At 66.1% G+C, this 57,671-nt stretch carries 52 protein-coding genes (2 of these 52 only partly in view); 11 read left to right on the plus strand and 41 right to left on the minus strand.

Annotated features, from left to right (window positions below):
• From alaS to MYCSP_RS13060, 13 genes are all read right to left on the minus strand, one after another.
• Positions 1-695 carry the 5' end (the start) of an alanine--tRNA ligase gene (gene alaS, locus MYCSP_RS13000; RefSeq protein ID WP_083017051.1) on the minus strand. Its footprint begins 1,981 nt before the window's first position, so 695 of the gene's 2,676 nt are visible here — the first part of the coding sequence; it begins with the start codon at positions 693-695; the stop codon falls past the left edge of the window.
• Between the two features lie 226 nt (positions 696-921).
• Positions 922-1,245: a hypothetical protein gene (locus tag MYCSP_RS13005; RefSeq protein ID WP_070910397.1), complete on the minus strand. Its 324-nt coding sequence runs from the start codon at positions 1,243-1,245 to the stop codon at positions 922-924.
• A gap of 26 nt (positions 1,246-1,271) precedes the next feature.
• On the minus strand, positions 1,272-2,612 hold the full coding sequence (locus tag MYCSP_RS13010) for a replication-associated recombination protein A (RefSeq protein WP_088413915.1): 1,341 nt from the start codon (positions 2,610-2,612) through the stop codon (positions 1,272-1,274).
• 31 nt (positions 2,613-2,643) lie between these two features.
• On the minus strand, positions 2,644-3,486 hold the full coding sequence (locus MYCSP_RS13015) for a DUF3097 domain-containing protein (RefSeq protein WP_088413916.1): 843 nt from the start codon (positions 3,484-3,486) through the stop codon (positions 2,644-2,646).
• Positions 3,487-3,541: 55 nt separating this feature from the next.
• Complete coding sequence (locus MYCSP_RS13020; protein ID WP_083017045.1) at positions 3,542-5,269, minus strand: fatty acyl-AMP ligase; 1,728 nt, start codon at positions 5,267-5,269, stop codon at positions 3,542-3,544.
• A gap of 2 nt (positions 5,270-5,271) precedes the next feature.
• Positions 5,272-9,774, minus strand: coding sequence for a type I polyketide synthase (locus MYCSP_RS13025; protein WP_088413917.1), 4,503 nt, complete (start codon positions 9,772-9,774; stop codon positions 5,272-5,274).
• The gene (locus MYCSP_RS13030; RefSeq protein ID WP_070910402.1) at positions 9,774-10,043 is read right to left on the minus strand and encodes an acyl carrier protein; all 270 of its coding nucleotides are present in this window, start codon (positions 10,041-10,043) and stop codon (positions 9,774-9,776) included. The genes MYCSP_RS13025 and MYCSP_RS13030 overlap by 1 nt, the downstream gene beginning before the upstream one ends.
• 289 nt (positions 10,044-10,332) lie before the next feature.
• Positions 10,333-11,487 (minus strand): kinase, encoded by a 1,155-nt coding sequence (locus MYCSP_RS13035; protein ID WP_088413918.1) that lies wholly within the window; start codon positions 11,485-11,487, stop codon positions 10,333-10,335.
• Between the two features lie 120 nt (positions 11,488-11,607).
• Positions 11,608-12,633: a zinc-binding metallopeptidase family protein gene (locus tag MYCSP_RS13040; RefSeq protein ID WP_083017041.1), complete on the minus strand. Its 1,026-nt coding sequence runs from the start codon at positions 12,631-12,633 to the stop codon at positions 11,608-11,610.
• Positions 12,626-13,522: a transglutaminase family protein gene (locus tag MYCSP_RS13045; RefSeq protein WP_088415607.1), complete on the minus strand. Its 897-nt coding sequence runs from the start codon at positions 13,520-13,522 to the stop codon at positions 12,626-12,628. The genes MYCSP_RS13040 and MYCSP_RS13045 overlap by 8 nt, the downstream gene beginning before the upstream one ends.
• Entirely contained in the window at positions 13,519-16,116 is a 2,598-nt protein-coding gene (locus MYCSP_RS13050; RefSeq protein ID WP_162266362.1) for a circularly permuted type 2 ATP-grasp protein, read from the minus strand. Before MYCSP_RS13050 ends, MYCSP_RS13045 begins: the two co-directional genes overlap by 4 nt.
• 101 nt (positions 16,117-16,217) lie before the next feature.
• Positions 16,218-19,523: a transglutaminase family protein gene (locus tag MYCSP_RS13055; RefSeq protein WP_088413920.1), complete on the minus strand. Its 3,306-nt coding sequence runs from the start codon at positions 19,521-19,523 to the stop codon at positions 16,218-16,220.
• A gap of 176 nt (positions 19,524-19,699) precedes the next feature.
• The gene (locus MYCSP_RS13060; protein WP_088415608.1) at positions 19,700-20,146 is read right to left on the minus strand and encodes a nitroreductase family deazaflavin-dependent oxidoreductase; all 447 of its coding nucleotides are present in this window, start codon (positions 20,144-20,146) and stop codon (positions 19,700-19,702) included.
• 57 nt (positions 20,147-20,203) lie between these two features.
• Here MYCSP_RS13060 and MYCSP_RS13065 point away from each other — a divergent pair, with 57 nt between their 5' ends.
• Genes MYCSP_RS13065 through MYCSP_RS13075 form a run of 3 tightly spaced genes read left to right on the plus strand, consistent with a single transcriptional unit; the run spans position 20,204 to position 22,595 of the window.
• A complete protein-coding gene (locus tag MYCSP_RS13065; RefSeq protein ID WP_070910406.1) occupies positions 20,204-21,193 on the plus strand; it encodes a permease in 990 nt (329 codons plus the stop codon).
• On the plus strand, positions 21,190-21,912 hold the full coding sequence (locus MYCSP_RS13070) for a TIGR03943 family putative permease subunit (protein WP_070910407.1): 723 nt from the start codon (positions 21,190-21,192) through the stop codon (positions 21,910-21,912). Before MYCSP_RS13065 ends, MYCSP_RS13070 begins: the two co-directional genes overlap by 4 nt.
• An 11-nt stretch (positions 21,913-21,923) precedes the next feature.
• Entirely contained in the window at positions 21,924-22,595 is a 672-nt protein-coding gene (locus MYCSP_RS13075) for a haloacid dehalogenase type II (protein WP_070910408.1), read from the plus strand.
• A gap of 13 nt (positions 22,596-22,608) precedes the next feature.
• Here the strand turns inward: MYCSP_RS13075 and MYCSP_RS13080 are convergent, their stop codons facing one another.
• The 3 genes from MYCSP_RS13080 to MYCSP_RS13090 form a co-directional block, all read right to left on the minus strand.
• On the minus strand, positions 22,609-23,517 hold the full coding sequence (locus MYCSP_RS13080; protein ID WP_088413921.1) for a DUF389 domain-containing protein: 909 nt from the start codon (positions 23,515-23,517) through the stop codon (positions 22,609-22,611).
• 5 nt (positions 23,518-23,522) lie between these two features.
• A complete protein-coding gene (gene aspS, locus MYCSP_RS13085; protein WP_083017035.1) occupies positions 23,523-25,316 on the minus strand; it encodes an aspartate--tRNA ligase in 1,794 nt (597 codons plus the stop codon).
• Between the two features lie 77 nt (positions 25,317-25,393).
• On the minus strand, positions 25,394-26,875 hold the full coding sequence (locus MYCSP_RS13090; protein ID WP_235629475.1) for a carboxylesterase/lipase family protein: 1,482 nt from the start codon (positions 26,873-26,875) through the stop codon (positions 25,394-25,396).
• Between the two features lie 181 nt (positions 26,876-27,056).
• Here MYCSP_RS13090 and ypfJ point away from each other — a divergent pair, with 181 nt between their 5' ends.
• Complete coding sequence (ypfJ, locus tag MYCSP_RS13095; RefSeq protein ID WP_070910411.1) at positions 27,057-27,947, plus strand: KPN_02809 family neutral zinc metallopeptidase; 891 nt, start codon at positions 27,057-27,059, stop codon at positions 27,945-27,947.
• A 26-nt stretch (positions 27,948-27,973) separates the two neighbouring features.
• Here ypfJ and MYCSP_RS13100 read toward each other — a convergent pair whose 3' ends face one another.
• Positions 27,974-28,981: an Rv2578c family radical SAM protein gene (locus MYCSP_RS13100; protein WP_070910412.1), complete on the minus strand. Its 1,008-nt coding sequence runs from the start codon at positions 28,979-28,981 to the stop codon at positions 27,974-27,976.
• Positions 28,982-29,058: 77 nt separating this feature from the next.
• Between MYCSP_RS13100 and MYCSP_RS13105 the strand changes: the two genes are divergently transcribed.
• Positions 29,059-29,490 (plus strand): VOC family protein, encoded by a 432-nt coding sequence (locus tag MYCSP_RS13105; RefSeq protein ID WP_070910413.1) that lies wholly within the window; start codon positions 29,059-29,061, stop codon positions 29,488-29,490.
• A gap of 41 nt (positions 29,491-29,531) precedes the next feature.
• Complete coding sequence (locus tag MYCSP_RS13110; protein ID WP_070910414.1) at positions 29,532-29,882, plus strand: gamma-glutamylcyclotransferase family protein; 351 nt, start codon at positions 29,532-29,534, stop codon at positions 29,880-29,882.
• Between the two features lie 4 nt (positions 29,883-29,886).
• On the opposite strand, the gene MYCSP_RS13115 is transcribed toward MYCSP_RS13110, so the two are convergent.
• From MYCSP_RS13115 to MYCSP_RS13125, 3 genes are read right to left on the minus strand one after another with little or no spacing between them, the layout of a single operon-like run.
• Positions 29,887-30,309 carry a hypothetical protein gene (locus MYCSP_RS13115; protein ID WP_070910749.1) on the minus strand — a complete coding sequence of 141 codons (423 nt, stop codon included), beginning with the start codon at positions 30,307-30,309 and terminating at the stop codon, positions 29,887-29,889.
• Positions 30,310-30,314: 5 nt separating this feature from the next.
• Positions 30,315-31,589: a histidine--tRNA ligase gene (gene hisS / locus MYCSP_RS13120; protein ID WP_083017025.1), complete on the minus strand. Its 1,275-nt coding sequence runs from the start codon at positions 31,587-31,589 to the stop codon at positions 30,315-30,317.
• On the minus strand, positions 31,586-32,257 hold the full coding sequence (locus tag MYCSP_RS13125; protein WP_070910416.1) for an MBL fold metallo-hydrolase: 672 nt from the start codon (positions 32,255-32,257) through the stop codon (positions 31,586-31,588). Before MYCSP_RS13125 ends, hisS begins: the two co-directional genes overlap by 4 nt.
• Before the next feature lie 146 nt (positions 32,258-32,403).
• Here MYCSP_RS13125 and MYCSP_RS13130 point away from each other — a divergent pair, with 146 nt between their 5' ends.
• A complete protein-coding gene (locus tag MYCSP_RS13130; protein ID WP_083017022.1) occupies positions 32,404-33,327 on the plus strand; it encodes a peptidylprolyl isomerase in 924 nt (307 codons plus the stop codon).
• A gap of 1 nt (position 33,328) precedes the next feature.
• Positions 33,329-34,198 (plus strand): MAB family class A beta-lactamase, encoded by an 870-nt coding sequence (gene blaMAB, locus MYCSP_RS13135; RefSeq protein WP_083017019.1) that lies wholly within the window; start codon positions 33,329-33,331, stop codon positions 34,196-34,198.
• Here blaMAB and MYCSP_RS13140 read toward each other — a convergent pair.
• The 9 genes from MYCSP_RS13140 to ruvC form a co-directional block, all read right to left on the minus strand.
• A complete protein-coding gene (locus MYCSP_RS13140; protein WP_322788585.1) occupies positions 34,195-36,504 on the minus strand; it encodes a RelA/SpoT family protein in 2,310 nt (769 codons plus the stop codon). The genes blaMAB and MYCSP_RS13140 overlap by 4 nt on opposite strands.
• A gap of 87 nt (positions 36,505-36,591) precedes the next feature.
• Positions 36,592-37,149: an adenine phosphoribosyltransferase gene (locus MYCSP_RS13145; protein WP_070910420.1), complete on the minus strand. Its 558-nt coding sequence runs from the start codon at positions 37,147-37,149 to the stop codon at positions 36,592-36,594.
• Entirely contained in the window at positions 37,116-38,792 is a 1,677-nt protein-coding gene (locus MYCSP_RS13150; protein WP_088413922.1) for an ABC transporter substrate-binding protein, read from the minus strand. The genes MYCSP_RS13145 and MYCSP_RS13150 overlap by 34 nt, the downstream gene beginning before the upstream one ends.
• A complete protein-coding gene (secF, locus tag MYCSP_RS13155) occupies positions 38,792-40,015 on the minus strand; it encodes a protein translocase subunit SecF (protein WP_070910750.1) in 1,224 nt (407 codons plus the stop codon). The genes MYCSP_RS13150 and secF overlap by 1 nt, the downstream gene beginning before the upstream one ends.
• A gap of 17 nt (positions 40,016-40,032) precedes the next feature.
• Complete coding sequence (gene secD, locus MYCSP_RS13160; protein WP_083017015.1) at positions 40,033-41,790, minus strand: protein translocase subunit SecD; 1,758 nt, start codon at positions 41,788-41,790, stop codon at positions 40,033-40,035.
• A 70-nt stretch (positions 41,791-41,860) separates the two neighbouring features.
• A complete protein-coding gene (yajC, locus tag MYCSP_RS13165; RefSeq protein ID WP_070910423.1) occupies positions 41,861-42,199 on the minus strand; it encodes a preprotein translocase subunit YajC in 339 nt (112 codons plus the stop codon).
• A gap of 154 nt (positions 42,200-42,353) precedes the next feature.
• Positions 42,354-43,367 carry a Holliday junction branch migration DNA helicase RuvB gene (gene ruvB / locus MYCSP_RS13170; protein ID WP_207547381.1) on the minus strand — a complete coding sequence of 338 codons (1,014 nt, stop codon included), beginning with the start codon at positions 43,365-43,367 and terminating at the stop codon, positions 42,354-42,356.
• Positions 43,368-43,417: 50 nt separating this feature from the next.
• Positions 43,418-44,017: a Holliday junction branch migration protein RuvA gene (gene ruvA / locus MYCSP_RS13175; RefSeq protein ID WP_070910425.1), complete on the minus strand. Its 600-nt coding sequence runs from the start codon at positions 44,015-44,017 to the stop codon at positions 43,418-43,420.
• A complete protein-coding gene (ruvC, locus tag MYCSP_RS13180) occupies positions 44,014-44,571 on the minus strand; it encodes a crossover junction endodeoxyribonuclease RuvC (RefSeq protein ID WP_070910426.1) in 558 nt (185 codons plus the stop codon). The genes ruvA and ruvC overlap by 4 nt, the downstream gene beginning before the upstream one ends.
• 122 nt (positions 44,572-44,693) lie before the next feature.
• Between ruvC and MYCSP_RS13185 the strand changes: the two genes are divergently transcribed.
• Positions 44,694-45,269: a TetR/AcrR family transcriptional regulator gene (locus MYCSP_RS13185; RefSeq protein WP_070910427.1), complete on the plus strand. Its 576-nt coding sequence runs from the start codon at positions 44,694-44,696 to the stop codon at positions 45,267-45,269.
• On the opposite strand, the gene MYCSP_RS13190 is transcribed toward MYCSP_RS13185, so the two are convergent.
• On the minus strand, positions 45,266-45,703 hold the full coding sequence (locus MYCSP_RS13190) for a hypothetical protein (protein WP_070910428.1): 438 nt from the start codon (positions 45,701-45,703) through the stop codon (positions 45,266-45,268). The two genes, MYCSP_RS13185 and MYCSP_RS13190, sit on opposite strands and share 4 nt — an antisense overlap.
• 173 nt (positions 45,704-45,876) lie before the next feature.
• Here MYCSP_RS13190 and MYCSP_RS13195 point away from each other — a divergent pair, with 173 nt between their 5' ends.
• Positions 45,877-46,488 carry a phosphatase PAP2 family protein gene (locus MYCSP_RS13195; protein ID WP_083017009.1) on the plus strand — a complete coding sequence of 204 codons (612 nt, stop codon included), beginning with the start codon at positions 45,877-45,879 and terminating at the stop codon, positions 46,486-46,488.
• Here MYCSP_RS13195 and MYCSP_RS13200 read toward each other — a convergent pair.
• Positions 46,434-47,189 carry a YebC/PmpR family DNA-binding transcriptional regulator gene (locus tag MYCSP_RS13200; protein WP_070910430.1) on the minus strand — a complete coding sequence of 252 codons (756 nt, stop codon included), beginning with the start codon at positions 47,187-47,189 and terminating at the stop codon, positions 46,434-46,436. The genes MYCSP_RS13195 and MYCSP_RS13200 overlap by 55 nt on opposite strands.
• 79 nt (positions 47,190-47,268) lie before the next feature.
• Between MYCSP_RS13200 and MYCSP_RS13205 the strand changes: the two genes are divergently transcribed.
• Positions 47,269-47,796 (plus strand): hypothetical protein, encoded by a 528-nt coding sequence (locus MYCSP_RS13205; protein WP_088413923.1) that lies wholly within the window; start codon positions 47,269-47,271, stop codon positions 47,794-47,796.
• Positions 47,797-47,868: 72 nt separating this feature from the next.
• On the opposite strand, the gene pdxT is transcribed toward MYCSP_RS13205, so the two are convergent.
• From pdxT to MYCSP_RS13255, 10 genes are all read right to left on the minus strand, one after another.
• A complete protein-coding gene (gene pdxT / locus MYCSP_RS13210; RefSeq protein WP_083017004.1) occupies positions 47,869-48,450 on the minus strand; it encodes a pyridoxal 5'-phosphate synthase glutaminase subunit PdxT in 582 nt (193 codons plus the stop codon).
• The gene (locus tag MYCSP_RS13215) at positions 48,447-49,298 is read right to left on the minus strand and encodes an acyl-CoA thioesterase (protein ID WP_070910433.1); all 852 of its coding nucleotides are present in this window, start codon (positions 49,296-49,298) and stop codon (positions 48,447-48,449) included. The genes pdxT and MYCSP_RS13215 overlap by 4 nt, the downstream gene beginning before the upstream one ends.
• A 9-nt stretch (positions 49,299-49,307) precedes the next feature.
• Positions 49,308-50,222 (minus strand): pyridoxal 5'-phosphate synthase lyase subunit PdxS, encoded by a 915-nt coding sequence (gene pdxS / locus MYCSP_RS13220; RefSeq protein WP_083017002.1) that lies wholly within the window; start codon positions 50,220-50,222, stop codon positions 49,308-49,310.
• A gap of 85 nt (positions 50,223-50,307) precedes the next feature.
• The gene (locus MYCSP_RS13225) at positions 50,308-51,330 is read right to left on the minus strand and encodes an NUDIX hydrolase (protein WP_088413924.1); all 1,023 of its coding nucleotides are present in this window, start codon (positions 51,328-51,330) and stop codon (positions 50,308-50,310) included.
• On the minus strand, positions 51,327-52,454 hold the full coding sequence (locus MYCSP_RS13230) for a glycosyltransferase family 4 protein (RefSeq protein WP_070910436.1): 1,128 nt from the start codon (positions 52,452-52,454) through the stop codon (positions 51,327-51,329). Before MYCSP_RS13230 ends, MYCSP_RS13225 begins: the two co-directional genes overlap by 4 nt.
• Positions 52,454-53,434 (minus strand): phosphatidylinositol mannoside acyltransferase, encoded by a 981-nt coding sequence (locus MYCSP_RS13235; RefSeq protein WP_088413925.1) that lies wholly within the window; start codon positions 53,432-53,434, stop codon positions 52,454-52,456. Before MYCSP_RS13235 ends, MYCSP_RS13230 begins: the two co-directional genes overlap by 1 nt.
• Positions 53,431-54,093 carry a phosphatidylinositol phosphate synthase gene (gene pgsA, locus MYCSP_RS13240; protein WP_070910438.1) on the minus strand — a complete coding sequence of 221 codons (663 nt, stop codon included), beginning with the start codon at positions 54,091-54,093 and terminating at the stop codon, positions 53,431-53,433. The genes MYCSP_RS13235 and pgsA overlap by 4 nt, the downstream gene beginning before the upstream one ends.
• Positions 54,090-54,638, minus strand: coding sequence for an HIT family protein (locus MYCSP_RS13245; RefSeq protein WP_070910439.1), 549 nt, complete (start codon positions 54,636-54,638; stop codon positions 54,090-54,092). The genes pgsA and MYCSP_RS13245 overlap by 4 nt, the downstream gene beginning before the upstream one ends.
• Positions 54,631-56,694 (minus strand): threonine--tRNA ligase, encoded by a 2,064-nt coding sequence (gene thrS, locus MYCSP_RS13250; protein ID WP_088413926.1) that lies wholly within the window; start codon positions 56,692-56,694, stop codon positions 54,631-54,633. The genes MYCSP_RS13245 and thrS overlap by 8 nt, the downstream gene beginning before the upstream one ends.
• A 92-nt stretch (positions 56,695-56,786) precedes the next feature.
• Positions 56,787-57,671, minus strand: partial view of a GlxA family transcriptional regulator gene (locus tag MYCSP_RS13255; RefSeq protein WP_083016993.1) — the 3' portion only. The gene runs 93 nt beyond the window's last position; the window shows 885 of its 978 coding nt (coding positions 94-978); its start codon lies off the right edge, out of view; the stop codon is at positions 56,787-56,789.

A 57,671-nucleotide genomic window follows, 5' to 3' on the forward strand; every position in this document is an offset into this window, starting at 1 on the left:
ATACCGGTGTCGATGTTCTTGCGCGGCAGCGGCCCAAGGATCTCGAAGTCAGACTTCGAGGTGCCTTCGCCGCGCTCGTTTTGCATGAACACGAGATTCCAGATCTCGATGTAGCGGTCCTCGTTGGCCTCCGGACCACCCTCGATGCCGTACTCGGGGCCGCGGTCGTAGTAGATCTCCGAACACGGGCCGCAAGGGCCGGGAATGCCCATGGACCAGTAGTTGTCGGCCATGCCGCGGCGCTGAATGCGATCCAGCGGCAGGTCGGCGACCTCACGCCACAGTTCGATGGCCTCGTCGTCGTCGAGATAAACCGTGGCCCAGAGCTTTTCCGGATCGAAACCGTAGCCGCCCTCGGACACCGGGTTGGTCAGCAGCGTCCAGGCGAGGCGGATCGCTTCCTTCTTGAAGTAGTCACCGAAGGAGAAGTTTCCGGCCATCTGAAAGAAGGTGTTGTGCCGGGTGGTGATGCCCACCTCGTCGATGTCCGGGGTGCGAATGCATTTCTGGACACTGGTGGCCGTGTTGTACGGCGGCGTCCGCTGTCCCAGGAAGAAGGGCACGAACTGGACCATGCCGGCGTTGACGAACAGCAGGTTGGGGTCATCGAGGATCACCGAGGCGCTCGGTACCTCGGTGTGACCGGCCTTCACGAAGTGGTCCAGGAATCGCTTCCGGATCTCGTGTGTCTGCATGTCGTCCTTGGGTGTAGCTGGGGAATCTGACCGGACCACCCTACCGGTGTGTCCGCCTACCGCCGGTATACGCCAAGGTCAGCCGGCACCGCCACCGAGTATCTACTTCGTCACAGGGCGCCGAGCTAACCGCAAACAGACTCCCGACACATATGAATGGCCGCAGGTAGCGATCGCAGCAATTGCGACTTTTTTCGTGCCCGCAGACTGTTGAACCGGCCGCCCGCTAGGGGGCCTCGGGCGCGTAGCGAATCGAGTTGTCAACGGCACCGCCGATGGGTGCGGTCGCCAATCCCGTGAACGGGCCGAGGAACGGGCTCAACAGAATGCCGGCGCCCGCCTCGGCGGCATTTCCGGCGGCACCGGCTCCGACATCGCGTCCGTACTGCTCCACCCACGGGTCAACCGGCGCGGGCGGCGGAGCCGGGTCTTCGAGAACGGGCTCGGGGCCGGGTTCGGGCTCCGGGTCCGCCCACGCCAGTGCCGGTGCTGTGATCACGGCCAGTGATGCCAGCAGTCCGCCCGCAGCCAAACGCATACCCAATGCCATGTCGTCCAGTATGCCGACTGTGTGGGTCAGCGCGTGATCCCGCGCCGGATGATGGCGCGCAGCTTGTCCAGTCGCGATCCGATCTCGCGTTCGTTGCCGTGATCGGTGGGCTGGTAGTAGTCGGCGCCCACCAACTCGTCCGGCGGGTACTGCTGAGCCACCACACCGTCGCGGTCGTTGTGCGGATAGACGTAGCCGACGGCGTTGCCGAGTTTGGCGGCCCCGCTGTAGTGCCCGTCGCGCAGATGGGGCGGAACCAGCCCGGCCTTGCCCTCACGGATGTCGCCCATCGCCGCACCCAACGCAGCCGGGACCGCCCCCGATTTCGGCGCGGTCGCCAGGTGGATGGTGGCGTGGGTGAGGGTCAGCTGCGCCTCCGGCATGCCGATGAGTTGCACCGTCTGCGCCGCCGCCACGGCCAGGGGTAGCGCGGTGGGGTCGGCCATCCCGACGTCCTCGCTGGCCAGAATCATCAGCCGCCGGGCGATGAAACGCGGATCCTCCCCCGCGGTCAGCATGCGCGCCAGGTAGTGCAATGCGGCGTCCACGTCCGAGCCACGGATCGACTTGATGAAGGCACTCACCACGTCGTAGTGCTGGTCGCCGTCGCGGTCGTAGCGCACTGCGGCTCGATCCACCGACTGCTCGACCACCTCCACGGTGACCGTCTGACCAGCCTCTGCGGCGACCTCCAGGGCGGTCAGCGCCCGCCGCGCGTCGCCGGCGGCGAGTTGCACCAGCAGGCTCAGCGCTTCGGGGTCGACGGCCACTGCCCCACCGAGCCCGCGTTCATCGGCGACAGCCCGGGTGAGCACCTCGCGAATATCGTTGTCGGCCAACGGTTGCAGCTGCAAGATCAGTGAGCGCGAAAGTAGCGGCGCCACCACGGAGAAGGAGGGGTTCTCGGTGGTGGCGGCCACCAACAACACCACGCGGTTTTCCACGGCGGCCAGCAACGCGTCCTGCTGCGTCTTGGAGAACCGGTGCACCTCGTCGATGAACAACACCGTCTGCTGGCCGTGATAAGCGAGGGCGGTGCGGGAGTTTTCTATGACGGCCCGCACCTCTTTGACTCCGGCGGACAGCGCCGACAACGCCTCGAACCTGCGGCCGGTGGCCCCCGAAATCAACGATGCGAGAGTTGTTTTCCCGGTGCCCGGCGGTCCGTACAAGATGACCGAGGCCGCCCCGGAGCCGTCGACCAGACGACGCAACGGGGACCCTTGCTTGAGCAGGTGCCCCTGCCCCACCACCTCATCGAGAGCCGCGGGGCGCATCCGGACGGCAAGCGGCGCGTTGGGCGGCACCCCCGGGTCCGTGGGGGCACCGAAATCGCCCCCGGGCACGTCGAACAGGCTGTCTGACACGTCTCAGGCTTACCACGTCGGGCCGACGGGTTCAGCCCGCCGGTTGCGTGACGAAATCGATGAGTTCCTCCACACGGCCGATCAGGGCCGGTTCCAGGTCGGTCCAGGTGCGCACCTTCCCCCGGATTCGGCGCCAGGCCTCTGCGATCTCGGTTTGGCTGCCGTGCGGCCAGCCGAGCGCCTGGCAGATGCCGTGCTTCCATTCGATGTCCCGCGGCACGGTGGGCCAGGCGTGCAGGCCGATCCGCTCGGGCTTCACCGCCTGCCAGATGTCGACGAACGGGTGCCCGACCACCAAGGTGTGTGCGCCGTAGGGGCCCTTCTGCACTGTTTCGGCGATACGCGACTCCTTCGATCCCTTCACCAGGTGATCGACCAGTACCCCGAGCCGGCGGCCCGGGCCGGGCTGGAATTCCTTCACGATGGCCGCCAAGTCGTCCACCCCGCCCAGGTACTCCACGACGACGCCTTCCACACGCAGATCGTGGCCCCACACCTGTTCGACGAGTTCGGCGTCGTGGCGGCCTTCCACATAGATTCGGCTGGCCAGCGCGGTGCGTGCCTTGAGGCCGTGCACCGCAACCGATCCCGAAGCGCTCCGGGTCACCTTGGTGGGTGTGTGCCGCAGCGGTTCTTTGAGAATGACCGGCTTGCCGTCGATGAGGTACCCGGGGCCGACGGGGAACCCGCGAACTCGGCCGTGTCGATCCTCCAGATCCATCCGCCCGTACTCGATGCGCACCACGGCGCCCACGAATCCCGTCTGGGCGTCCTCGACGACCGTGCCCACGGTCGCGGCAACCTCGGTCGATTGCACACGTCGCGGGGCGTGCGGGTTGTTGGAGAGGACGTCGGATCCATAACGGTCAGCCACCCGGCGATCGTAGGAATGCGTCCATGTCCCATCGCGTTGCGACGCGCCCGCGTGACTAGACCGTGACCGGGACCGCGTGCGCGTGGGTGCGGGTGGCCACCACCGAATCGGTCAGCACCCCCTGCACATACAGATCGCGGGTGCGGGACCGCTGCACCTTGCCCGAGGAGGTCTTGGGCAGCTGACCGGGCTGCAGCAACACGACGTCGGCCAGTGCCAGGCGCGTGCGATCGGACACCGATCGCTTGATCTGGGCGATGTGTGCGTCATCGGCGCTGGAGCGTTCGGCGGCGATCACCACCTGCTCGGTGATCTCGCCCGGGACCGAGAAGGCCACGACATTGCCCTTTCGTATTCCCGGCACGTCCTCCACCGCCCACTCGACCTGTTGCGGGTCGTAGTTGCGGCCGTTGACGACGAGGATGTCCTTCTTGCGCCCGGTGACATAGAGATTGCCGTCGACGACGAATCCGCGATCGCCGGTGCGCAGCCACCCGTCGGTACCAAACGCGTCTCGGGTCGCCTCCTCGTTCTCGAAGTACCCCGCGGCGACGGACGGTCCCCGAAACTGGACGTCGCCCACGCGACCCTCGGGCAGCTCCTGTCCGGCTGCGTCCACGATCCGCACACCGTGGCGATCATCGAGTGTCTTCCCGCAGCTGACGAAGGTCAGGACGTCATCCCCCACCGCGGCAGGCACGACGAGGCCCTCATTGCGGTAGGCGGCACCGGAAATCGGCAAGCGCTGGAAACGGTCGGCGAAGCTGTCGAAGGTGATCGCCAAGGTGGCCTCGGCCATGCCATAGGCCGGCATCACCGCCTCCTGCCTGAGCCCGTATGGCGCGTACGCGTCGATGAACGCATCCAGCACGTCGGCGTTGATCGGCTCGGCACCGCAGCCGAACACGCGCATGCTGGAGAAGTCCCAGCCGGTCTCGGGTGCCACCGCCTTCTTGACGGTCAGCGCGAACGCGAAATTCGGCGCGAATGAGACGGTTCCGCGATGCCGCGACACGGTATCGAGCCAGACGCCCGGGTCGCGCAGGAATGCCAGCGTGGGCAGATAGGTGGCTTGCAGCCCGAACAGCACCACGCTCAGGAAGTGCCCGATGAGGCCCATATCGTGGTACAGCGGCAGCCAACTCACCAGACGTTCGGTGGGGTACTTCTGCGGCTCCAGGCACCGCAAGTTGGTCAGGAAGGAGTGCGCGTTGGCCCACAGGGAGGCATCGGTCACCTGCACGGCCTTCGGTTTCCCGGTGCTGCCGCTGGTGAACTGCAGAAAGGTGATCTGGTCGGCTGTGCGCAGGGCCGCGTCCACGTAGTCACCACCGGCGGTGACGGTTTCGGTGTGGACGACGGCCGCCACCTGCTCACCGAACCTGGTTGTCAGACTCAATACCTCGTCCACCCATTGCGGCGTGATCAGACCGCGAGATCCACTGGAAGACAACACCGATTCGAGAAAATCGAGATAGGCGTCCTGCTTGCCCAAGCTGGTCGGCGGGTACAGCGGCACCGGTATCGCGCCGAGCCACACGATCGCCAGGAACCCGGTGACGAATTCGCGGGTGTCCGGCACCACCAGCGCCACCCGCTCACCCGGGGCGATGCCTTGCGCGGCCAGCGCACCGGCGCCGCGCGCCACCTCGTCAAGCAGCGCGGCGAAAGGCACCAGTACCTCACGGCGATCGTCGCCGACAAAGGTCAGTCCTCGAGTCGTCGATGCGGCGTTGGCCTGCAACGCGGTAACCAATGATCGCGGGTTGTCGATATCGAACATCGTCACGCTCCGTTCAGGTGTTGCGCTGCGGGTTGAACAAGGCCGGCAAGGATTTTCACGGTGCGGTCGATCTGATCGAAACTATGGCTTGCCGTGACGAAGAAGCGCAGTCGTGTCTGATCGTTGGGCACCGCGGGATACAGGATCGGGTCCACGTTGATGCCGGCCTCGCGCAGTTGGGCGGCCAACAGCAGCGATCTGCGGGAGTCGCCCACCACGAACGGGATGATCGGCGTTCCGCTGCTATCGCCGAATGAGAGCCCAGCGGCCGCGAAGGCCGCGCGCATGTAATCCGCGTTGGCATGCAGTGTCGCAACACGTTCCGGCTCAGCCTGCAGGATCTCGATCGAGGCCAGGGATGCCCCGGCCGAGGCCGGTGGCAGTCCGCAGCTGTAGATGAACCCGGGCAGGCTGTACCGCAGGTATTCGATCAGCGCCTGGGATCCGCCAAGATATCCACCGCAGCTCGACAACGATTTCGACAGTGTGCCCATCCAGATGTCGACCTGAGCGCGGTCCACGTCGAAGTGTTCTCCGATGCCGCCACCACCCGCGCCGAGGACGCCGATGGAATGCGCCTCATCGACCATCAGCAGTGCGTCGTGCCGCTTGGCCACCTCGATGAACGCCGGAAGGTCCGCGATGTCGCCGTCCATGCTGTACGCGCCCTCGATGACCACCAGGGCGCGGCGGTAACGATCGCGAACAGTGGTGAGCAACTGGTCGAGATGGGCGGCGTCATTGTGTTTGAACGGACGGCGCGTCGCACCGGAAAGACGGCAGCCCTGCATGATGCTGTCGTGGGCCAGCGCGTCGTGCAGCACGATGTCTTGCTCGCCGAGAATATGGCCGATGATGGTGACATTCGTGGAATGCCCACCGACCAGCGTGACCACGTCCTCGACCTTCAACAGCCGTGCGATGGCCGCCTCCAGTTCGCGATGCACCGGCTTCTCCCCCGACAACAGGCGGCTCGCGGAAACCGATGTGCCATAACGGCTCAGCGCCTCCTGGGCGCGAGCAGTCACACGATCGTCGCCCGATAACCCGAGGTAGTTGTAACTGGAGAAGTTGATCAGCACCCGGTCACCCACCCGGGTGGTGTCGTTGACGACCTGCTGGTGCACGGTGAAGTACGGGTTCTGTGTGCCGTCGCTGTCGAAGTCCCGCAATCGCTTGTCCAGCGCCTGCCATTCCGGAAAGTCCGTGATGGTGCGCTCGCGAGCGACCTTCTCGACCGCGGCTCCATCGAGGACCTCATCGTCCGTGTGGAGCACCGGCTCACCTGCGGCCAATGCCACGACGTGGCCGACGGTGAGGTCCTTGGGGCTGAAGTCCTTCAGCGACAGCTCGGGATTGTCCTTCTGCAGGGTCTTGAACAAGTCGGTGAGCATCAGCGAGTCGAAACCCAGATCGCCGACCAATGCCTGTCCGGGCGTCAGCGCGGCAGCGTCGTAGGAACCGATGCGTGCGATCTCCTTGAGCGCATTGTTATCTCGAGCCACGGTCGTGCGCGGCGAATTCACCACCGCCGACGGCGCCACAACGGCGGGTATCGCCGGAGCAGCCTGGACGATCGGCGGCAGCTCGACTGTTTGACCGCCCAATACCGTGGTCAGCAGCGCGGTCTGTTCACGCCACAACGAGATGATGTCTTGCACGAGTGATGATTCCTTCCCAATGGGTGCGGACGGTGTCCGCTTCGTCTCAGAGCTGTCCGGACCGCCGGCCGCCACACTGCGTCGTGTCGCGCGCTTCTTCACCGGCCACAGCGACTTGGCCGGAACCGGTCGCGCGGTGAGCAGCGCACCCCGATGATCGGAGGCTCCGGCCAAGTCGACACTTACCCCCACCGAACGCAATTGGGCCCGTAGTCGATTGAGTAGACGTGTGTGCTCGGCACTGTCCACGGCGACCAGATGATCGGCGGGCACGCCGGCCGATCGCACGAGGTTCAGCAGAGCATTCCCGGCGCCGATCTGAACGAACACGGTCTCGGTATCGCGCAGAGTGCCAAGTGCATCGGAGAACCGCACCGATGCGAGTGCGTGCTCACGCCAGCGCTCCCTGATCTCCTCGGCATTCGAGTAAGCAGAGGCCGAGATGCACGATATGAATGCGGTTTTCGGGTCCTCAAGAGCGAGCCCGTCCACCAACCCGACGATTGCCTGGTTGGCCGGTTCCAGCAGCGGGCTGTGAAAGGCGTGCGAGACGTTCAACACCTTATGCGCCACCTCGGCGGCGGTGAGCAGGGCGCCTGCGGTGGCCAATCCGTCGGTGGTGCCTGCCAGAACGGTCTGATCGGCGGCGTTGTGATTGGCCACCCACACCGACGGGACGGCCTCGACGAGCGCACGCAGCACCGTCTCCTCGCCCCGGCAGGCGATCATCCCTCCGGCCGGAATATCCGCTTCGACAATCGCTTCCCCTCGCCGGGCGGCGAAACTCACCGCCTGCTCATCGGACAGCACTCCGGCGGCCACGGCCGCCGCGAATTCGCCGACGCTGTGTCCGAGCACCACGTCCGGCGTGATGCCGGCACTGGCCAGGTGCTCGGCCAGAGCCAACTGAGTGATCAGCAGCGCGGGCTGGCAGCGATCGGTACTGGCCAGCTCCATCTCGGCTTCCACGGTGAGCTCAGCCGGATACATCACGTCGAGCAACCCCGGGCTGTCCGCCGCTGCGGCAAGACGCTCGACTGTCGCATTCACCTCGGGCACAGCATTTTTCAATGACGCCAGCTCATTGACGTTCTGCGCTCCCTGACCGGTGAACAGGAAGCAGACCCGCGGGGCCTCGGACGTCGGCCTGGCTTTCCGGAACCAGACGTCCTCGCCTATCCGGACCGGCATTTCGCCGTCGGCCTTGAGGATGGCCAGTGCTGCCCGTAGATGTTCGTGAAGTTCCAGGATGGATCCGGTGACGATCAACAACTCCACGCCACGGTCCTCGCGACGGGACAGTGTCCGGGCCACCTGGCCGAGATCCAGATCGGGCGTGGCGTCGATGTCGTCAAGCAGATATTGGCAGCGCACCTCGACATCGCGTACGTTCTCGCCGCGAATCGGTATCACCCAGGAATCGCGTGGGGTAACCACGTTCTGAGCGGTGGTGGGCCCCGGCGCCTCCAGAAGCACGTGCACGTTGGTTCCGCCGAATCCGAATGCATTGACACCGGCCACATGCGGACGCGTCGGCATCTCGGGCAAGGTGGTCGCGGATTCGGTGATCCGCCAACCCCGCTCCTCCAGGTTCAGACCATCGCGGCGCTCGCGGATGTTCGGCTGCGGCGGTATGACACCGGTGCGCAGCACCAGGGCGGTCTTGATCAGCCCGATGATCCCCGCCGCAGACATGGCATGCCCCACATTGGCTTTCGCGCTACCCAGATACCGCGGCAGATCCCCGCGGTGCGGCAGGCACGAGCTCAACGACTCGACCTCCACGGCATCACCCACCGGGGTGGCCGTACCGTGCGCCTCCACATAGTCGATCTGCCCGGGTTGCAGGCCACCATCCGCGAGCGCGAATTCGATCGCGGCACGCTGTCCCGCGGCCTGCGGTTCCATGGGTCCCGCCCCGGCACCGTCGTTGTTGCATCCGACCCCACGCAGCCAGGCATGCACCTCACCTCGCGCGGGCAGGGTGTCCTCTCGGGCCAGCACGATGACGCCGGCACCCTCACCGAGCACAAAGCCATCGGCTCCCGCGTCGAAGGGCGCACACACACCGGACTTCGAGACGGCACCGATCTTGGAGAACATCACCAGCGAGTCGGGCACCAAGTTCAGGTGCACTCCGGCGACGATGGCCACCTCGCACTGCCGCGATCGTAAGGCCAGCACCGCATTGTTCAGCGCCACCAGCGATGACGCACAGGCCGCGTCGACCGCCATGGACGGACCACGCAGATTGAAGGCTCTGCTGATCATCGCGGCCGACATGTTGAGCAGGGAACCCGGCATGGTGAACGGACGCACCACGGGAACATCGGCCGTCAGTGCCCGCGAGTCGATGTCGGCGAGATTCGGGGAATCCCCGAATTCGCCCGCTCCCAGTTGAACCCCACGCAGCGGCGCACTCACCACCACCTCGCGGAAGTCGGATGTAGAGATGCCGACGTACACGCCGACCCTGCGGCCCGCGAAACTCTGCTGATCGAACCCGGCGTCCTCCAAGGCCTCACGCGTGGTGGTCAGCAAGATGCGGTGTTGCGGATCCATGACCTCAGCCTGTCGCGGCGAGATCCCGAAACTGAGCGGATCGAACCGGTCGATACCGCTGACCGCCGCCATCACATCGGTGTAGGTGGTGTTGGGGCGCTTGCCTTCCGGATCGAAGAAGGGCCCGTGCTCCCAGCGCTCCCGCGGGATCTGTCCGACGGCACTCTCACCGCGCAGCAGCATCTGCCAGAAGGATCGGACATCCCCGGCCCCCGGAACCTGGCACGCCATGCCGACGATGGCCAGCGGTTCCGACGGACCGTTCCCGCGGCGCGCGTCCATCAGCCCGCGAGCTCGGCGGTGAGGTGTGTGCGCACAACCGCGGCCAGGTCGGAGATCGTCCTCACTCTGACGAGCTCACGCGGCGGCAGCCGCACCCCGGTGGCTTCTTCGATATGCGTCAGGAATTCGAGGGTCTGCACCGAGCTGTAGCCCAGATCGGCGATCTCGGCCTCGGGGGTGAGCTCGGGAAGCTCTTCGGTGGCCACCGATTCGATGGCCTCGAAGACGAGGTCAAGATCCTCCGAGAACGCAATGTTGTGCGATGTCACCAGTCACCTCAAATATCTACGCGCGGACTATTTTTCGCAGCGGATGACAACGCTGTCATGGCGAACAGCGTCGAGGCTATGGAGATCGGAGGTGCGCGATAAACCCGGCGTGTCCTGATGTGTCAAGTCAGCGGCAGGACCTGCCTTGTATGTCAGGTTGGATGACGTACAAGTGTGACACTCGACACTTTAGGGAATGTATCAGCCATTTTGATCGGCTGAAAGATACTCGCGCACAGCCTATTCGAGAGTCTGCCATAAGATCAGGCTGACCGAATGAGCCGAGACGCTAGTCCTCGATGAGGGTCTCGCCACGCAGCCCCGCGATGACGGCAGCGGCATGCTCGGCCACGAGCTGATCGCCCACCCGTTCGGCCGCCGCGTGCAACGCCGTCCATCGGCCCAGCAGCGCGGGATGGCTGGGTGCGGGGTTCCCGAACACGACCGTGTCTTCGTCATCGTCGAGGTCAACATCCACCGCGAAGTACTCATGGGTGGCGAGCCACACCCACATCAGTCGCGCGTCCAGGATGCGTCGCGTGAGAGTCTCGTCGTCGGCCAGCGCCGGAGCGATGGACACAACATCGGAGCGCCACGCTTCGGTCATCGCATCATCGAGTTCGGCGACTTCTTCACGTTCCGCGGCGCCCAGAAACTCCGGATAGACGGTCAGCGCGTGCGCGATATCCAACACGATGTCGCGGAATCCGCCCCATTCGTAGTCGAGGATTCGGACGCCGTGTTCGGTGACGAGAATGTTGTCCGGGGCGACCTCGGAGGGACTGAAGGCCCGGACCCCACCCTTCCCGAAGAATTCAGCTGTTTGCTGCAAGCGAGAAATCAGCGCCGATGGCACCTCAAGGGAGTACTCGCTTCTCAGGATCTGCTGCAGCGGCGCGATGGTTTCGGCCCCGCCAAGGCGCTGCTGCGACGGGTCGACGTCGATCTTCTTGACGTCCAGCCGACGGAGCAGCGCAGCAAAGTCGCCTTCCCGCCCGACAGTGGCAACGTGCATGCGCCCCAGGGCTTGCGCCCACGCCATCAGCGCGTGGTTTATCGCAGCACGATTGCGCTCGGCGAGCAGCTCGGACATGGTCGGCGCCGAACCCAGGTCGGTGAGCACGATGAGACGGTCGGCAATGGAATAGGCAACCAGCTCCGGACCCGGCCGATGCTTGGCCGTCAAGGAATTTGCGAACTGATACGAGACCACCTCGCGGAGCACCGCGGCATCGGATCCGCCCTCGGGCACCTGCTTGATCACCATCGACTTCGGCAACGCGAACGGGTTCTGCACAGCGCGAACCCGGATGACGATCGCAGGCCCGCTGCCACCGAGATCTTCGGGTTCAGCAAGCGTGACCGTCGCCCCCGCGCGTTTGGAGAGCAACTCCTCGGCTGTGGCGATAACCTGCGCGACGGGGTCTGCCAATAATGTCGTCATTACCGTCTCACCATACCCCGTCTTTATAAGACTGTGGGGCCGCACACACTCATCGCGATATTCACCTCAAGATATTTGCCAGGCCTCTACCTGCGGTGATTCGGTTACCCGGGCGGATAGTCAGGCGGCGGTGTCGCCCGCCGCCATGACCACCTCGTGGATCAGGCGCATCTTCTCCAGGACCGGGACCGGCAGCACGAACGGATACAAGTCGTCACGGCCCATGGACCGGTTGACCATGTTGAGCGACCACGACAGCGGCAGCCACATCTCGATGATGGTGTCGAATCCGCTGGGACCCAGTACCCGGCGATCGAAGGTGCCGCCCGCGGGCGCCAGCGCGAAGGATGCGGCGGTATCCAGGGTGTCCCGAATGTGCAGGTAGTGCGCGAAGGTCTCCGCCCAGTCTTCGGCGGGATGCATGGTGGCATAGGAAGAGACGAAACTCGCCTCCCATCCCTCGGGTGCGCCCTGCTGGTAGTGCCGATCGAGCGCGGCCTGATAGTCGGCGTCCGCGTCGCCGAACAGCCCCCGGAACCTCTCGAGATAGTCCGAAGAGCTTCCGACCAGCCGGTAGTAGAAGTAATGCCCGATCTCATGGCGGAAATGCCCGAGAAGGGTGCGGTACGGCTCGTCCATCGAGACGCGGAGCTGCTCGCGGTGAACATCGTCGCCTTCGGCAAGATCCAGGGTGATCACTCCGTTGTGATGCCCCGTCATGACCTTTTCCTGTTCACTGGACAACAGGTCGAAGGCCAGCCCGAACTCGGGGTCGATGTCGCGCCCGGTGACGGGCAGTCGCAGCTCGGCGAGTTCGGCGATCAGGCGTCGCTTGGCTCCCTCCGCCTCCGCGAATGCCGGCAATGCCGTGCAATCACTGTCGCTCGGCCGGGTCCGGGTGAGCGCGCAAGAGGCACACAACGTTGCCGTACCAGTGCCGTTGACCAGCCAATTGCATTCAGCGACATGCAGGTTCGCACACAGCTGATGGTTTTCGCCGTCGACGAATCCTGGAACGTCGTCGTCCGCGATGACCAGTAGCGCCATCTCGTCGAGTGAGAATCCGACGTGACTGCCGCAGGACAGGCACACCGAGTTCTCGAACGCCAAGTGCTGGCCGCATTGCGGGCAGGTGAAGTCACGCATGAACGGAATTCTCCTCGCAAGGTGCGACATCCACCGAGACTTCGATGGTGCTGCTGTCGGAGTCGGTGTAGATGATGCCCCGCAAGGGCGGAACATCGGCGTAGTCGCGGCCCCATGCGACGGTGACATACCGCTCGTCGGCCATCGTGTCATTGGTCGGGTCGAAGGCGACCCAGCCGTCGGGCGGGACCCACACCGCCGCCCAGGCATGAGTGGCGTCGGAGCCGACGAGGCGGGGCTGCCCGGGCGGCGGATTCGTTGCCAGGTAACCGGATACGTAGCGCGCCGCCAACCCCTGGGTGCGCAGTGCGGTGGCCGCGATCCGCGCAAAGTCCTGACACACCCCTTCCCTCGCCGCCAAGACCTCGCTGACCTTGGTGGAAATGGTGGTCGAACCGGAGCGGTACTCGAAGTCGCGGTAGATGCGGCCCATCAGGTCCACGACGGCCTCGCCCAATGGCCGACCGGCAGTGAAACTCACTGCGGCGTAGGCACGTACCTCTTCGGTGATCTCCGGAGGCACCAGGTCCAGCACGAACTCGGTGGCCAGCGCCGCCGCCCCGGTGGGCGCGCCGCAGGCCGGACGGGCCAACTCCCATGCCTGCTGCCAGCCCGCTCCGGGCGGCGCCGGGTTCTCGACGTCGACGATCGAGTGCGCCGTGACGGTCAGCTCGCGGTGCGGCGTGGTGACGTGGAAGTAGGAGCTCAGATTCCCGTACAGATCCCTGCCTGCGGACCTGTCCGACGGGTCCGGCTCGACGATCAACTCACTGGATTCGCAACGCTGACAATCGGTGTCACGCGGCGTGAGATAGCCACGCCCGTACGAGCTGGTGACATCGTCGGAGTATCGATACAGGGTGCGATGTGTCACCTGATAGCGAATCATGGCAGCCTCCGCCTCGTGTCGGGACCCCACAAGGGCTGCATTCCGGTCGGCATGGACAGGTGGGTGGCGGTGACCACCGTGGACAATTCACGCAGTGCCTGATGGACGTTGTCGAGGGTTTCAGCCAAGGTCTCGCGCTGCCCGTCCTCTCCGGCCGTGTCCAGATCGGCCGGGTCGATTCGGCGCAGCTGTGTCACCAGGTCTTCCACCAGTCGCTCCGGACGTGAGGTTCCCGAGGCACTGGGCAGCGACTTGAGGTCGGTGCGCAGTGACTCCACCTGGTAGAGCAGGGACCTGGGGTTGTCCGCGTCGAACAGCAGCAAGTCGGCCACTGCCTCCAGGCTGATCTTGCCCCGGGTGCGACGGCGGTAGATCACGGAGGACTCGCAGGCCACCAGCGTGGATTCGGTGACCGACTGGTCGGCCGCACGACCACGGACGGCGGTGAGAGTGGAACGCAACAGCGCGGTCAGGCCGAGGCCGCGTTCGATGCGCTTCCCGATATCCATGATGGTCCAGCCGATATCGTGAACCGTCGACTCCGCCGCCAGCCCCGACAGCGCGAGAAGCCCTGCCAGCACCTGGGTTTGAGTCGCCGCGAGCACGGTGTCATCGGCACGGGTGGGAACGTCACCGGATCGGGTGAACTCGTCGTACTCGGCCGCTCCGGCCGCGATGGCCCTGTCCATGCCGCCGAGCACCATCCACGTGTCGTTGGACATCTGGTCGCGGACCGCACGGGCGGCCAGACCGAGCCGCTCCACCGACTGCGCCAACGAACCGGCCCGTTCCTTGTCCACCGTCAAAGACCACAGCTGTGTTCCCAGGTCATCGGATCCGGTATCGGTGCCGGTGATGTCGCCCAACGCCTTCAACAGCACCGGGACGCATTCACTGGCCTCCATGAACTGCCGATAGCGGTACTCGTGGAACCGTTCCCGTGTCACGGACAGCAACCTGACCAGGTTCTCCGCACGCTCGCCGTACCGGCCCAGCCAGAACAGATCGGACAGCACGCGCGGCGAGCTGACCGCGTCGGACCCCGTCGACCGTCCGCTGGGCAGATCCAACGGAGCTACCGTCAGCGCCCGCTCGGTCTGATCACGATCCGGCTGCTGAACCCAAATGTCTTTGGCGGCCGAACTGTTGAGCGTCGACCCGGAATACCCGGAGGTGGCGACATAGCCGAGGCCACCGATCATCGGCGCATACCCGCCGCGCTGCGCCACCGTGAACAGACGCATACCGACCGGCGCGGCGGTGAGCGCGCCGGAGCGCAGGTACGTCGGGGCCACCGACAGTTCGGGGAGCTCTTGACCGACCCAGCGCCAGGGGGCCGACTCGATGCGCGACCGCAGTGTTTCCAGGGTGTGCGCGGACTCCAATGGTCCGGTGTAAACCTCTTCCCCCACTGTCGATTTCACCAGTAGAGAGTCCAAGTTGGCGAGCAGATGCGAGCGCTCGGCGTCGATACCGCCCCACCAAGACTGTGCGCCGGACAAAGCGAGCGGCTCGTCGAGTATGCGCTGTGATAGGTCCGGCAGGAAACGTGCCAGTCCGGGATTCTCCAGCACTCCGCTGCCCAGCGAGTTGACGACGGTCACCGCGCCGCGACGGAGCACCTCGACCAGACCCACTACACCCAACCGTGAATCGGCTCGCAGATCCAACGGGTCGGAGTAGTCGGCGTCCACACGGCGCAGCACCACGTCCACCCGGCGCAGGGTACCCAGCGAGCGCATCCACAGCTTGCCGTCGCGAACCACCAGATCCGCGGACTCGACCAGCGGGAAACCCAACACTGAAGCCAGGTATGCCTGATCGAAGGACGTCTCCGAGTGGATGCCGGGACTGAGCACCACCACCACCGGGTCTTCCACAGATTCGGGAGCCACGTCGATGAGCGCCAGCCGCAGTGTCTGCGCGAAAGAAGAGGTCGGCCTCGGCGCCACCTTCTCGTACAGATCGGGAGCAGCGTGCGCGACCACCCGCCGGTCCGCCATCGCGTAGCCCGCACCGGACGGCGCCTGTGTCCAGTCCGCGTTGACGCGATAGTCACCGGTGGCGGTGCGGCCGACATCACACCCGAGCAGAAAGAGTTGATGTCTCCCGGGCAGTGCCATCCCGTGGGCGGCGCGCACGTATCCGGGATGTGCGAAGAGCAGCTCCGGCGGCAGCGCACCGGAACTGATCAGCTCCTGCGGGCCGTACAGGTCGTGCAGAACGGCGTCCAGCAGCGTGGCCCGCTGGGTCAGTCCGACCTCCAGGACATTCCAGTCGTCCGGGTCCAGCAGCAGTGGCAGCCCGTCCAGTCGCCACGGCACCGGATGGGCGGGAGCGTCGGGCCCGGCCGCCGAGACACGCCTGGAGTCCATGTAGGTGATGCCGTCGCTGTCGACCAGGGTGCGGACCCGGTCCAGCAGTCGGTCCAGACCCGGGCGGCCGCGTTGCGCGATGGCGTCGGCCAGGTCGGTCCAGCCCGGGCGGACGCTGCCGTCCGGCGCCAGGAACTCGTCGTAACCCACCTGGCTGCCTCGGCGCCCGACCTCGAACAGTGCGCCCTGCGCGCGAGCGCTGCGGTACTGCGCGATCAACGGGTTATCGCCCAAGCCGAATCCGGATCCGACGGGAGCCCCCGAAGCAGGTGCTGCCACCGGCCGTACCTTCCTTCCCGTTTCCGCTGTTTTGCCTGGTCCTACCTGCGTCCCACTGTTCTCGCCCGGCGCAGATCCAAGATGCCGGGCGCCACCGCATCAGTGGACATGCGCGCTTGTTTCTCGCGCAAGTCTGACAAATCGACGCGCCCGGTGGTGTAACCGGTGGCATCGAAACGCCGACCACGGCGTGCCTCGGCGGCCACGGCATTGACCGGAGGGTCGTCGTAGGACCGGCCTCCCGGGTGCGATACGTGGTACGTACAGCCGCCCCGGGACAATGCGTTGGCGGTGTCGATGAGCTCGAAGCGCAGCGGGTCGTCGACCGTGATGCTCGGGTGCAACGCGCTGGGCGGCTGCCACGCGCGATAACGGACTCCGGCCACCTGCACATCCGGATTGTCCGTGGAGAGCAGTGGGATGGGCTCGCCGTTGCACGTGACGACGTACCGCGAGCGATCCGCTCCGATCACGCGCACCTGCACGCGTTCGATCGAGGAATCCACATACCGCGCGGTACCTCCTGCGGTGGCCTCCTCCCCCAGCACCCGCCACGGTTCGATGGCACCGCGCAGTTCGATCTCGATGCCGTCGAATACCGCTGTTCCGATCCGCGGGAATCGGAACTCGGTGAATGGATCGAGCCAACTGGTCTCAAAGGCGATGCCGTGCGCACGCAGGTCCGCGGCGACCTGTGCGATGTCGTGAATAATGAAGTGCGGCAACAAGTAACGGCCATGCAGGTTGGCGCCGTGACGGATGAGCGGTGCACGCAGGGGTTGTTCCCAGAATCGGGCGACCATCGAGCGCACCAGCAGCGACTGGACCATCGCCATCTGAAAGTGCGGGGGCATCTCGAATCCGCGCAGCTCCAGCAGACCCAGACGCCCCCGGGCGCTGTCGGGGCTGTACAGCTTGTCGATGCAGAACTCGGCGCGATGCGTGTTGCCGGTGATGTCGGTCAGCAGGTGGCGTAGCGCGCGATCGATATGCCAGGGAGCCTCCGAATCGGCGAGCCGCTCGATCTCGGCGAAGGCTATTTCCAACTCGTACAACGCCTCTTCGCGCCCTTCGTCGACGCGCGGAGCCTGCGAGGTGGTGCCGACGAACCGCCCCGAAAACAGGTAGGACAACGCCGGGTGATGCTGCCAGTAGGTCAGGAGCGACACCAGCAGATCGGGCCGGCGCAACAGCGGCGACGTCGCCGGCGTGCGGCCACCCAGCGTGATGTGGTTGCCACCGCCGGTGCCGGTGTGGGTGCCGTCCACATCAAACGATTCCGTGGTCAGCCGCGCCTTGCGCGCTTCCTCGTACAGCACCTGCAGCTGCCGGGACTGCTCGGCGAAACTGCCGGTCGGAGTCACGTTGACCTCGATCACCCCGGGGTCGGGGGTGACACTCATGACCTCCAGACGCGGATCCGGCGGCGGGCCATACCCCTCGATCACCAATGGGCAGGTGACCGCCGCCTCCACGCGCGCAATGAGGTCCACGAAATCGTCGACGCTCTCCAGGGGCGGCAGAAACAGATACAGCAGATCGTCGCGGATCTCCGCGACGAGAGCGGTGGGAGGCACCCCTTCGGCGGGCACGACGACGGCGGCCGTCTCCGAGCGCTGAGCCTTCAGTTCCACGGCGGCGCTCAGCGGATCGGTCTCGGACCGGTGCGGCGTCGGCTGCCAGGACACGGAATCCAGCGGGAGCCGCAGACCCGCCGGAGAGTCGCCTCCGGTTAGCACTATCCGGCCGCGGCGTAGTCGCCAGTCCGCACTTTCCCAGCCGTGGCCGTCCTCGCTGCGATGCAAGGGCAGCACATGAGCCGCCGGACGAGTCACCGGATCATCCAGCCGTGCCAGCAGTTCTGACCGCCGATTCGCCGAATCCTCCTCTGGTGCAAGGTCATCGGTAGGCTCCACCGGATCGCCCGCGGGACGCCGAACCGACGCGGCCAGCCGGCCCAACGGGTCCTCGTACGCCGCACGCACCTGACTGTCGGGCAACCCGAGATCGCCTGCGAGGGCCAGCAACAACGCACGATCGGCACCCTCGGGCGTAGACCATTGACGGTCTTCGTCCCACGGGTCCGCCAGCAGCTCGGGGTCCGACCACAACGGCCGGCCGTCACGTCGCCAGCACAGAGCGATCTGCCACCGCGGCAGAGGTTCACCGGGGTACCACTTGCCCTGACTGCGCTGTACCAAACCTGTTGGCGCCCACGCCGCCTTAAGGCGAGCGGCAAGGTCGCTGGCACGCACCCGCTTCTGGTCACCGTCGGCTGCGGTGGTCCATTCCTCGGCGGTCTGGTCGTCGACCGACACGAAGGTCGGCTCGCCGCCCATCGTCAATCCGACGCCGGCCGAATCGAGCCGCGCGTCGATCTGCGCGCCCAGAGCCGTGACGGCCTCCCACGCCGACGCGGTGTACGGCAGCGTGACTCGTGGATCTTCGTGGACCCGGGTGACGGTGTTGGAGAAGTCCAGCGTCGATTCGCACATGTCGGTGGCGCCGGTTATCGCCGCGGATGTCGACGGATGTGGCGTCGCGGAGAGCGGGATGTGGCCCTCGCCCGCGAGCAGTCCCGAGGTGGGATCCAGGCCTACCCATCCGGCCCCCGGGACGTACACCTCGGCCCAGGCGTGCAGATCGGTGAAGTCGGCGACCGGCCCTGACGGGCCGTCGATCGCAATGATGTCCGAGGTCAATTGCACCAGGTATCCGGACACGAAGCGGGCGGCAAGCCCCTTCTGTCGCAGGATCGACACCAACAGCCAAGCGGTGTCCCGACAGGAGCCGATGCCCACCGCCAGCGTGGTGTCCGGGGTCTGCACACCGGGTTCCAACCGCACCGCGTAGCCGACATCCGAGCACAACGCCTGGTTCAGGGTGACCAGGTAGTCGATGATGCGTGTGGTCGGCGGCATCGTGAAGTTCGCCACCCAGGCGCGGACCAGTTCACCGGGCCCCGAACCGGGTACGGATTCATCCACCGGCTTGAGGTAGGGCTCCAGATCGGCCGCCAACGCCGGCGGATAGGCAAATCCGATGTGTTCGGCCCACTCCTCGATGAAGAAGTCGAAGGGATTGACCGATTTCAGATCCGCGATGAGGCCGACGGTGATCGACAGTTGCCGTGTACGGTTCGGAAACACCACGCGGGCAAGGAAATTGCCGAATGCGTCCTGCTGCCAGTTGATGAAGTGATCGTCGGGAGCGATGCGCAGTGAGTAGGCCTCGATGGGAGTTCGGGTGTGCGGCGCAGGGCGCAGTCGAATCTCGTGCGGATGCACCTGCACGAGTCTGTCGAATGCGTAGCTGGTTCGGTGCTCCAGCGCCACCTTGATGCCCATCGGCTGATCCCACCATAACCTGGCGCTACCCGCATGGCCTGCGATTCAGAGCACAAGGAACCGGCGGCCTTCCGGGCCGACGTGCCGGTCGTCGCATGTAGCTCGAGCGTGCGAATACGGTCGAAAATGGGCCGGGAGACGACACTATTCGCACACTCGGCTCGCGAGTTCTTCGGCTAGGCCCGGCGCAGCTCGAAGATTGGGATGGGCCGGTCGGTCTTCTCCTGGTAGTCGGCGAACACGGGAACTCGCTGCACCACCTTGGGATACAGCGCGTCACGCTCAGCACGGGAGAGCTGATGGGCAACGACGTCATATCCGTCGGTTCCGATGTCGATATGCGCATGTGGATTCGCGCGCAGGTTGTGCACCCATGCGGGATCCTTGTCGGCGCCGCCGAATGAGCCGACGATGTAGATCTTGTCGTCGATGTCGAAGTAGGCCAGCGGATTCAGGCGCTTCTTTCCGCTCTTGGCGCCGGTGTTCGTCAACAGCAGGATCGGCACGCCGGCGAATTGCCCGCCGACCTCGCCGCCGTTCGCGTGGAACTCCCGGGCTATCCCGTCGTTGAATTCGTTGATCACCGAGGTGGGTTGCTCGTTGAAGGGTGTGTCATCACTCACCTCACCAGAGTGCCACCGTTGCGCCGCGTTCTCAGGTTCCACTGTCAGGATGACTGGGTGACGGTGGCGGCCTCTGCAGATCGACGGTGGTTCGGTTCGACCGAGATCCTGGTGGTGGCGCTCATCGCGATGGCCGTGGCCGCGGGGTGGTTACGCGAGGTCGTCGACGGCAACGAGAAGCTGGCGACCGCGGGCACGGTGTTCTGCGGGGTGTTCGTCCAGGCGGTCCCGTTCCTTGCACTCGGGGTGATCGTGAGTGGGCTCGTCGCGACATTCGTCACGCCGGAACGTCTGGCGCGCTGGCTGCCGAACCGGTCGGTTGCCGCGGTAGCGGTGGCGGGCGTGAGCGGCGCGGCATTGCCCGGCTGCGAATGCGGGTCCGTTCCGGTGGCGCGCCGGCTGTACGGGCCGGGATCCGTTGGCGCCGCCGCGCTCACCTTCATGTTGTCCGCCCCGGCGATCAATCCGGTGGTGTTGGTGGCCACCGCCGTCGCCTTCCCCGGCCAGCCGAAGATGGTGCTGGCACGCGCGGTGGCGTCCCTGCTCACCGCGATGGTGATGGGCATGGTCTGGTCACGGTGGGGCCGCGACAGCTGGGTCACCCGCAGGCTGCCCGCCGCGCACGCCGGATCCTCTTCGCGCTGGACGACATTCACCGAGGCCGCGCGGCACGACTTCCTGCAGGCTGCGTCGTACTTGGCCATCGGGGCGGTCGCCGCGGCGGCCTTGCATGTGCTGGTACCGGCCTGGGTGTTCGAGCATCTGGCCGGCAACCTGCTGGTCGGGGTGGTGACCATGGCGCTGCTGGCCGTGGTGCTGGCGCTGTGTTCGGAGGCCGATGCGTTTGTCGCCGCGAGCATCACAATGATGCCGCTGATTCCCAGGCTGGTGTTCCTGGTGGTGGGTCCGGCGGTCGACGTGAAGCTCATCGCGATGCAGTCGGGGATGTTCGGGCGGGCATTCGCGGCCCGCTTCGCGCCCGTGACGTTCGTGGTGGCCACGCTCGTGGCGACCGGTGTCGGTGTGGCAGTGCTGGGGATCTCATGAGACGCGATACCGAGAACACCCTGCTGATCCTGTTGGGTGTCAGCGTCGCGATGATCGCCGTGACTGGCACCTTCACCCGCTACGTCAAACCCGGGCTGCTGCCGTGGCTCGCCGCGTCGGCGGTCATCGTCATCGGACTGGGTCTGGCCGCGATCGTGCGCGATGTGCGCCGTGGCCGCACCGATCACGATCACGACCACGAGGGCCACGGCGATCACACGCACAAACACGGCGCCACATGGTTTTTGGTGCTGCCGATCGTCCTGCTGATCTTCATCGTGCCCCCGGCGCTGAGCGCACGTTCCATCGCGCCCGCCAACATCACGGCCTCGTCCAATACGCCCCGCCGGGCCTTCCCCCCGCTGCCGCCAGGCGATGCGCCGGCGGTACCGCTGCCGGAGGTCCTGATGCGCATCGCCGCCGGTTCCTCGGACACTTTGGTGGGACGCACGATCACCGTCACCGGTTTCACCTTCAAGGAGGGCGCGCGCACCGACCTGGCCAAGATCGTCATCGTCTGTTGCGCCGCGGATGCGCAGCTGGCGCGGCTGCAGATGTCCGGGCCGGCGGCCGCATCGGCGTCGGCGCTTCCGGAGAACACCTGGGTGTCGGTGACCGGGACCGTCCCGGACGGGCAGAGCTATCGCGGCCCCTCGTCGATTCCCGTGATCGAGGTCAAGGGCGTCACCCGCACCGATCCGCCCAAGAGCACCTACTGACGGGAGTCGCGTTGCGGTACAAGGCCTACCTGTTCGATGTGCAGGGCACGCTGCTGGACTTCTTCGAGCCCGTCTCGCACGCGGTCGCCGAGTACGCCCCCGGCATTGACGCCGCCGCTTTCACCCGCGCATGGCGCGCGGACTACTTCGACCGGGTGGCCAACCTGAGGCAGTCCGCGGAGGACTGGACCCGGGTTCAGGACCTGTACGCGCACGGTTTCGCGGATATCTGCGCGACGTTCGGGCTGCCGCGCCCGGACGCTGCGACGGCCGCGGTCGTCGCAGCCGGCTGGCAGCGGCTGGTTCCCTGGCACGACGTGCCCGGCGGCCTGGTGCGGCTGCGCGCGCATGCCCTCGTCGCGACGTTGTCCAACACCGACATGGCCACGATGGTGAATCTGTTCAAACACCTGGGCATTTCATGGGACGCGGTGCTCACCGCCGAGGTGTTCGGACGATTCAAACCAGACCCGGTGACCTACCGGCGTGCACTTCGCTATCTCGGTGTGGAGCCGGGCGAAGCGGCGATGGTGGCCGCGCATCCGTACGACCTGCATGCCGCCCGAGAGATCGGGATGGGAACTGTGTTCGTCTCGCGGCCATACGAATACGGCGATCCCGTGTTGGCTCACGCCGACGAGGGATTCGACCAGCAGGTCGCCGACATCAACGACATCGCCTGAGGCGGTCTCGGATCTAGCGCAGTCCCCGGGGTCGCACCAGTAGTACCAGCACCCCGGCCAGCACGATGCCGAACAGGTTGACCGCCAACTGCAGCGTGGATTGGCCGGCTATTTCCCATTCCCCCACCGTCGCCGCCACCACCGCGAATCCGGCGGCCGGCACGGTGGTGACCGAGATGAACACACCCACCAGCGCCGCCGATTTCGCCGACATCAGCGAGAGCATGCCGGCCGCACCCGCCAACAGCGCGACCACCAGCGAGAACGGCCCCACCTGGAATATGAAGTCGACCTGCTGCAGCTCGCGCACGCTCTTGAGCGTGACCCATCCCGCGGCCTCGGCGGCCAATGCTCCGACTCCGGTCACGGCCATCGCCACCGGAAAACCCACCACCAAGGCGAGCAGCGATCGGCGGGCCAGCGACCATTTGCGCCGCACGATCGAAACCGCAAGTGCGGCAAGTGGGCCGAACTCGGGTCCCACCACCATGGCACCCACGATGGTGACCGGCGAATCGGTGACCACACCGACCGCGGCGATCAGGCAGGCCAGGCACAGGAAGGCCAGAAAGGTCAGGTTGAGGGTCGACTCCTCGCGGGTGCGGCCGATCAGCTCATCCCAGACGACGGCGTCGGCGGGGTCGCCCTCGGCATCGTCCTCGGCATCATAGGCGGTCTGCGAAATCACGGTGTCGAGCACCTCGGCGGTGATCGATCCCCGCTTGTCGATGTCGATCGACTTGAGACCGTCGAGCACGTCGTTGGCGGTCTCGCGGGCCACGTCGGCCGTGATCACATCACCCTCGGGCGCGATCGCCGCCTTGGGCACACGCACAATATGAGCGACTCCCATTGTGGTGGAAAGGAATTCCACCACCTGGTCGGACAGGTCGGCGGGTGCGATCACCCGAACGTGCAGCACGTGCGCTACGCGTTCGCCGGCTTACCCGGCGTGTCGGCCTTCTCGGGCTTCGCGTCGATCCCGGACTCCTTGCGCTGCGCCGGGGTGATCGGCGCCGGGGCGTCGGTCAACGGATCGACACCACCGCCGGACTTCGGGAAGGCGATGACCTCGCGGATCGAGGAGGTGCCCGACAGCAACGCGGTCACCCGGTCCCAACCGAACGCGATGCCGCCGTGCGGAGGAGCGCCGAAGGCGAAGGCATCCAACAGGAATCCGAACTTCTCCTGGGCATCCTCGTTGCTGATGCCCATCACCTGGAAGACCCGTTCCTGGATATCGCGGCGGTGAATACGGATCGAGCCGCCGCCGATCTCGTGTCCGTTGCACACGATGTCATAGGCATAAGCCAGCGCCGACCCCGGCTCGGTGTCGAAGGTGTTCTCCGACTCCGGCTTCGGCGAGGTGAAGGCGTGGTGCACCGCGGTCCACGCGCCAGAACCGACGGCCACATCGCCCGCGGCGGTTGCGTCATCGGCGGGCTCGAACAGTGGGGCGTCCACCACCCAGGTGAAGGCCCAGGCGTTCGGGTCGATCAACCCGAGACGCTGCGCCACCTCGCCGCGTACCGAGCCCAACAACGCGCGCGATGACTTGGCCGCACCCGCGGAGAAGAAGATGCAGTCTCCCGGCTTGGCGCCGACGTGGGCGGCCAGCCCGTCGCGTTCCGCGTCGGACAGGTTCTTGGCGACCGGCCCGCCCAGGGTGCCGTCCTCGCCCACCAGGACGTAGGCCAGGCCCTTGTGTCCGCGCTGCTTGGCGAACTCCTGCCAGCCGTCCAGGGTGCGGCGCGGCTGGTCGGCACCGCCGGGCATGACCACCGCGCCCACATACGGCGCCTGGAACACCCGGAACGTGGTTTCGGAGAAGTAGTCGGTGCACTCCACCAACTCCAACCCGAACCGCAGGTCCGGCTTGTCGCTGCCGTACCGGCGCATCGCTTCGGCATAGGTGATGCGGGCGATGGGCGTGGGCACGCGGTAGCCGATGAGGTCCCACAGTGCGACGAGGATCTCCTCGGCAAGCGAGATGACATCGTCCTGATCCACGAAGCTCATCTCGATATCGAGCTGGGTGAACTCGGGCTGCCGGTCCGCGCGGAAGTCCTCGTCCCGGTAGCAGCGTGCGATCTGGTAGTACCGCTCCATGCCTGCGACCATGAGCAGCTGCTTGAACAGCTGCGGGCTCTGCGGCAACGCGTAGAAGCTCCCCGGCTGCAGACGGGCGGGAACCAGGAAGTCGCGGGCGCCCTCCGGTGTCGAGCGCGTCAGCGTAGGGGTTTCCACCTCGATGAAATCGTGGCGGGACAGCACGGCGCGTGCAGCGGCGTTCGCCTTGGAGCGCAACCGGATCGCGTTGCCCGGCCCCTCGCGGCGCAGATCCAGGTAGCGGTACTTCAGGCGTGCTTCCTCGCCCGCGGTCTCGTCGAGCTGAAACGGCAGCGGCGCGCTCTCGTTCAGCACGATCAGTTCGGCGGCGTTGACCTCGATCTGCCCGGTGGGGATCTCGGCGTTGGCGTTGCCGTCGGGCCGGACCTCCACGACACCGGTCACCTCGACGCAGAACTCGGCACGCAGCCGATGGGCCTGCTCGAGCACCGCGTCATCGCGGAACACGACCTGGGACACACCGGAGGCGTCGCGCAGATCGATGAAGATGACGCCGCCGTGATCGCGCCGTCGGGCCACCCAGCCGGCAAGCGTCACCCGCTGTCCGGCGTCCGACTCCCGCAACGTACCCGCGTCGTGAGTGCGCAGCACAAAAGATCCCTTCGAAAAGACGGTGTTAAGACGTTTGAGCCTAGCGGGCCGTCGTACCGGCTCTGCCGGGTGCGGCCTCAGTGCACCTGGGCCCAGGCAATACGACGTACCGAGTCCGGATCCTCGATGGTGACGTCGGAGCGGGATCGGATGATCCGGGTCCGACGACCATCTGCCCCATAGGTAGGCCAATCCTGCGGCCCGTGCCCCGTGGCGAAATCCAGCCAGGCGCGCTGCATGCGGCGGCCGACCGACGGCATCATCCGTGCCCCCAGGGGGCTCAGCAGCATCCCGACAAACGACCCGTAGCTGTGCTGCACGTGCACGATCTCGCTGCCATGGGTGGCGCCCAGGCCGAGGAGCTTGAGGCCCCATGCGGTGTGGTCGAAGCGGTACATATAGGTGTCGACGAAGGCACTGTAGGCGTCGGCGAAGGCCCACATGGGGGCGGCGAACATGGCGTCGGAGCCCACCGAGACCAGCGCCGCACGACTCGGGTACCCCGGGTAGGCCGCGATGATCGCGTCCTGGTACTCGGGGCCTATCCGGTTGAAATACCCGTTGATGGTCGGCTCGGTGGTGGGCAGCATGGGCGGTTTCACCCGGGCGAACATCGACGCCTCATGGCTGTTGGAGCCGATGATGAGCGGCACCTGATGCACCTCGCCGCGCCGCGCCGCCTCGATGGGGTGATGCGGCAGCAGCTCGGTGCCGTGCGCCAGGCCATAGCCGAGGACCGGTGTCTCGGTCGCGCTCTCGATCTGCAGCTTGGCAGCGCCGCGGCGCAGTTCGCGCTGCGGCAGGACCTTGAGCCTGCTGGGGTCGGTGACGTCGAGCAGCTCCAGGTATCGGTGCGCGCGACGGTCTCGCAGCGCCTTGTCCGCAATCAGCGGCAAGGCCGGGCTCTGCGCGATGGCCCGACCGAACAGACCCTCGGCGGCCGGGCTGGCCAACAGCGCCAACACCGAGGTCGCCCCGGCCGACTCGCCGAAGATCGTCACGCTGTCGGGGTCGCCACCGAACGCCGCGATGTTGTCGCGCACCCACCTCAGCGCCGCGATCTGATCACGCAATGCCAGGTTGTCGTCGAAACCTTGCCCCAGCGCGCTGAGCTCCAGTCCGCCCAGGGCGCCGATCCGGTAGGTGACGTTCACGACGACGACGTTGCCGTTGGCGGCCAGTCGAGCCCCGCTGTACAGCTCCAACTGCCCGGCACCGAAGACGAATGCGCCGCCGGGGATCCACACCATCACGGGCAGGCTGGCATGCACATCCGGCGACCACACCGTGACGGTCAAGCACTCTTCGCCGCGAACCTTGGGGTCGTCGCGTCCGGCGCCCACGAACGATTTTCCTTGCGGGGGCAACGGAGCATGTTCGATGGCATCGCGCACGCCGTCCCAGGGCTCCAGCGGCACGGGAGCCAGGAATCTGAGCTGTTCGACGGGTTGCCGCGCATACGGCACCCCACGCCAGACCGAAACACCGCCTTCGGTGGCTCCGCGCAGATCCCCCAACGGCGTGCGGACGATGGTCGGCAGGGCGACGTCAACGGCCACGTACCGCATCGTAGTGCGGTCGGGTGCGACGCACGCGGCGGCGCCGCCGGAAAGTAGCCCTGAGTCTTCCCGGGGTACATGAATTCTTCGCCATGTAGCGGTACGTGCGTCTGAGGAGTATGCAAAGGTATCGGCAGCCGACAGCGCGGTGGCACGGACACAAACTTGGGAGTGGCAACCAATGACCTTCAACGAAGGCATGCAGATCGACACCAGCACCACCTCGGGCGGCGGCATGGGCCGCGGCCCCAAGATGGCGATCGGCGGTGGCGTCGGCGGGTTGCTGATCGCGGTGGTGGTCATGCTGCTCGGCGGTGACCCCAGCCAGGTTCTGCAACAACAACAGAGCCAGCAGCAGTCGGGCCCGGCGCAGGAGCAGACGCAAGACTTCAGCCACTGCAAAACCGGTGCCGACGCCAACAAATCGTTGGACTGCCGCATCATCGCGACGGGGAACTCGGTGGATGCGGTCTGGACACAAATCCTCGGACCGAAGTACCCGCGGCCGGGCGTGAAACTGTTCAGCGGCCAGGTGAACACCGGATGCGGCGCAGCCTCCACGGAGGTCGGCCCCTTCTACTGCCCCGCCGATCGGACCGCGTACTTCGACACCAGCTTCTTCCAGGTGCTGGTCGACCAATTCGGATCCAGCGGTGGCCCGCTGGCGCAGGAGTATGTGGTGGCCCACGAGTTCGGCCATCACGTCCAGAACCTATTCGGCGTGCTGGGCAAGAATCACCGTTGCGCCGAGGGGCAGGCCGGCGGCGGTGTGTGCACCGAGCTGCAGGCCGACTGCTACGCAGGCGTGTGGGCAAAGCACGCATCGACCACCGTTCAGGAAGGTACCGGCGTTCCGTTCCTGAAGCCGTTGACGGAACAGGACATTCGGGACGCGTTGTCGGCCGCATCCTCGGTGGGTGACGACCGGATCCAGAAGCGGGCCACCGGACGCGTCAATCCCGAGGCCTGGTCGCACGGTTCATCCGAGCAGCGTCAGCGCTGGTTCACCCAGGGATACGACACCGGCGATTTCCGCACCTGCGACACCTTCAACGCGGACAACCTGAACTAGATCTCGGCGGGCCGTCGAAGCCACAGTCAGAACAGCGTTGGCTCCGGCGCGGGCGCCAACTTCGTTGGTCTCGTTGGGATTTCTTCGCGATGCGAGGACAGGCCGTACTTGCCCACCAGCGGCCCCACCCGCTCACGCAACCAGGCCCGGTACTCCGCGGGAACGTACGCGCCCTTGCGATACAGCGCCCGGTAGCGGCCCACCAGCTCGGGATGCGATTGCGATACCCACGACATGAACCAGCCCCGTGTGGTTCCGCGCAAATGCAGAGGAAAGACCGTGACACCGGCCGCACCGGCGTCCGCGATACGGCCCAACAGATCGTCGAGATGCTCCACCGTGTCGGTCAGGAACGGAAGCACCGGTGCCACCATCACATGCGGTGCAAACCCGGCCTCGCGTGCCGCAGTGATCAACGACAGCCTCGCCTGCGGCGTCGGTACCCCCGGCTCGATTTCGCGGTGCAACGTCTCGTCGCCGATCGCCAGCGATATCCCCAGACTCACCGAAACCTGCCGGGACGCCTCGGCAAGCAGCGGCAGATCACGGCGCAGCAGGGTTCCTTTGGTGAGAATCGACATCGACGTGCCCGAATCAGCCAGCGCCGCAATGACGCCCGGCATGAGCTGATAGCGCCCCTCCGCCCGTTGATAGGGATCGGTGTTGGTCCCGAGGGCGACGGTCTCACGGCTCCACGATGTGCGCCCCAGCTCTTTCCTGAGCACCGGAACCAGGTTCGTCTTCACCACGATCTGGTTGTCGAAATCGGCACCGCTGTCGAACTCCAGGTACTCGTGGGTCGGACGCGCGAAGCAATAGCGGCAGGCATGCGCGCAGCCGCGAAACGCGTTGACAGTGAATCGAAACGGCAACATGGACACGGCCGGGACCTTGTTGAGCGCGGACTTGCACAGCACCTCGTGAAAGGTGATGCCCTCGAACTCCGGCGTGCGCACGCTGCGCACCAGACCGATCCGCTCCAAACCCGGGAGCGCACCGTCGTCAGCATCCAGCGTCTGACCGTCCCATCGCATACCCTTATGCGAACATATGTTCGATGCGCGTGTCAATCCCCCTCTCCGTGTCAGAATGCGAATCTAGTCTTGGTGCCATGAAGCAGCAGTTGCACTTTGTCACCATTGCCGCAACGGATCTGGACGCCACCCGACATTTCTACGGTGCGCTGGGCTGGACCCCGCTACTCGATGTCGAGGGTGAAATCATCTTCTATCAGGCCGCACCCGGGCAGCTGCTGGGCTTCTTCCTGGCGGACAAATTCAACGAGGATCTCGCCGCGCCCGGCGACCATTCGCGTGTCTCCGGAATCACCTTGGCGCACAACGTCGATTCCTCCGAAGAGGTGACCGAACTGTCCGGCGCCATGCAGTCCGCGGGCGGCACGGTCCTCAAGCCGCCACAGCCCGGTCAATTCGGCGGGGTGTTCCACGCCCACATCCAGGACCCCAACGGACTGATCTGGGAAGTCGCCCACAACCCCGGCTGGCGCATCGGCCCCGACGGTGCCGTGCAGCTCGGCAACTGACACCGCATGCGTCAAACACGGCGGCCTGGTTGACTTGTCGCGTGACGGATACCGCGACAGAGCTCCTGTTCTCCTACGGAACCCTGCAACAGGCAGAAGTACAGCGCACCACGTTCGGTGAGGAACTCAACGGGCATGCCGATGCCATCGTGGGATTCGACCTGGACTACGTGACCATCACCGACCCGCATGTCATCGCGGCCAGCGGCAGCGATCGCCACCCCATCCTGCGTCCGTCGGCCGACTCGGCCGCCGAGGTCCCCGGCACGGTCTTCTCGATCACCGCCGAACAGCTGGCCGCCGCCGACGAGTATGAAGTCGACGACTATCGACGTATTTCCGTACCGCTGCGTTCGGGTGCGACGGCGTGGGTGTACGTGTTCGCGGGCTAAGCGGCTACCACTTGCGCAGCGAGCAGGTGACGGCGGTCTCTCCGTCGGCCTGGGTGGCCAGGGCGCCGTCCACGTACACCTCGCAGTGGAAGACGGGGGCACCGGTGACGGCCTTGGCCGCGGCGCTGGCGCTCACATATGCCCACTGAGTCGGGTCGTTCAGGGTGGTCTCGACGACGAACGGAGCATCGGGCGCGATGCGGGTCGAGTTGCGCACCAAGTACTTGCTCGATTCCGAGTCGTACGCGGCCTGGCTCGGCGGCTCGGTCTGCAGCACGAGCGTCTGCGAAAGGAAGTCACGGTCGGAGCTGATCACGTACTTCACCTGGTGCGGCGCCGCCTGCGCCATCGGGGCGATAGCCACCGACGACAGCGTCAGGGTTGCGGTACTGGCCGTCGCGAGCAGAGCTGCGGTGATACGTCCCATACGTGTCATATCCGCGATGCTAGCCGCGCCGTTACTTCGTCGACAATCGAACCGATCGACACGGGCTGCTGCACGCCGTCCGCGAGCGTCTTGAGCTCGATGTTTCCCTCACCGATTTCCCGGTCACCGGCGACGAGCGCGATGGAGGCACCGGAGCGGTCCGCTCCGCGCATCGCCCCCTTGAGACCACGGTCTCCGTAGGCGATATCGGTGCGAATCCCGGCGTCCCGCAACTGGGCCGCCACCTTCACGAGCACCGACTTGGCGTCCTGTCCCAGCGGCACGCAGAACACCTCGCATCGCCCGCTGTCCCCCACTGTGACGCCCTCGGCCCGCAGCGCCAGCAGGGTTCTGTCCACCCCGAGCCCAAAGCCGATACCGGACAACGACTGTCCCCCGAGCTGCGCCATCAGGCCGTCGTAGCGTCCGCCGCCGCCGATCCCGGACTGCGCGCCGAGCCCGTCATGCACGAATTCGAATGTGGTCTTGGTGTAGTAGTCCAAGCCGCGCACCAACCGTGGATTCACCACGTACTGCACGCCCAGGGCGTCCAGATGGCCGAGGACCTGGTCGAAATGCGCCTTGGCCTCCTCGGAGAGATGCTCGAGCATCAGCGGCGCATCGGCTGTCATCTCGCGCACCTCGGGCCGCTTGTCGTCGAGCACGCGAATCGGGTTGATACGGGCCCGTTCCCGCGTCGCCTCGTCTAGGTCCAGGCCGAAGAGGAATTCCTGCAACAACTCTCGATACTGCGGTCGGCAGGAGGCATCGCCCAGCGAGCTGATCTCCAGGCGGAAGCCGGTCAACCCCAGCGACCGGTACCCGGCGTCGGCGATCGCGATCACCTCGGCGTCCAACGCCGGGTCGTCGACACCGATCGCTTCCACACCCACCTGCTGCAACTGGCGATAGCGGCCGGCCTGCGGACGCTCGTACCGGAAAAAGGGCCCGGCGTAACGAAGTTTCACCGGGAGCTGGCCCCGGTCCAGGCCGTGTTCGATGACCGCACGCATCACCGAGGCTGTGCCCTCGGGGCGCAGCGTCACCGACCGGTCGCCACGGTCGGCGAAGGTGTACATCTCCTTGCTGACCACATCGGTGGACTCGCCCACACCACGGGCGAACAGCCCGGTGTCCTCGAAGACGGGCAGCTCGATGTAGCCGTACCCGGCCAGTCGCGCCTGCTCCAGCAGCCCGTCACGGACGGCTAGGAACTGCGCGGAATCCGGTGGCGTGTAATCCGGAATACCCTTGGGGGCGCTAAAAGTCTTCTCGCTCACTGGACTTCCTCGAGGAACGGGTTGGCGCGTCGCTCGTCACCAATGCTGGTGGCGTTGCCATGTCCCGGCAGCACCACGGTCGAGTCATCGCGGGTGAGCAGTTTGGCCGCGATCGAATCGAGCAGCTGCTGGTGGTTTCCACCGGGCAGATCGGTGCGCCCGATAGACATCTGGAACAGGGTGTCACCGCTGAACACCACGTCGACGGGCCCGCTGTCGCTATCGACCTCGATGCCGAACACAACCGAGCCCCGGGTGTGCCCCGGCGTGTGATCGACGGTCAGCGTGATCCCGGCCAATTCCAGCTTGTCGCCGTCGCCGATCTCGACGAGCTCCTTGGGCTCGGCGAACTCCTGGCCCTGGATGAATTGCCCCAGCCCCGGACCGATCCCGGCGAGCGGGTCGGCGAGCATCACGCGGTCGTCGGCGTGGATGTAGACCGGGATTCCATATTCATCGGCAAGAGGCTGCGCCGTCCAGGTGTGATCCAGGTGCCCGTGCGTCAGCAACACCGCTTCCGGGGTGAGATCACGCTCGGCCAGAATCTCCTTGACGCCGGGTATGGCGTCCTGCCCGGGGTCGATGATGACGGCGGGGCCGCCCTCGTGTGGCGCCACGATGTAGCAGTTCGTGGCGAACATGCCCGCGGGAAAACCGGTGATCAGCACCCGACCAGCTTAGGCGGCTGCGATGAGCCGCTTGCGCGAAGAGCATCTTGAGGGCGTTGCACCTTCTCTCAGGTGTGGCTGGCACACTCTCTGGCGACCTAGATTCTTCGATGATTCCTCAACGGACGCCCTAGAAGGAGAGCACGGTGCCGACCAACGAGCAGCGACGTCAGACCGCCAAGCGCAAGCTTGAGCGACAGCTGGAGAACCGTGCCGAGCGCGCCCGTAAGCAGCGGATCTGGGCGATCAGCGGTGTCGCCGTGGTCGCGGTGGTCGTCGCGGTAGCCATCACCGCGTGGTTGGCCATCAGCAAGAGCGACAAGACCGACACGGCGCTGGACACCAACTCCACGACGCCGGTCTCCACCGTCGACGCACCGCCCACCTCCTCCTTGCCGACCCCCGACGAACCACCCGTCACCGGTCCGGCCCTGCCCAAGTTCGTGCCGTCCGCGGAGGTGGGCGCCAATTGCCAGTACCGGCCGGCGGACAAGCCAGCCAAGACCATCGACAAGCAGATGCCGCGCAGCGGAAAGGTCCCGACCGATCCGGCAACGCTCACCGCCAGCATGAAGACCAGCCAGGGCAACATCGGCCTGGTCCTGGACAACGCCAAGGCGCCGTGCACGGTGAACAGCTTCGCCAGCCTGGCTCAGGGTGGATATTTCGACAACACCATCTGCCACCGGATGACCAGTGGCGGCCTGTCGGTGCTGCAGTGCGGTGACCCCACGGGCACCGGTTCGGGTGGCCCCGGGTACGAGTTCGACAACGAGTACCCGACCACCCAGTACAAGGCCGATGATCCGGCGGCACAGCAGGCCGTCGTCTACCCCGCTGGGACGTTGGCGATGGCCAATGCCGGCCCCGGCACCAACGGCAGCCAGTTCTTCATGGTCTACAAGGATTCGAAGCTGCCGCCGCAGTACACGGTGTTCGGCACGATCGACAAGACCGGCATGGACACCTTGGCCAAGATCGCCAAGAACGGCATCAAGCCCGGTGCCCGTGGCGCGGGCGACGGCGCTCCGGCCCAGGAAGTCAAGATCATCGATCTGCAGCTCGACTGACATGATTTCTCGTCGCGCGCTTCTCGTCGGTGGCCTCGCAACGGTGGGGGTGGTGGCGGTCGGTTGTTCGCGAAGCGACGACCGCCAGCCCGCGCCGAACGAATTCGCCGCACTGGAAAAGAATTTCGGCGGCCGCATCGGCGTGTACGCGTTGGACACCGGTTCGGGTCGCACGGTCGGCCATCGAGCCGATGAACGCTTCCTCATGTGCTCGACGGTGAAGACCTTCATCGTGTCGGCCATCCTGCACCGTCGCCGCAGTGTTCCTAGCCTGCTGGACAAGCGGATTCAGTACACACAGGCCGATCTTCTGGAATGGGCGCCGATCACGTCGCAGCACGTCGCCGAGGGCATGAGCGTCTCGCAGCTGTGCGATGCCACCATCCGGTACAGCGACAACACCGGCGCGAATCTGCTGATCGCCGAACTCGGCGGCCCCAAGGAGACCGAGAAGTTCGTTCGCGGCCTGGGCGACAACGTCTCTCGCATGGATCGCACCGAGGATCAGCTGAACATCCCCGACGGCGACCTGGACACCTCGACCCCGCAGCAACTGGTGACCAACCTGCGCAGACTGGTGCTCGACGAGGGGCTGGATGCCCAGGGACGCGATCTGCTCACCGACTGGTTGAAGCGGAACACCACCGGCGATCAGTCGATCCGGGCAGGGGTTCCGTCCGGCTGGACGGTCGGCGACAAGACCGGCAGCGGATTCAAGGGCGAAACCAATGACATCGCGGTGATCTGGCCGCCGGGCCGGGCACCCATTGTCGTCGCGGTGCTCACCGTCCCCGAGGACCCGAAGTCCACTCAGGGCAAGCCCACGATTGCCGCGGCCACCCGAATCGCGTTGCAGGCCTTCGGGATCTAAGCGGCCGAGGTGACCCGGTAAACGTCGTATACGCCTTCGACGTTGCGTACCACATTGAGCACGTGTCCCAGGTGCTTGGGATCACCCATCTCAAAGGTGAACCTGCTGATGGCAACTCGATCGTTCGAGGTGGTCACCGAGGCCGACAGGATGTTCACTCGCTCGTCGGCCAGCGCCCTGGTCACATCGGAAAGCAGCCGGTGCCGGTCCAGCGCCTCGACCTGGATGGCCACCAAGAAGACCGAAGACGCCGAGGGCGCCCAGTGCACCTCGATGATCCGTTCCGACTGCTGCTGTAGGGATTCGGCGTTGGTGCAGTCGGTGCGGTGCACGCTGACTCCCCCGCCGCGGGTGACGAAACCCAGGATCTGATCCCCCGGCACCGGCGTGCAGCACTTGGCGAGCTTGGTCAGCACGCCCGGCGCCCCTGGCACCGCCACCCCGACATCATCGGAGCGCCGCTGCCGGATCGGCATGGTCGACGGGGTAGACCGTTCGGCCAGTTCCTCCTCGGCACTGTCCACACCGCCGAGCTGCGCGACGAGGCGCTGCACCACGTGCCGGGCCGAGACGTGCCCCTCGCCCACCGCCGTGTAGAGCTGCGAGGTGTCCTGGTAACGCAGCTCACGGGCCAGCGAGGCCATGCCTTCGCCATTGACCAAGCGCTGCAAGGGAAGACCACCACGGCGCACTTCGCGCGCGATGGCGTCCTTACCGGCTTCGAGTGCCTCCTCGCGACGCTCCTTGGCGAACCACTGCCGGATCTTGGCCTTCGCGCGGGGCGAGACCACGAAGGTCTGCCAGTCGCGTGAGGGTCCGGCGTTGGCGGCCTTCGAGGTGAAAACCTCTACCACTTCCCCGTTTTCGAGCTTGCGCTCCAGTGCCACCAAGCGGCCGTTGACACGCGCGCCGATGCAGCGGTGGCCCACCTCGGTGTGCACCGCATAGGCGAAATCCACAGGGGTCGATCCGGCGGGCAACGTGATCACATCGCCCTTGGGAGTGAAGACGAAGATCTCCTGGACCGCCAAGTCATAGCGCAACGACTCCAGGAACTCGCCCGGGTCGGCGGCCTCACGCTGCCAGTCGAGCAGCTGGCGCATCCACGCCATGTCGTCGATCTCGGCGGCCGCGTGGGTAGGAGGAACGCCGTTGCGGCCCTTGGCTTCCTTGTACCGCCAGTGCGCGGCGATGCCGTACTCGGCGGTGCGGTGCATGTCGCGGGTACGAATCTGCACCTCCAGCGGCTTGCCCTCGGGGCCGACCACCGTGGTGTGCAAAGACTGGTAGACGCCGAAACGTGGTTGAGCGATGTAGTCCTTGAATCGGCCGGCCATCGGCTGCCACAGGGAGTGCACCACGCCCACCGCGGCGTAACAGTCGCGAATCTCGTCGCACAGAATCCGCACACCCACCAGATCGTGGATGTCGTCGAAGTCGCGGCCCTTGACGATCATCTTCTGGTAGATGGACCAGTAATGCTTGGGGCGCCCCTCGACGGTGGCGCTGATGCGCGAACCGTTCAGGGTGGCAACGATTTCCGCACGGACCTTGGCCAGATAGGTATCGCGTGAGGGCGCCCGGTCGGCGACCAGTCGCACGATCTCCTCGTACTTCTTGGGGTGCAAGATTGCGAAGGACAGGTCTTCGAGCTCCCACTTGACGGTCGCCATACCCAGCCGGTGTGCCAGCGGCGCAATCACTTCGAGTGTCTCGCGGGCCTTGCGCGCTTGTTTCTCCGGCGGCAGGAACCGCATGGTGCGCATGTTGTGCAGCCGATCGGCCACCTTGATCACCAGCACACGGGGGTCGCGCGCCATGGCGATGATCATCTTGCGGATGGTTTCGCCTTCGGCCGCGTTGCCCAGCACCACCTTGTCGAGCTTGGTCACGCCGTCGACAAGATGGGCGACCTCGGTGCCGAATTCGGCGGTCAGCTGTTCGAGGCTGTAACCGGTGTCCTCCACGGTGTCGTGCAGGATCGCGGCGACCAGCGTGGTGGTATCCATGCCCAGCTCGGCCAAAATGTTCGCGACGGCCACCGGATGAGTGATGTAGGGATCGCCCGACTTGCGGAACTGTTCGGCGTGCCGGCTCTCCGCCACCTCGTAGGCACGCTGGAGCACCGACCGGTCTGCCTTGGGATAGAACTCGCGGTGGACGGCGATCAGCGGTTCCAGGACCGGGCTGACGGCACCGCGCTGAGCGGTCATCCGGCGTGCCAGCCGTGCCCGCACGCGACGCGATGCGCTCATGGTGCCGCCGCTGACCCGGAGTGACTCAGTTACCGGGCCGGGGTCGTTCACGACAGGCAGGGATTCGACCGCGACCTGGTTCTCGCTGGGCACGCGCTCGTCAGCCACGGTTCACCTCCTACCGCCATAGATTATCTCTCAGATGGTGCGCAGCGCAGTTAATGGCAGCGGCGCCACGGCCCGGCGGCCACCGAGATCGGCCAGTTCCAGCACCACACCTGCGCCGATCACCTCGGCTCCGGCGACGCTGAGCAGCCTGGCCGTTGCCGCCAGCGTTCCCCCGGTAGCCAGCACGTCGTCGACGATCGCCACCCGGCGGCCGGCGAGCTCCACTCCGTCGGCGGGGATCTCCAGCGCCGCGGTGCCGTATTCGAGCTGGTAGGTCTGCGAATGCACCGGTGGCGGCAACTTCCCGGCCTTGCGTACCGCCAACACGCCCACTCCGAGCCGGATCGCCACGGCGGCCCCCAGCAGGAAGCCGCGGGCGTCGATTCCGGCTATGAGCGTGGCACCGCGAGCGCCTTCGGCAAGCGCGTCGGTGACGCGCGACAAGCCGTCGGAGTCCGCGAACAGCGGTGTCAGATCCTTGAACTGCACCCCGGGCTCGGGAAAATCGGCGACCTCGCGGGTGAGCGACGCGACAAGCGCGGCCATCTGGTCCGTCACGCGGGCAGCACCCAACGATCCATGTTCCATCCGGCACCCCACCGAGTGACGCTCGGTGTGGCGGCGTACATCGACTTCGGCGCGATCAGCACGCGCGGCTGCCGGTAGAGCGGCAGCGTCGGCAGGTCGTTCCACAGGATCGCGGACGCATCGCCGAGCAGCCGGCTCTGGTCACGGGCATTGGTGGTCACCGCCAGCGCGGCGATGATGCCGTCGATCTGGCCGTTGGCGTAGTTCGCCGGGTTCTTGCCCTCCCGCGCGCGCAGGGCGTACGCGTCCATGAGCCACGAACCGGTCGATCCGCTGCCAGGAGCGCCACCGATGGAGCTGAGCAGCGCATCGATCTGATTGTCCCGCAATGAATCCGGTCCCGTCTCGGGCTTGCTGACGTCCTGCACAGTGATCCCGGCGGGCTCGCAGGCCTGCGCCATGGCGGAAACGATCGCCGCACGACGCGGATTGGGTGCCTGGTATCCCACCCGAACTGTCAGCGGCCGGTTCGCCGTGGCGGCACGGGCCGCGACGGGATCCGAACGCATGAATCGTCCCGCTTCGGCGGCGGCTTCCACCGAGGCGAACGAGTCGCCGATGCTGGTGTCCAGCCGCGCATTCATCACCGGCACACCGGCGATTCCCGCGATCGCATCGCGTGGGGTGCACAGGGCCACCGCACGGCGCAGATCCGGAGCGCCGACCGATCCTGCGGCGCCGAAGATGAGTTGTTCCACGCCCGAGCCGGGTTCTTCGGTGAGCGCGAAACCGTCGGGAGCGGTGAGCGTCCCGGCCGATCCGGCCGCGACGTCGACCACTTCCAGGTCCCCGTCGGAGAGGCGCTTTTGCACGTCGATGCCGCTGGGCCACACCGTGACCCGCTTGGTCACCGGCGGGTTGCCCCACCATTTGTCATTGGCGACGAGCACGACAGATCCGTCGTCGTTGTACCCGTCGAGCTTGTAGGGGCCCGACGATGGAAACTTCGACAGGTCCACATCGGACCCGAGGTTCCACTGGTTGTTCCAGAAATCGGCGATCTTCTGCAGTGTCGGCACATCGTTGGCGGCAATGGCGCCGGTCAAATCGATGTTCCCGCCGAGCTTGTCGGCCACCACGTGCCACGGCAACATCGTGGTGGCGGTGAACAACTGGGTCCAGTCCGTGAAGGCGCGATCGGGCGCGAAGGTGACCCGCGCCGTCTTCTGCCCCGGCTTGCAGTCGACCGTGGAGATGTCGGCGTATCCAGCCGTGCTGGCCGCGTCGAAATCAGGCAGCCTGCCCGACTGTGCAAACCACGCCAGCACCATGTCTTCACAGGTCACCGGCTTGCCGTCCGAGTAGACGGCCTTCTCGTTGATGGTGTAGTCCAGCACCAGCGGAATGCGGCCCACCACCTCGACGGTGCCGAAGTCGTGGTCGGCGATCACCTGGCCGTCGGGCCCGTGGAAGCCGAAACCGGTGAGCACACGATTGAATGCCTGCGCTCCGGCCGATGCGTTGCCCTCGACACTGTTGACGTTGTATGTCGCGAGACGACCGTCAACGGCATAGTCGAGCGTCTTGGCGGCAGAGGTCCAACACGAGGTCAATAACCCCGCCGCGAGCAGCACCGTGGTCACGATGGCGCCGATTCGCGCGTTTCGTCTTGCCCCGGTCCGTGCTGGACTCCATGAATCCATCAGTGCCGCCGCGCGTTTCGCTTACCTTGAGGGCGGGCACCGGGCCTCGGTTTGGCGGGCCGCACCCCGGTCGCCGCAGCATCGGATGAGGCCGCTTTGACGGTTTTGCTGCCCGTGTCTGCCAGGGGCGCGGCATCGGGCTTACGGCGGCTCAACACCTTCTTGGTGTGGCTCGAGACCAGTTCCGTACGCTCACGCAACGCCACCAGCAGCGGGGTCGCGAAGAAGATGGACGAGTAGGTACCCACCAGGATGCCGACGAGCTGAACCAGCGCAAGGTCTTTCAGTGTGCCGACGCCCAGCAGCCAAATGGCTACCACGATGAGCGAGAGCACCGGGATCACCGAGATGAGGCTGGTGTTGATCGACCGCATGAACGTCTGGTTCACGGCCAGGTTGGCATGCTCGGCGAAGGTCCGCCGTGACGTGTGCTGGAACCCGTGCGTGTTCTCCTCCACCTTGTCGAACACGATCACGGTGTCGTACAAGGAGAATCCGAGGATGGTCAGCAGGCCGATCACCGTCGCCGGGGTGACCTCGAAGCCCACCAGCGAGTACACACCCGCGGTGACCAACAGGTCGAACACCAGCGCGGCCAGCGCGGCGATCGCCATGTAGCGCTCGTAGCGGACCGCGATGTAGATGCCGGCCAGCACCAGGAACACGACGAGCGCGATGATCGCCTTGTTGGTGATCTGCCCGCCCCACGTCTCCGAGACGTCCGAGTCGCTGATGGAGTCGATGGACGGCTTACCGTCCGGCCCCTTGGGCGCGAACCTGTCGAACAACGCCTTGTGCAGCTTCGCCGACTCATCGTTGTCGAGCTTCTCGGTGCGGATCTGGATCGAGGCCGTGTCACCGGTTCCGGTGACGACGATCGATTCCGCGTCGTGGCCCAGGGTTTGGCTGAACACGTCCTCCGTCTGTTGGACGGTGGCGTCGCCCTTCGGGAACCACACCTTGGTGCCGCCCTCGAAGTCGATACCGAAGACAAATCCCTTGATGGCAATCGACAGGATCGCGATCACCATGAAGGCGCCGCTGATCCCGAACCAGAGCTTGCGCTTGCCGACGACGTCGACGGCACCGGTTCCGGTGTACAGGCGGTAGAAAAACCCGTGTTCCGGTACCGCGCTGGTGGTCTCGACCGCCGTGGAGGTGGGCTCCTTTGCGGAGGTCTCGGCGTCTGTGACGTCCTTGTCGGTTCCGTTGCCGTTGCTCACCGTGTCGTTACTGGTGCTCATGCGTGTGCTGCCGCCTTACGTTCACGGGCAATCTGCTGGACCGCGCCGAGCCCGTTGTACGCGGGCTTGGACAGGGTCGCGGACTTGGAGGACAGGTAGACGAGTGGCCACGTCACCAGGAAGACCACCACAACGTCGAGGATCGTGGTGAGTCCGAGGGTGAAGGCGAAGCCCTTCACCTGCCCGATGGCCAGGATGTAGAGGACCACGGCGGCCAGCAGGGTCACCGCGTTACCCGACAGGATCGTCTTGCGGGCGCGTGCCCAACCGCGCGGTACCGCCGAGCGATACGAACGGCCTTCGCGTATCTCGTCTTTGATGCGCTCGAAGAACACCACGAACGAGTCCGCAGTGGTACCGATACCGATGATCAGACCCGCGATACCCGCAAGATCCAGGGTGTAGGAGATGTATCTGCCCAACAACACCAGGATCGCGAAGACCATGGCGCCGGAGGCCACCAGGGACAGCGCGGTCAGCACGCCCAGTACCCGGTAATAGATCAGCGAGTACAGCAGCACGATCGCCAAGCCGATGGCGCCCGCGATCAGGCCGGCCCTCAGCGAGGTCAATCCGAGTGTGGCCGAGACGGTTTGCGCATCGGAAGACTCGAACGAGAGCGGCAACGAACCGTACTTGAGGGCCGCCGCGAGCTGCTTGGCCGAATCGGCGGTGAACTGCCCGCTGATCTCGGTCTTGCCGCCGGGGATGGGCTCGCGAATGGCCGGAGCGCTGATCACCTTGGAGTCCAGCGTGAACGCGGTCTGGGTGCCCTGCTGCCAGTGCGCCGAGGTGTAATCGGCCCAGACCTTGGCGCCGGTGGGCTTGAATTCCATGCTCACCACGTAGATACCGCGCTGCTGGTCCAGTCCCGAGCTGGCGTCCTTGATCTCCTCGCCGCTGATGATCGACTTGTCCAGTAGATAGGCGGCCTTGCCGCCCTGGCTGTCGTCACCGCAGGTGACCAGCGGCAGGTTCGGGTCGTCATTGCCCGCGAGCGGATCGTCGGAGTCGTAGCAGCGCGAGGCCTGAACCTGCAGCGCCAGCATCTGAATCCGCGGGTCCTCGCTCTGCCTGATCTGCTTCTCGAAGTCGATCAGCTGCTTGCGTTCCTCACCGCTGCCCGGCTTGGGCGGCAGATCGGTGGGAGGAGCCGGAGCCGTCGTGGCATTCGGCGTCGCCGGCTTGGTCGCCGGAGCAGGTGGCGGCGGCACAGGTGTGGTGGTTTGCGCGGGGTACGGCCGCGGCTGCGGCTTCGGGGACGGCGCGGCGGGCGCAGGCTTGCCCGCACCCGGCTCCGGCGGTGTCACCTCTTGCCCGCCCGCGGGCTGACCGCCCTGCGGCGCGCCGGGCTCCGGTGTTTCCTTGGGCTGCGCCGGTACGGCCTGCACAACGGGCCGAATGTAGAGCTTGGCGGTCTGGCCCAGGTTGCGGGCCTCACTGCCGTCGTTGCCGGGGACCGTGATGACGAGGTTGTCGCCGTCGATGATGACCTCGGATCCGGAGACACCGAGTCCGTTGACGCGCGCGTTGATGATCTGCTGCGCCTGCGTCAACGCTTCCTTGGTCGGCTTGGAACCGTCAGGGGTGCGCGCCGTCAGGGTGACGCGGGTTCCGCCCTGCAGGTCGATGCCGAGCTTGGGTTTGGGCTGCTTGTCGCCGGTCAGAAAAACCAGCAGGTAGGCGCCGATGAGCAGCACCAGGAAGGCAGCCAGGTAGCGCATGGGGTGCACAGGGGCCGATGGCGAGGCCACGTGTCCGGTCTCCTTGCTTGTCGAGGGCGGGTCGGGGGGCTTTCAGCGATGTGAGCAAAGGCGAAAGCCGCTACTCCTTGGTCAGCTCGACCCCGCTGCTCTCGACATCGCGAACCGTGCCGTCGTCGGCGGCCGCGCTGTCTTCAACCTCGTCGACGATCTTGTCGCGGACGGCAAGCTTCATCCAGCGGGTCACGACGCCGGGTGCGATCTCCAGATCCACGGTGTCGTCGGTGACGGCGGTGATGGTGCCCTGCAGGCCGGACGTGGTGTGTACCCGGTCGCCGATCGCCAGGGACTCGTGCAGCTCGATGGTGGCGTCGAGAGCCTTGCGCTGCCGCCGGTTGGCGAAGAAGAGGAATGCGCCCATCACGAGGATGAGCGGCAAGAAGACGATGATCGATTCCATGGCGGCTTTCGGGGTTCTTTCCGTTGGGTTTCCGTTGGGTCCAGGTCAAGGCAGGCAGGGTCGGCGTGAAACGAGCACGCGACAAGTCACCAGTGTGCCATCTGACTCTGTGTAATCGACGCGAACCCCGGGCCTCCGCATATGCGGGTGTCTGTCAGTCGAACAGCCCGACTTGCCCCAGGACGTGTGGCGGCGGGGTCAAGCCCAGGTGCGTCCACGCCAGCGGCGTCGCCACACGTCCGCGCGGAGTACGGGCCAGCATCCCGGCACGCACCAGAAACGGCTCGCACACCTCTTCGACGGTGGTCGACTCCTCCCCGACCGCCACTGCCAGCGTCGACAGGCCCACCGGACCGCCGCCGAAACTACGCGTCAACGCCGAAAGCACCGCCCGGTCCAGACGATCCAGGCCCAGCTCGTCGACGTCGTACACCTCCAAGGCCGATTTGGCGACGTCCACGGTGATCACCCCGTCCGCACGCACCTCGGCATAGTCACGGACACGCCGTAGCAATCGGTTGGCGATACGCGGGGTGCCCCGGGACCGCCGAGCGATCTCCGTGCCGGCGTCGGCCCCCAACTCGATGCCGAGGATCCCCGCCGAACGGGCCAGCACGAGTTCCAGCTCGTCGGGTTCGTAGAAGTCCATATGTGCCGTGAACCCGAACCGGTCGCGCAGCGGACCGGTCAGCGAGCCCGAGCGCGTGGTCGCACCCACCAGCGTGAACGGAGCCACTTCCAGTGGAATGGACGTCGCACCGGGCCCCTTGCCCACCACGATGTCGACCCGGAAGTCCTCCATGGCCAGGTACAGCATTTCCTCGGCTGGCCGGGCGATCCGATGGATCTCGTCGATGAAGAGCACATCGTGTTCGACGAGGTTGCTCAGCATGGCGGCCAGGTCGCCCGCGCGTTCCAGCGCCGGCCCGGAAGTCACCCGCAGCGACGATCCGAGCTCGGCGGCGATGATCATGGCCAGCGAGGTTTTTCCCAGCCCGGGCGGTCCGGACAGCAAGATGTGGTCGGGCGTGCCGCCACGATTCTTGGCACCCGACAGCACCAGGTCCAGCTGCTCGCGCACCCTCGGCTGACCGATGAACTCCCGGAGCGACTTGGGGCGTAGCCCCGCGTCGATGTCGTTCTCGCCCACGGTGAGCGCGCCGGACATCTCGGCGCTCTCGAAGTCGTCCTCGGCGCCGTCCAGTTCGTCGAATCGACTCATCGCGTCTTACCCAGCAGAGTCAGCGCCGATCGCAGCACGGTCGAAGTGTCTTCATCGGAGTTGTCTTGGGCCAGCACGGTATCGGTGGCCTGCTCGGCTTGCTTGGCGGCAAAACCGAGGCCGATGAGTGCCTCGACGACCTGCGTGCGCACCAGCGACGCGGTGCCGCGCCCCAATTCGGTGGACCCGCTGGGGGCCGCTGCCACCTTCTCCCGCAGCTCCAGCACCATGCGCTCGGCACCCCGCTTGCCGATGCCGGGCACCCGAGTCAGCGCGGCGACGTCGCCGTCGGCCAGCGCCTGACGCAGGGTCGACGCGTCGTAGACCGCGAGTGTGGCCATCGCGATCTTCGGCCCCACTCCGGACACCCCGAGCAGCGTCAGGAACAGGTCACGGGCATCGGTGTCGGTGAAGCCGTACAACGTCATCGAGTCCTCGCGGACGATCATCGCCGTGATCAGCCGCACCGGGGTGCCACGACGCAGCGTCGACAGCGTCGCCGGGGTGGCGTTGACGCGATAGCCGACGCCGGCGGCCTCGATCACCACATGGTCGAGCGCGATGTCGATGACCTCGCCATTTACCGAAGCAATCACCGGGCCACCGCCTTCATCCGGGCCGCGAAGGCCTTCCGTTGTTTCTCCGCCGCGGCCTCCGCCTTGGCCATTCTGGCCAGCATGGGCGCGCGCCAGCAGTGACAGATTGCCAGGGCCAACGCGTCGGCGGCATCCGCGGGCTTCGGCGCCGTCTGCAGGTTCAGGATGCGGGTGACCATCGCGGTGACCTGGGATTTATCCGCCCGGCCGTTCCCGGTGACGGCCGCCTTGACCTCCGAGGGGGTGTGGAAATAGACCTCGATCCCGCGTTTGGCCGCGGACAGCGCGATCACGCCACCGGCCTGGGCGGTGCCCATCACCGTGGAGACGTTCTGCTGCGCGAAGACGCGCTCGATGGCGATCACATCCGGGCGGTGCGTGTCCATCCAATGCTCGACGACCTCGCTGATCGCCAGAAGCCGTTGTGGCAGAGGCTGATTGGCGGGGGTACGCACAACGTCGACATCCAGGGCGACAACCCTACGACCCGAAGACGCCTCGACCATGGACAGACCACACCGGGTAAGACCCGGGTCGACTCCCATCACCCGCACGTGCCAGCCCTCTCGCCGTAGAACAATTGTTCGATCAGCATATCGAGGGGTTCTGCCCATTCGGCACAGCAACACGCGAGGGCTCTGGAAAATGTCAACATGCGTTGGCCTAAGCTCAGCGCATGTCTCTCGAACCTCGGCGATCGGACGCCACTCGCGCGGCCATCCTCGAGGCCGCCCAGGAGCACTTCGCGGGCGTCGGATACGAGAAGGCGACCATCCGGGCGATCGCGGCAACCGCGGGCATCGACCCGTCACTGGTGATGCGCTATTACGGCAACAAGGGCAAGCTGTTCGCGGCCGCCGCCAACTTCGACATCCAACTGCCCGAGAACCTCACCGAGATTCCGCGATCGCAGCTGGGGGCCGCTCTCGTCGAGCACTTCCTGGAGAAATGGGAGGCCGACGACACCATGGTCGCCCTGCTGCGGGCGACGGTGTCACAGGAGTCGGCACGCGCACGCATGGCCGAGATCTTCAGCAGCCAGATGGTGCCGGTTATCGAATCGTTGACGGCAGACCGCGCGCTCGAGCGGGCGACGCTGATTAGTACTCAGATGATCGGCCTGGCCATGTGCCGGTACGTCATCCAGCTCGGGCACGTGCCCGATATGACGCACGAACAGATCATCGAATTGGTCGCCCCGACGATCCAGTACTACCTGGATTGCTCGACGGATGACTGCGGCGCTTCCTAGCTCGCGCGTCCCGCGGAGTCGCGAACCTTCAGGGCTCCTCGCTCGTCGACGAGCGAGAAGTAGATGGCGCTCACGGCGGCAAACACCGCGGTCCAGATCAGCAGACCCACGGAGTTCACGGCGAACGCCTCGCCCAGCAGGATGGCGATGACCCCGGTGATCATCGGACTGCGCACATGCCGGCTGCCCAGCCGATCGAACTGCACGACGGTGCGGGTCACCAGGAATGAGCCGGCAGCGATCAGCAGGGTTCCGACCACCGTCGCCGTCATCGACATCTGATCCGACATCCACGAGGGCACCCCGATACCCACGCCATAGAGGATGATCAGCGGAGCCACGACCGCGACGGCGAACGGCAGTGCGAGAACGGCGCGCGCGGCGCGCCACAGGGTTGTCGATTCAGGCGCGGGAGCGACTGTTTGTGTGGCCATGACGGGCCTCCCCTCACTTTTCGATGTCTTAGATGTACGCCTGCCTGACATGCGCTGTCAACAGATGTTGACCAACAGTCGTTGACATCACAGTAACGCCGCCCGGTGACGTTTGATTCCCGGCAGCCGGCACGATTCGGGGTCGGCGTCCCCCGCCGATTACTGTCGTCGGGGTGTCTGCCGGAAAACTGCCTAGCGAGAAAATGATTCAGTGGTGGCCGCCCCTCGGCGTGATGGCGATGCTGCTGCTCGGATTCTCCGTCGGAAAGGGTTCGACCCCATTTGACGTGTGGTTCTTCGATGCCACCCAGCACGTATTCGGGGTACAGCCACGCTGGCTGCTGTTCTTCACCGACTGGGTGTTCCTGGTTCCGGTGCTCGCGGTGTGCGTCGGTTTCGAGTTGTACCGGCGGCGGTGGCGAGTCGCGGCGGTGGTGCTCGTCTGCCCGTTCGTGGCGAACTGGACCACCCAGGCCACCAAGATGCTGGTCGGCCGCGAAAAGGGCGGCTACCTCGCCTACCCCAGCGGGCACACCACCTTCGTAGTGGCGGTCATGGGGATGCTGGTCCTGGTCGCCGGCGGAGCCCTATGGGCCTACATCGCCGCCGGCATTATCAGCACACTCGGACTGCTCGGGCAGGTCGCCTGCGGGTATCACTACGTCACCGACACCATCGGCGCCGTGCTGGTCACCACCGCGGTGGTGACCCTGGCGTTCTGGGCCGCGGGTCAGTCTTCGTCGAGCGCGGCGAGTACCTCGTCGGACAAATCCACGTTGGTGTAGACGTTCTGCACGTCGTCGCTGTCTTCCAGCGCGTCGACCAGCTTGAACACCTTGCGGGCGGTGTCGACGTCGACGGGCACGCTCATCGACGGCTGGAAGCTGGCCTCCGCCGACTCGTAGTCGATCCCGGCATCCTGCAGTGACTGACGGACCGCGATCAAGTCAGTGGGCTCGGAAATGACTTCGAAGGTCTCACCCAGGTCGTTGACCTCCTCGGCGCCCGCCTCCAGCACGGCCGTGAGCACGTCGTCCTCGGACAGACCGTTCTTCTCCAGCGTCACAACGCCCTTGCGGGAGAACAGGTACGAGACCGAACCCGGGTCGGCCATGCTGCCACCGTTGCGGGTCATCGCGACCCGAACCTCACCGGCAGCGCGGTTGCGGTTGTCACTGAGGCACTCGATGAGCACCGCGACGCCGTTGGGGCCGTAGCCCTCGTACATGATGGTCTGCCAGTCGGCTCCACCGGCTTCCTCGCCGGCACCGCGCTTGCGGGCCCGCTCGATGTTGTCGTTGGGCACCGAGGTTTTCTTGGCCTTCTGAATGGCGTCGTAGAGCGTCGGGTTGCCGGCCGGATCGCCACCGCCGGTCCGCGCGGCGACCTCGATGTTCTTGATCAGCTTGGCGAACTCTTTGCCACGGCGCGCGTCTTTGACGGCCTTCTGGTGCTTGGTGGTGGCCCACTTGGAATGGCCGCTCATGTACCCCTGTACTACTTTCTCTAGGTTCTGTCGCACTTCTGCGCTGCCCGAGTGTACTCGCGCACCTAGGGTGAATCACATGACTGTCCTGGTGGAAGACCCGATCGTCGACGCGGTGCTGGACCGATACGCGTCGACTGTCGGCGACAGCCTCACCGATTACCGCAACCACCTGTATCGCGGCATGAACTACCAGTTGCGCCTTCTCGGCATGACCCAGGCGCCGCCGGAGATCGCCCTGGCGTGGGCGACACACGACATCGGCATCTGGACCGCCGGTACCTGGGACTATCTGGACCCTTCGGTCGATCTGGCCGAACAGCTGGCGCCGGAGTTCGGCATCACCGACGTCGCTCGCCTCAAGGCGATGGTGGCCGACCACCACAAGCTCAGGTCGTCCGACGACCTGTGGGTCGAGACCTTCCGGCTGGGTGATCGGATCGACGCCTTCCGCGGCCTGTACGCCTGGACCGGACTGGAACGAGCCGACGTGCGCGAGGTGGTGGAGGCACTGCCCTACGGCGGTTTTCACGGATTTTTGTTGCGTACCGCCGGCAAGTGGACGCTCAAGCACCCGTCACGCCCGATGCCCATGCTGCGCTGGTGAGTGAGCCACCGCGAGCGCATACCGCACGCAGGTGAATCGAGCAGAATCGCTGCGCCTGGTATGCGCTCGGCGTCAGGCCCCGCGCACCATGTCGACGAAGAGCTCGTGCACCCGGCGGTCACCGGTCACCTCGGGGTGAAATGCCGTGGCCAGCGCGCTGCCCTGCCGAACCGCGACGGGATGCCCCTGCGCGCTGGCCAGCACCTCGACATCGTCGCCGACCCGTTCCACCCACGGCGCCCTGATGAACACCGCGTGCATCTGTCCGTGCAGCCCAGCGAAGTCCAGGTCGCCCTCGAAGGAGTCCACCTGGCGCCCGAAGGCATTGCGCCGCACGGTCATATCGATGGCGCCGAGTGCCACCGCATCCGGTCGGGTGTCCAGGATCTCCGAGGCGAGCAGGATCATGCCGGCGCACGAACCGTAGACCGGCAGGCCGTCTCGCAGGCGCTCGGTCAGCGGGTCCAGGAGTTCGAACACGCGCAGCAGATTGCTCATCGTGGTCGACTCCCCACCGGGGATGATCAACCCGTCAACCTTGCCGAGTTCCTCGGGGCGGCGCACTCCCAGCGCCTCGGCACCCGAATCTTTCAGAGCCGCAACATGTTCCCTGACATCACCCTGCAATGCCAGCACGCCGACCAGCGGACTCACGCCATGTTCCCCTTGGCGATCGAGGCCTCGTGCGGGTTGCGCTCGTATCGGGTCAGCCCCTCCTGCACCACCGCGGCGACCATGCGGCCCTCGCGGTCGAAGATCCGTCCCTGGGTCAGCGCCCGCCCGTATCCGGCCGACGGCGATGTCTCGTCGTACAGCAGCCATTCGTCGGCGCGGAACGGTCGCAGGAACCACAGTGCGTGATCCAGCGATGCCGTCTGCAGCACCGCATCCCGGTGCGGCACTTTGGAGGAACTCAGCAGGGTCAGGTCGCTCATGTAGGCGAGCGCGCAAATGTGCAGCACCGGGTCGTCGGGCAGACGCTTGCGGCAGCGGAACCATACCCGCTGCTGCGCGGCCAGCCGCGGCCACTTCTCCATGAGGTCATCCGGCACGATCCGGATATCCCATTCCGCGAACTGCCGGAACAGATCGCGGCTGAACGACTCCTCATCCTGCGCGTCCGGCAGGTCCTCGGGCGCCGGCACCGGTGGCATCAGGTCCTGGTGTTCGATGCCGGAGTCCAGGGTCTGAAATGAGGCCGACATGCTGAAGATCGCCTGCCCGTCCTGGATGGCGGTCACGCGACGCGTGCAGAACGAGCGGCCATCCCTGACCCGGTCCACGAGAAACACGGTGGGCTCGTTGGGATTTCCGGGCCGCAGGAAGTATCCGTGCAGGGAGTGCACGAGGTACTCCGGGTCCACGGTGCGTACCGCCGAGACCAGCGACTGCCCCGCGACCTGCCCGCCGAAGGTGCGACGAAGACTGCTCGGGGTCACGTTGCCCCGGAAGATGTCCTTCTCCAGCTGTTCGAGAGTAAGGATCTCCTCGATATCGGCCATCCGCTAGTTCTACCAGCCGCGCTCGGCGAGCCTGTGCGGCTGCGCGATGTCCTCCACGTTGATGCCGACCATCGCCTCACCCAGGCCGCGCGACACCTTGGCCAGCACGTCCGGGTCGTCGTAGAAGGTGGTGGCCTTCACGATCGCCGCGGCGCGCTGCTCCGGGTTGCCGGACTTGAAGATGCCCGATCCGACGAACACACCCTCGGCACCCAGTTGCATCATCATCGCGGCGTCGGCCGGGGTGGCGATACCGCCGGCGGTGAACAGCGTGACCGGGAGCTTGCCCGCGCGCGCGACCTCGACCACGAGCTCATACGGAGCCTGCAGTTCCTTTGCGGCAACGTACAACTCGTCCTCGGCCAGCGAGGTGAGCCGACGGATCTCGCCGCCGATCTTGCGCATATGAGTGGTCGCGTTCGACACGTCGCCGGTACCGGCCTCACCCTTGGAGCGGATCATCGCCGCGCCCTCGGTGATGCGGCGCAGTGCCTCGCCCAGATTGGTGGCACCGCACACGAACGGCACGGTGAACTTCCACTTGTCGATGTGGTTGGCGTAGTCGGCGGGGGTCAGCACCTCCGACTCGTCAATGTAGTCCACGCCGAGGCTCTGCAGGATCTGCGCCTCGACGAAATGCCCGATACGGGCCTTGGCCATGACGGGGATGCTGACGGCGCTGATGATGCCGTCGATCATGTCGGGGTCGCTCATGCGGGAGACGCCCCCCTGGGCGCGGATGTCGGCGGGCACCCGCTCCAGCGCCATGACGGCCACGGCGCCGGCGTCTTCGGCGATCTTTGCCTGCTCGGGCGTGACGACGTCCATGATGACGCCGCCCTTGAGCATCTCGGCCATACCGCGCTTGACGCGAGCGGTACCAGTTCCGGTCTCGGGGGACGTTCCATTGGTCGTGCTAGTCAACTGGGGGCTCCTGAATGTCGGGTTCTGCGACCAGTCTAATGCCGCTGCACCAGCGATTTTGCCGCGGGATGTGCGGTGACGGCGCTCACCCGATCTGGACTGGCTCGCGCCGTGCACCGGTGGCCACCGCATCCACTGCACAGGCGGCCTCCGCGAGCAGCTCTCCCAGCTGATTCGGATAGACCTGCTCCCCCGAAGCCGTCAGCGCAGCGATCTCTTCGGCATCACACCAGCGATGTCCGGTGATGTAGCGCTGCTCCAGATTGGTACGACCATCGGTGGCGGGTTCGAACCGCTTGGTGCGGTGCACGAAGAACAGTTCCTCGGAGCGGATGGTGGTGCCGTTGAAGTCGAAGACGGCGACGCGACGCCAGAGCGGGCCCACCAGGCGCCCTGAGGGGACGGTCAAACCGGTTTCCTCGACCAGCTCGCGCACCGCGCCATCGGCCAGCTTCTCCCCCGGCAGCGTTTGACCGCCGACGGTGAACCACCAGTGCACCGCCGGGCTGGGGGCCGCCGGGTCGAAGCCGCGTAGCAGCAGCACCCGTCCGTCCTCGTCCAGCAGGATGATGCGCGCCGAGGTGCGGAAATTGGGCAGCGCCGGATCCTCGGTGCCCACACCCTGACGATCTATGATCTCGAAATACGTTGGCATCGGCGCTGTTCCACCTAGCCGCAGCCACCGCACCGGGCGGCGCACGCGAAGCGCGAGGGTGTCGCGCACGGCGTCGTTGTGAAAGCGCCGGGCGATGAGCACCCGCGTCTCGGCATCGGCCAACTCGGCTACCAGCGCCGGACGCAGCGCCTCGGCGTCGACCGTCGACAACGCCGAGGCCAGCTGGTTCTCCGCGTACTCGCGCCGGTCACGTTCGGCACGTTCGGCTTTCGCCGCCAGCCTGATCAGCTGCTCGTCCTTGAGTGCGTCCCCGACCGCACGTGCGACGACGGCGCGACGAGCCAGCGCCGCATCCAGCGCCTGCCAGGACAGGTCACTGCGCACGTGCAGCCGGTCCAGACGGTTGGCCACCAGGTAGGCCCAGAGCAGGCCGAGTGCGACCAATGTGGCGATGATGGCGATGACGACGACCGTCAACGCCGAGAACGTCACCAACTGTCGACCTTGACGCGCGCTCCGGAGGCGGTGACCGTTTCGTAGACGAGCATGATCTGTTGCGCGACCACCGACCAGTCGTAGCGTTGCACCGCTTCGGTGCCCGCCGCCACCAGCTGTGCCCGGCCTTCGTCGTCACCGAGCACCTCGATGATGGCCGCCGCCAACGCATCCGAGTCGCCCGTCGGCGTCAACCGGCCGGCCTTGCCGTCCAACAGCACCCGCCGGAAAGCATCCAGCGAGCTGGCGACCACCGCCGTTCCGGCGGCCATGGCCTCCACCAAGACGATGCCAAAGCTCTCGCCACCGATGTTGGGTGCGCAGTACACATCGGCGCTGCGCATGGCCGAGGCCTTGGTGGCGTCGTCCACCTGGCCAAGGAACCGCAGGTGCTTGGCCAACGGACCTGCCTGCGTACGTAACTCGGCCTCGTCCCCGCGGCCCACGATCAGGATCTCCACATCGCCGAAACTGGCCGCGATCTTCGGCAGCGCACCCATCAGCACATCCATGCCCTTGCGCGGCTCGTCATAGCGCCCCAGGAACAGCACGGTCTTGCCCGCACGGGGGTACCCCTCCAGCATGGGCGCACCGGAGAAAGACCGGACGTCGACACCGTTGGGAATTTCGACCGCGTCGGATCCGAGCGCTTCCATCTGCCAGCGCCGGGCCAGCTCCGAGACGGCGATCCTGCCGACGATCTTCTCGTGCCAGGGCCGCAATACGGCCTGAAAAACACTGAGTGTCAACGATTTCGTGGTCGACGTGTGGAAAGTGGCGACGATCGGCCCCTCCGCCACCATGAGCGCCAACATCGAAAGGCTCGGCGCGTTCGGCTCATGCAGATGCAGCACGTCGAAGTCCCCTTCGACCAGCCAGCGCCGGGTCTTGGCATAGGTGGCCGGGCCGAATCGTAGCCGCGCCACCGAGCCGTTGTACGGAATCGGAACGGCCTTGCCGCCCGAGACCACGAAGTCGGGTAGCTCCAGATCCGACGACGACGGCGCGAGCAGACTGACGTGGTGGCCACGGTCACGCATGACTTCCGCCAGCTGCACCACATGGGATTGGACGCCGCCCGGTACGTCAAAGGAGTACGGGCAGACCATCCCGATGCGCATTACGCCTGCCCACCAACGGGGTCCGACTCCCGGGTGGACTCGGGCTCCTGTGCGGGGGCAGGCTGCGACGGATGCGTCCGCAGCTTGGTGCGGCGCTCCTCGGACAAATCGTCGAGCCACAACGGCTGCAGCATGTGCCAGTCCGCCGGACGCTCCGCGATATTGGCCGCGAACTCGTTGGCCAGCGCCTGCGTGGCCTGGGCGACATCGCCCGCCGATGTGTCGATGGGCGCCTGGATGCGGACTCCCCATCCACCGTGCGCCTCGAACCAGCAGTGCGCCGGCAGCAGGCGCGCGCCGGTATCGACGGCCAAACGTGCAGGCCCGGCGGGCATTCGGGCCTCGGCACCGAAAAAGTCGACGGGAACGCCGCTGCGGCTGAGGTCACGATCGGCCATCAGGCAGACGACGCGGTTTTCCCTGAGCCGCGCGGCCAGCGTCTCGTAGGGACCCGTGGAGTCACCACTGGACGCGAGCACCTCGAAGCCGAGCGTCTCCCGGTAGTCCAGGAAGCGCCGATACAGCGACTCAGGCTTCAGCCGCTCGGCGACGGTGGTGAAGGTGCCGTAGGTCTGCGCCAGCCATACCCCCGCCATGTCCCAGTTTCCGCTGTGCGGCAAGGCGATAATCGTTCCGCGGCCTTCGGCCTGCGACGCGTCGAGATTGCGTCGCCCGAACAGGCTGCTGTCCAGCCGGGCGGCAAGGCGCTCCATGTTCTGCGAGGGCAGCCGGAACGCCTCACGCCAGTACCGGGCGTAGGAGCGCATGGAGTCGATCATCAGCCGGTCGGGCACCTCACGGGGGTGCACACCGAGCACACGGGCGAGATTCTTGCGCAGCTGCTCGGGTCCGCCCTTGCGGGCGCCGACCATCGCGCCGACGTCGAATATGGCGCGAGCAATCGGATCCGGCGTCATCTGCGTTACGTTCCAACCGGCGGCATACCCCCAGTCCGCAGCGCGTTCGCCCCATACACTCATGACTGATTCGTCTCCGCGGTGTCTTGTCCCGCATCGGAATTGGGCAGCAGGTCAAGGGCTCCCGGAGAGATGCGGACGGCGTGCATGCGCTGCGCCACCGTCACCAGGCTCGCGATGGCCAGCACCCACATCGCGGTGTGCAAGGGCCACTGCACCCCGAATCCGCCGCTGAAGATCGCTCCGGCAAGCACGATGATGAGCCGCTCGGGCCGCTCGATCAACCCACCGTCGGCGCGCAGTCCGGATGCCTCGGCGCGTGCCTTCACGTAGGAGATCACCTGGGAGGTGATCATGCAGATCAGTGTGGCGACAACCAAAGAGGGTGATCCCCATCCGAATGCGGCCCACCACAGCAGTCCGGCGAACACCGCACCATCGGCCACCCGGTCACAGGTCGCATCCAGCACCGCACCGAACCGGGTTCCTCCGCCACGAGCCCGGGCCATGGCGCCGTCGAGCATGTCGAACATCGCGAACAGCCACACCGCCATGCCGCCCCAGAACAGGTGGCCGATGGGGAACAGCGTCAGCGCCGCGACGACCGAAGCCGCGGTGCCGAAGATTGTGACCGTGTCGGGGGTGAAGCCGGCGCGCAGCAAGGCATTGGCCAAGGGGTTGGTGATCTTCGCGAATGTCTCCCGCGACAGGAGGCTGCTCATGGCAACTGCTCCCAGGCCGTGGCAAGCAGCTGCCGGGTGTCGCGCAGCAGCTGCGGAAGCACCTTGGAATCGCCGATGATGGTGATGAAGTTGGCGTCGCCGCCCCAGCGCGGCACCACGTGCTGATGCAGGTGCTCGGCCAGCGATCCGCCCGCCGCGGTACCCAGGTTGAGACCCACATTGAAGCCGTGCGGGCGCGACACCTTCTTGATCACCCGAATCGCCTTCTGGGTGAAGGCCATCAGCTCTCGGCTCTCATCCTCGGTGAGGTCTTCGAGCTCGGCCACCTGCCGGTACGGCACCACCATGAGATGGCCCGGGTTGTACGGGTAGAGGTTGAGAACGGCATACACATGGTCGCCACGCGCGACCACCAGTCCGTCTTCGTCGGCCATCTCCGGGATCTCGGTGAACGGCGCCGAATCCGCGCTGGGCGCCTTCACCGCTTCGGCGATGTAGGACATCCGGTGCGGACTCCACAGCCGCTGCAGATGATCGGGGTCACCCACGCCCCGGTCGATGATGGTCGAGTCCTCGCTAGTCACGGGTCCCCAACTTCATGAGTTCAGCCGTCGGCGATACGTTTTCGCGGCGGTTCACCCAGTCGAGGATGGCGGCGACGGCCTCGTCGCGAGGCACACCGTTCACCTGGGTGCGATCACGGAACCGGAAGCTCACCGCACCGGCCTCCACGTCGCGATCTCCGGCCAGCAGCAGGAACGGCACCCGCTGGTTGGTGTGGTTGACGATCTTCTTGTTCATGCGGTCGTCGCTGGTGTCGACCTCGGCGCGGATACCCTGCGATTTGAGCTGGGAGACAATGTCGTTCAGGTACGAGGCGTGCGCATCCGCGATCGGGATGCCCACCGCCTGCACCGGCGACAGCCAGGCCGGGAAGGCACCCGCATAGTGCTCGGTGAGCACACCGAAGAACCTCTCGATGGACCCGAACAGCGCGCGGTGGATGAGCACCGGCCGCTGACGGGTTCCGTCGGCGGCCGTGTACTCCAGCTCGAATCGTTCCGGCATGTTGAAGTCGAGCTGAATGGTCGACATCTGCCAGGAACGGCCCAGGGCGTCCTTGGCCTGCACCGAGATCTTGGGGCCGTAGAACGCCGCGCCACCCGGATCGGGCACGAGCTGCAGGCCGGAGTCGCGCGCCACCTGCTCCAAGGTCCTGGTGGACTCCTCCCACACCTCGTCGGATCCAACGAATTTCGTCTCGTCCTTGGTGGAGAGTTCCAGGTAGAAATCGTCGAGCCCGTAGTCGGACAGCAGGTCGAGCACGAACCTCAGCAGGGAGGTCAGCTCCTCGTGCATCTGCTCACGGGTGGTGTAGATGTGCGCATCGTCCTGGGTCATGCCGCGCACGCGGGTCAGGCCGTGCACCACACCGGACTTCTCGTAGCGGTACACCGAGCCGAATTCGAACAGCCGCAGAGGCAATTCACGGTACGAACGGCCCCGGGCCCGATAGATCAGGTGATGCATCGGGCAGTTCATGGGCTTGAGGTAGTAGTTCTGCCCCGGCTTGCGCACGGTGCCGTCCTCGTTGAGCTCGGCGTCGATGTGCATCGGGGGGAACATCCCGTCGGAGTACCAGTCCAGGTGCCCGGAGGTTTGGTACAGGTTCTCCTTGGTGATGTGCGGGGTGTTGACGAACTCATACCCCGCGGCAGTGTGCTTGGCGCGCGAGTAGTCCTCCAACTCCTTGCGGACGATTCCGCCCTTCGGGTGGAAAACCGGTAAGCCGGAACCGATTTCGTCGGGAAAACTGAACAGGTCGAGCTCCACGCCGAGCTTGCGGTGGTCGCGTCGCTGCGCCTCTTCCAGCAGTTCGAGGTGCTTGTCGAGGGCCTCCTGCGACTCCCAGGCGGTGCCGTAGACGCGCTGCATGCTGGCGTTGGCCTGGTTGCCGCGCCAGTAGGCCGCCGAGCTGCGGGTGAGTCGGAACGCCGGAATGTGCTTGGTGGTCGGGATGTGCGGGCCCCGGCACAGGTCGAACCATTCCCGTTCGCCGGTACGAGGATTCAGGTTGTCGTAGGCGGACAGCTCGTCGCCGCCGACCTCCATGACCTCTGGATCGAGGATCGGAGACTTGTCTGAGTCTCCAGCAACGAGCTCCAGCTTGAACGGCTCGTTCGCCAGCTCGGCCTGAGCCTCTTCCACCGATTCGTACACTCGGCGCGAAAAGCGTTGCCCCTCTTTGATGATCTGCTTCATCTTCTTCTCGAGGGCGGTCAGATCCTCGGGAGTGAAGGCGTGATCGATCCCGAAGTCGTAGTAGAAGCCATCGGTGATCGGCGGTCCGATGCCGAGCTTGGCCTGCGGGAAGAGGTCCTGCACGGCCTGCGCCAAGACGTGCGCGGCGGAGTGCCGGATGACACTGCGGCCGTCCTCGGTGTTGGCCGCAACCGGCTCCACCTCGGTGTCGGCGTCCGGAGTCCAGGACAGATCCTTCAGCGCGCCGCCCACCCGCACGACGACGATGGCGTCGTCTCCCTTGCCCGGCAGGCCGGCCTCGCGTACCGCGGTCCCTGCCGTCGTCCCGGCCGGCACCCGGATTGGGGCCACAAGGGAAGACGGGTTGGGCGCAGTCATCGGCAGTTCTCCAATTCAGGGACGGGGGGATTGCGAACTCATGCTATCGGTCCGCACCAGCGCCTTCCCAGCCTGATGGGCGCCATGAGCACTTAGGCCGACTGCGCGCGGAATGTGTTCCGATATGCCAGCGGCGAGACCCCGGTGAGTCGGCGGAACTGCTCCCGGAAATTCGCAGGTGAACCGAACCCCACCTCGCGGCCGATCCACTCCACCGGTTCCCCGGAACGTTCCAGCAGCTGCTGGGCGTGACGAACCCGCACCCCGGTCAGCCACTGCATGGGCGTCTGCCCCGTTTCCGCACGAAACCGCCGGTTGAGGCTGCGCACACTGGTGGACGCCCGAGCCGCGAGGTCGTCCAGGGACAGTTCCCGGTGGGCGTTGTGCTCGATCCACGCCAGGATCTCGCCGAGACCGGCCTCGGCGCGCTGACGGTTCCGGATGACGTACTGCGCCTGGCCGCCGTCACGGTGCAGTGGCGCCACCGCCACCCGCGCCGCCTCCGAAGCCACCGCCGCGCCGTGATCGCGCGCGACGATGTGCAGACACAGGTCCAGCCCCGCCGCGGCGCCCGCGGAAGTCAGCACGTGCCCCTCGTCCACATACAGCACGTCGGCGTCCAGATGCACCGTGGGGAACATCTCCCGGAACAGGTCGGCGGCCAACCAATGCGTGGTGGCCCGCTTGCCGTCCAAAATCCCGGCTTCCGCGAGCGTGAAGGCTCCCGCACATATGGAGGCGATGCGCGCGCCGCGCCGGTAGGCGGCCTGCAGTGCCGCGATGACGCCGTCGGGCGTGGGTGCGGTCGGATCATTGCGCGCCGGAACCACAATGGTGTCGGCGTCCGAAAGCGCTTCGAGCCCAAGATCTGTCGCGATGCCGAACGGCCCCGCGGAGACGATCGGCTCGGTTCCGCACACCCGCACGCGGTAGGGCCGAGTGCCGTCGGGCAGATAGACGCGACGGAACACTTCGAC

It is taken from the genome of Mycobacteroides saopaulense, assembly GCF_001456355.1.
GTDB classification, from domain to species: Bacteria; Actinomycetota; Actinomycetes; order Mycobacteriales; family Mycobacteriaceae; genus Mycobacterium; species Mycobacterium saopaulense.

Bases quoted from the DNA above. Each gene is read 5' to 3' on its own strand.
- pgsA (WP_070910438.1), bottom strand. From the start codon at position 54,093: ATGAGCAGCCTCCTGTCGCGGGAGACATTCGCGAAGATCACCAACCCC.
- MYCSP_RS13025 (WP_088413917.1), bottom strand. From the start codon at position 9,774: ATGGACGCGCGCCGCGGGAACGGTCCGTCGGAACCGCTGGCCATCGTC.
- MYCSP_RS13190 (WP_070910428.1), bottom strand. From the start codon at position 45,703: ATGGCCACACAAACAGTCGCTCCCGCGCCTGAATCGACAACCCTGTGG.
- MYCSP_RS13115 (WP_070910749.1), bottom strand. From the start codon at position 30,309: ATGGGACGTATCACCGCAGCTCTGCTCGCGACGGCCAGTACCGCAACC.
- MYCSP_RS13185 (WP_070910427.1), top strand. From the start codon at position 44,694: ATGTCTCTCGAACCTCGGCGATCGGACGCCACTCGCGCGGCCATCCTC.
- MYCSP_RS13070 (WP_070910407.1), top strand. From the start codon at position 21,190: ATGAGACGCGATACCGAGAACACCCTGCTGATCCTGTTGGGTGTCAGC.
- MYCSP_RS13205 (WP_088413923.1), top strand. From the start codon at position 47,269: ATGACTGTCCTGGTGGAAGACCCGATCGTCGACGCGGTGCTGGACCGA.
- MYCSP_RS13235 (WP_088413925.1), bottom strand. From the start codon at position 53,434: ATGAGTGTATGGGGCGAACGCGCTGCGGACTGGGGGTATGCCGCCGGT.
- MYCSP_RS13035 (WP_088413918.1), bottom strand. From the start codon at position 11,487: ATGACGACATTATTGGCAGACCCCGTCGCGCAGGTTATCGCCACAGCC.
- MYCSP_RS13150 (WP_088413922.1), bottom strand. From the start codon at position 38,792: ATGGATTCATGGAGTCCAGCACGGACCGGGGCAAGACGAAACGCGCGA.
- yajC (WP_070910423.1), bottom strand. From the start codon at position 42,199: ATGGAATCGATCATCGTCTTCTTGCCGCTCATCCTCGTGATGGGCGCA.
- MYCSP_RS13215 (WP_070910433.1), bottom strand. From the start codon at position 49,298: ATGGCCGATATCGAGGAGATCCTTACTCTCGAACAGCTGGAGAAGGAC.
- MYCSP_RS13020 (WP_083017045.1), bottom strand. From the start codon at position 5,269: ATGTTCGATATCGACAACCCGCGATCATTGGTTACCGCGTTGCAGGCC.
- blaMAB (WP_083017019.1), top strand. From the start codon at position 33,329: ATGATTTCTCGTCGCGCGCTTCTCGTCGGTGGCCTCGCAACGGTGGGG.
- thrS (WP_088413926.1), bottom strand. From the start codon at position 56,694: ATGACTGCGCCCAACCCGTCTTCCCTTGTGGCCCCAATCCGGGTGCCG.
- MYCSP_RS13040 (WP_083017041.1), bottom strand. From the start codon at position 12,633: ATGCGTGACTTCACCTGCCCGCAATGCGGCCAGCACTTGGCGTTCGAG.
- MYCSP_RS13145 (WP_070910420.1), bottom strand. From the start codon at position 37,149: ATGGAACATGGATCGTTGGGTGCTGCCCGCGTGACGGACCAGATGGCC.
- MYCSP_RS13105 (WP_070910413.1), top strand. From the start codon at position 29,059: ATGAAGCAGCAGTTGCACTTTGTCACCATTGCCGCAACGGATCTGGAC.
- MYCSP_RS13100 (WP_070910412.1), bottom strand. From the start codon at position 28,981: ATGCGATGGGACGGTCAGACGCTGGATGCTGACGACGGTGCGCTCCCG.
- MYCSP_RS13005 (WP_070910397.1), bottom strand. From the start codon at position 1,245: ATGGCATTGGGTATGCGTTTGGCTGCGGGCGGACTGCTGGCATCACTG.
- MYCSP_RS13230 (WP_070910436.1), bottom strand. From the start codon at position 52,454: ATGCGCATCGGGATGGTCTGCCCGTACTCCTTTGACGTACCGGGCGGC.
- ruvB (WP_207547381.1), bottom strand. From the start codon at position 43,367: ATGTCCGGCGCGCTCACCGTGGGCGAGAACGACATCGACGCGGGGCTA.
- MYCSP_RS13200 (WP_070910430.1), bottom strand. From the start codon at position 47,189: ATGAGCGGCCATTCCAAGTGGGCCACCACCAAGCACCAGAAGGCCGTC.
- ypfJ (WP_070910411.1), top strand. From the start codon at position 27,057: ATGACCTTCAACGAAGGCATGCAGATCGACACCAGCACCACCTCGGGC.
- MYCSP_RS13055 (WP_088413920.1), bottom strand. From the start codon at position 19,523: ATGGGCATCAAGGTGGCGCTGGAGCACCGAACCAGCTACGCATTCGAC.
- MYCSP_RS13045 (WP_088415607.1), bottom strand. From the start codon at position 13,522: ATGATTCGCTATCAGGTGACACATCGCACCCTGTATCGATACTCCGAC.